Here is a 55,451-nt window from a genome sequence, read left to right on the forward strand (position 1 = left end):
AAGGTAAGTATTGCCACGCTGCTCCTGCCTTCGGGCATGAACGGCGATGAAGACTTGAACCAGAAGTTCAAGTTGATGGACGACTTCGCCAAGTACCTGGACAAACAGCGTCGCAAGCGTCGCGAATACATCTATTGCGGCTCGTTCTACGTGGCGCAGCAGAAGCTCGACATCAAGAACTGGCGCGACAGCCAGCAGTCGGTCGGCTTCCTGCCGCCAGAGCGCGCCTGGATGGACGCGATCACCGGCGAAATGGGCTACGTCGACGCGCTGCGCGAAGTCAGCCGTGAAGGCGACCAGTACAGCTGGTGGCCGGACAATGAGCAGGCCGAGATGCTCAACCTGGGTTACCGGTTCGATTACCAGATCCTCACCCCAGGCCTGCGCCGCTTTGTGCGCAATGCACGCCTGCCGCGCCAGCCACGCTTCTCCCGGCACGCGCCGCTGATCGTGGATTACGACTGGACGTTGACGATTTAAGCTACGCCAGACACAAAAAAGCCGACGTTAACGTCGGCTTTTTTGTGTTCATCAGCGCGATCAGTCGGCCAGTGCGGCGTTCTGCAGCTCGAAGATCTCGCCCATGCCTTTTTGCGCCAGCGCCAGCATGGCGTTGAAGTCTTCCGGCTGGAACGGCGCACCTTCAGCGGTGCCCTGCACTTCGATGAAACCACCGGCACTGGTCATGACCACGTTGAGGTCGGTCTCGGCGGCGGAGTCTTCCAGGTAGTCGAGGTCGAGCACCGCTTCGCCCTGGTACATGCCCACCGATACGGCGGCGATCATGTGCTTGAGCGGGTTACCGCCCTTCAGGCCGCCACGCTTCTTGATCACGGCCAGGGCATCGCACAGGGCGACCATGGCACCGGTGATCGAGGCAGTACGGGTACCGCCGTCGGCCTGGATCACGTCGCAGTCGACGTACAGGGTGATATCGCCGAGCTTGCTCATGTCCAGCGCAGCGCGCAGGGAGCGGCCGATCAGGCGCTGGATTTCCAGGGTGCGGCCACCTTGCTTGCCACGGCTGGCTTCACGCTGGTTACGCTCGCCGGTGGAGCGCGGCAGCATGCCGTACTCGGCAGTCAGCCAACCTTGGCCCTGGCCTTTGAGGAAGCGGGGAACACCATTTTCGACGCTGACCGTGCAGATGACCTTGGTGTCACCGAACTCGACCAGTACCGACCCCTCGGCGTGCTTGGTGTAGTTGCGGGTGATGCGGATCGAGCGGAGCTGATCGGCGGCGCGACCACTTGGACGTTTCATCTGGGATACCTGTACTGGGACTTTAAATCTGCCGAGCATTATAGAGCCCGTCGCCCCGCGAAGACATGCCTATCGTCGCACCCGGCGCAGCCTGTCGCCTTTTCCGACCACGGCGGCGGGGCAGCGGTAGCATGGCCGGATTGGGCGCCCGGGCCGCACTGCGCTACAATCCTGCGCCTTGCAGCCGTAAGGCTCCCCCGTTCACCCGATTACGCGAGGTACTCCCCATGGTGCACAGCATGACCGCCTTTGCCCGCGCCGAACGCGCCGGCAGCCAGGGCACCCTGGTCTGGGAGCTGCGCTCGGTCAACCATCGCTATCTCGAACCCCACCTGCGCCTGCCCGAAGCCCTGCGCGACCTCGAAGGCGCAGTGCGCGAAGGCCTGCGCCAAGGGCTGTCGCGGGGCAAGGTCGAATGCACCCTGCGCCTGAACGAAGACAGCACCGGCAAGCCGCTGCAGGTTGACCGTGAACGCGCCGCGCAACTGGTCGCCGCCGCCGAGACCGTCGCCAGCCTGATCAAGCAACCGGCACCGCTCAACCCGCTGGAAGTCCTGGCCTGGCCGGGCGTGCTGGTGGCCGACGCCAGCGACCCCCAGGCCCTCAACGCCGAAGCCATCGCCCTGTTCGACGAAGCGCTGGCCGAACTCAAGGCCGGACGCCTGCGTGAAGGTGCCGAGCTGGCCCGGCTGATCAACGAGCGCCTGGACAGCATGGCCAGCGAAGTGGCCACCCTGCGCACCCAGGTGCCACAGATGCTGGCCGTGCAGCGGCAGAAGATCCTCGACCGTTTCGGCGACATGCAGGCTGAGCTCGACCCGCAGCGCCTGGAGCAGGAGATGGTGCTGCTGGCACAGAAGAGCGACGTCGCCGAAGAGCTCGACCGCCTCAGCACCCACGTCACCGAAGTGCGCCGGGTGCTCAAGTCCGGCGGTGCCGCCGGCCGGCGCCTGGACTTCCTGATGCAGGAGCTCAACCGCGAAGCCAACACCCTGGGCTCCAAGGCCTTTGACCCACGCAGCACGCAGGCGGCGGTCAACCTGAAGGTGTTGATCGAGCAGATGCGTGAACAAGTACAGAACATCGAGTAAGGCCACCCCCGACCATGAACCACAGCAGCGGCACCCTCTACATCGTTTCGGCACCGTCCGGCGCCGGCAAGACCAGCCTGGTCACCGAGCTGATCAAGCAGGATCCACACGTTCGCGTGTCGGTCTCGCACACCACCCGCGCCATGCGCCCGGGTGAGGCGCACGGGGTGAACTACCACTTCGTCGTCCACGAGGAATTCAAGGCACTGATCGCCCAAGGCGACTTCCTCGAGCACGCCGAGGTGTTCGGCAACTTCTACGGCACGTCGCGCAGCGCCCTGCAGGAAACCCTCGACCAGGGCTTCGACCTGATCCTCGAGATCGACTGGCAAGGTGCCCAGCAGGTACGCAAGCTGATGCCCGAAGCGCGCTCGATCTTCATCCTGCCGCCCAGCCAGCAGGCCCTGCGCCAGCGCCTGGACGGCCGCGGTCAGGACAGCGAAGAGATCATTGCCGGGCGCATGAAGGAAGCGGTCAGCGAGATGGAGCACTACGACGAATACGAGTACGTCATCATCAATGACGAGTTCGACGTGGCGCTGGATGATCTGAAAGCAGTGTTCCGCTCGAACCGGCTTCTGCTCAAGAAACAGCAACAGCGCCATGAGGCGCTGCTGAAACAGCTGGTCGGCTGAAGATAGCCGGTGCCTCTGCGAGGCCCTATCGCTGGCAAGCCAGCTCCCACAGGGTTAATGCTGCTTTTGTGGGAGCCGGCTTGCCGGCGATGGGCTGCAAAGCAGCCCTGTCCTTATTCCTGCAACTGAATGGTCGCCTGCTGACGCAGGGTGGCCCCCAGGAAGTACGCCGGCGCCCGCAACCGCGAGAGCAGCATCAGCACGATGCCCAGCGCCGAGATGATCGCTGCGATCACGAACACCAGGCCCAACCCGCCGACATGCGAGCCGCTGCCGAAGTCCGGCGAAGCGCTGTCGATCGCGGTGCGCGCGAAGATCACCGACAGGATCACCCCACCCAACAGCGGGCACACGCCGCGCATGAAGAAGTGGCGCACGCTGCTGAACAGGCTGTGGCGGAAGTACCACACGCAGGCGAACGCGGTCAGCGAGTAGTAGAAGCAGATCATCATGCCCAGGGCGGTGATGGTGTCGGCCAGCACGTTCTCGCTCAGGGTACGCATGGTCACGTAGAACAAGCCCGCGGCGACGCCAGCGCAAATGGTGGCATAACGCGGGGTCTGCGAACGCGGGCAGACGCTGGCGAAGCGCTGTGGCACGGCGCCGTAGTAACCCATGGCAAGCAGGGTGCGCGCCGGCGACACGAAGGTCGACTGCAACGATGCGGCAGTACTGGCCAGCACGGCGATGGACATCAGGATTGCCAGCGGGCCCATCACCGGGCCGGCCAGGTGGGCAAACACGTTCTCCTGGATACGCGGGTTACCCAGGCCCAGGCCAGTGTCGCTGATCCCGGCGAACTGCAGGGTGGCGATGGCGGTGAGCAAGTACAGCATCAGGATCAGCAATACGGTCCAGGTGGCCGCCTTGCCCGGCACCTCGTCACTGCCGACGGACTCTTCGCTGACGGTCAGGCACACGTCCCAGCCCCAGAAAATGAAGATCGACAACGACAGGCCGGCGGCGAACGCCGAGAACGACTCGACCCCGAACGGGTTGAACCAGGCCAGGTCGAAGGCCAGCGGCGGAGGCGCCGTGGATTCGCTGAACGCGGCGAAGGCAAAGCCGATCAGCACCATCAGTTGCAGGGCCACCAGGCCATACTGCACCGTCATGGTCGTCGCCATGCCTCGACAACAGATCCACACCGCCAGGGCGATGAACACGCAACAGGTGGTGACGTTGATCAGCAGGTTGTCTGCCAGGGCCGCCAGCTCCTGGGTGCCGGTGATCTGGGCCAGGAACAGGTAGAAGAAGTCGACGGCCACGCCCGCCAGGTTGGACAGCACGATGGTGGTGGCGACCACCAGCCCCCAGCCGCCGATCCAGCCGATCATCGGGCCGAAAGCCCGCGCCGACCAGGTGAAGGAGGTGCCGCTGTCCGGCTCCGCCGAGTTCAGCTCGCGGTAGCCCAGGGCTACCAGCAGCATCGGCAGGAAGCCGACGATGAACACCGCCGGCAGGTGGGCGCCGACTTCGCGCACGGTCGGGCCGAGGGCGCCGGTCAGGGTATAAACCGGGGCAATGGTGGAGATGCCCAGCACCACGCTGGCCAAAAGGCCCAGGCGGCCCTTGGCCAGGCCTTTGCTGGCGCCTTGGGTGTTGTTGCCCGAGTCGGCTGCCACATCAGGTGGGCGGCCGGCTTCTGTGTAATTGCTCATGAGTATTTGCCGTAACTATTGGAATTGTTCTCACAGGCCCGCCGTAGAGGGCCCGCTTTCACTCATTGAAAGCTTGCGGTGGGGGCACGGTCATCCTCGACCTTCGGCTAACGCCCGAATGTTTTCGAGCGCACACCCTCCCGTGCAGCGTGGGCAATGCAGGCCTCGCGGAACGCCTCGAACAGGCGCAGCGAAACCGGGTTTTCGGCGTAACGCCATTCCGGGTGCCACTGCACACCGAGCACCAGGCCCGGCGCGCCCGGCATCGACACCGCTTCGATCAGGCCATCCGGGGCCCGTGCCTCGACACGCAGGCCAGGGGCCAGACGGTCGATGCCCTGGCTGTGCAGCGAGTTGACCTCAAACTGCGCCGCCAGGCCCAGGCGCTCGAACAACCCGCCTGGTGCAACAGCGACGGGGTGACGAGGGCCGTATTGCACCTCCAGGGGTGCGTCCTCAGGTTCACGGTGGTCCAGGTAGCCGGGCAGTTCCTGCACCCGCTGGTGCAAGGTGCCGCCAAGGGCCACGTTCAATTCCTGGAAGCCACGACAAATGCAGAACACCGGTACCCCGGCGGCAATCGCCGCCTGCAGCAACGGCAAGGTCAGGCGGTCACGCGCAAGGTCGTGGCGGGTGCCTGCCGCGCTGGGCGCGCCATTGTAATGATGCGGCTCGATATTGGAAGGCGAGCCGGTAAACAGAATGCCGTCGAGTTGCGCCAGCAGCGCCTGCGTGTCGCTGCCGCCATCACGGGCCGGCAGGATCAGCGGCAGGCCGGCAAAGCCTGCGGCCTCGACATACTTGTCGCCCACCGTGTGCGACGAGTTCTTCCCCACCTGCTGACGGCAGGCGCTGACACCGATCAAGGGGACCGCAATTGCGCTCATGGGCTTACACCGTGTGCAGGTACCAGTTGTACTCGAGGTCGGAGATCGACACTTCGAACTCGGCCAGCTCGCTCTCTTTGCAGGCCACGAAGATATCGATGTAGTCCGGGCTGATGTATTGGTTGAGCACTTCACTGTCGTCCAGCGCGCGCAGGGCATCGCGCAGGTTGTTCGGCAGGCTTTGCTCCAGTTGCTCGTAGGAGTTGCCCTCGATCGGCGCGCCCGGCTCGACCTTGTTGGTCAGGCCATGGTGGATACCGGACAGGATCGCGGCGAGCATCAGGTAAGGGTTGGCATCGGCGCCGGCCACGCGGTGCTCGATACGCACGTTGTCGCGGTTGTCGTTCGGCACGCGCACCGCCACCGTGCGGTTGTCCACACCCCAGCTCGGCGCATTGGGCACGTAGAACTGGGCACCGAAGCGGCGGTACGAGTTGATGTTCGGGCAGAGGAATGCCATCGACGCCGGCATGGTCTCCAGCACACCGCCGACGGCGTGGCGCAGGGTGTCGCTTTCGAGCGGGTCGTCACTGGCGAAGATGTTCTTGCCGGTCTTCTTGTCGAGCAGCGAGATGTGCACGTGCAGGCCGTTGCCCGCCTGGCCCGGGTAGGGCTTGGCCATGAAGGTGGTGTCCATTTCATGGTCGTAGGCGACGTTCTTGATCAGGCGCTTGAGCAGGATCGCGTAGTCGCAGGCCTTCAGCGGGTCGGCAACGTGGTGCAGGTTCACTTCGAACTGCGCCGGGGCGCTTTCCTTGACGACCGCGTCAGCAGGCAGGCCCTGCTCCTTGGCGGCTTCGAGCATGTCCTGCAGGCAGTCGGCGTATTCGTCGAGGTCGTCGATCAGGTACACCTGGGTCGATTGCGGGCGCTTGCCGGAGATTGGCGAACGCGGCGGCTGCGGGCGGCCGTTGAGGTTGTCCTGGTCGATCAGGTAGAACTCCAGCTCGAACGCGGCGCAGATATCCAGGCCCAGGTCGTCGAACTTGCTCACCACCTGGCGCAGCACTTCCCGCGGGTCGGCGAAGAATGGCGCACCGTCCAGCTCATGCATGGTCATCAGCAGCTGGGCGGTCGGGCGCTTCTGCCACGGCTCGTCGGACAGCGTGCCGGGGATCGGGAAGCAGATGCGGTCGGCGTCGCCGATGTCCAGGCCAAGGCCGGTGCTTTCGACGGTCGAACCGTTGATGTCGAGGGCGAACAACGAGGCCGGCAGGTTGATGCCTTTCTCGTACACCTTGTGCAGGCTGGCGCGCTCGATGCGCTTGCCGCGCACCACGCCGTTCATGTCGGAGATCAGCAGATCGACGTACTGGGTGTCCGGATGGGCTTCCAGGAATTCATTCATCTCGCGGGAAGAACTGGCGCACGGGGAGACCGACGTCATGGCTGTACATCCTTTGATTCGGAGCGGCGATGTGGGGATACGGCTGACGCCTGCTAAGGCGACGATGGAATTACTGTTGTTCTTTTCACTGGCCCATCGTTGGGGGCTGGTTGCCGACCGGGTGCATTGATTCCTGGCGGCGGTTTCACTATAAAATGGCTCCAGCGCAACTAGACATTGGCAATTCGGCAAGCAGAGCGTGCACCAATGCAATATCAGATCAACCATGCGGACCTCTCACTGGTCCTGGCCCTGGAACGCGGCCGCTCCCTGGCAAAGGCTGCCGAACTGCTGAAAGTCGATGTTTCGACGGTGTTCCGCTCGATTCGCCGGCTGGAATCGGCGTTGGGCACCGCGCTGTTCGTCAAGAGCCGCAAGGGCTACCTGCCCACCGACACCGCCCAGGCCCTGGCCGAGCAGGCCGAGCGCGCCGAACAGGCGCTGGATGCCGCGCGCATCGCCCTGACCAGCGGCGAACAGGTGGTCAGCGGTACGGTGCGCCTGACCTGCACCGAGGCGGTACTGCACAGTTTGCTGCTGCCGGCACTGGCCGAGTTCATGCCCAACTACCCGGCGCTTTCGCTGGAAATGGGCACCTCCAACACCTTCGCCAACCTCAGCCGACGCGACGCCGACATTGCCCTGCGCCTGACCAACACACCGCCGGAGCACCTGGTCGGTCGCTGCCTGGGCTCGACCAGCTACGTGATCTGCGGCCGCCCCGAGCTGCGCGAGCGCCTCGACAGCTCGCCCACCAGCGTGCCGTGGATCGCCCCGGACGACTCCATGCAGGACCACGCCACCGTGGTCTGGCGCAACCAGCAGTACCCGGGGCTGAGCCCGCGCTACCAGTGCAGCGGCATGTCGACCATTGCCCAGCTGGTGAGCACCGGCCTGGGCGTGGCGGCACTGCCCGACTACATGGTCCACGCCCTGCCCGGCGTCGATGCGCTGAGCGGCCCGCTGCCCGGCTGCGATACCCAGCTATGGCTGCTGACCCGCCCGGATTGCCGCGCATTGCGCTCGGTGCAGACCCTGTTCGAGGAGCTGACCCCGCGGCTGCGCGACGCGATGCTGTGAGGCTGTTGTGTTCGTGGGCTGGGTGACGTTATTGTCAGCCTCCGGCTTGATGCTGTCTGTTCCGGCGCTTTCGCGGGGCAAGCCCGCTCCCACGGGTGCTTGCGATAGGTCTCCAGAGAAAACAGTCCTTCCCTATTGGCTGGTGATTTTTTAAACTATCGAGTCCGCCTGCCCATTCATGGGCGCACGCCTACCGCATTTGCTACTGAGGAAGACCATGGCCCGCGTAACTGTTGAAGACTGCCTGGAACACGTGGATAACCGCTTTGAGCTGGTCATGCTCTCGACCAAGCGCGCCCGCCAGCTGGCTACCGGCGGCAAAGAGCCACGCGTAGCGTGGGAAAATGACAAGCCAACCGTTGTCGCCCTGCGTGAAATCGCCGAAGGCATCGTCACCAACGAATTCATCGCCGCCGAAGAAATCGTCACCGAGGATCCGGTATTCGCCGCGTTCGAGGACGAGAACAACGAGGCCGTCTGATTGATGCCCAGTCGACACCGTGCGGCGCAAGGCCCTCTTCTTTCGCAAGAGGTGAAACCATGCCGGGTATAGAAGCCCTCGCCGAACGGCTGTCGACTTATCTAGGCCCCGAACAGGTCAACCTGGTTCGCCGGGCCTACTTCTACGCCGAACAAGCCCACGACGGCCAACGCCGCCGCAGCGGCGAACCCTATGTGACGCACCCGCTGGCGGTCGCCAGCATCCTCGCCGACATGCACATGGACCATCAGAGCCTGATGGCGGCCATGCTGCACGACGTGATCGAAGACACCGGCATCGCCAAGGAAGCCTTGAGCCAGCAGTTCGGCGAAACCGTCGCCGAGCTGGTCGACGGGGTCAGCAAGCTGACCCAGATGAACTTCGAGACCAAGGCCGAAGCGCAAGCGGAAAACTTCCAGAAAATGGCCATGGCCATGGCCCGCGACATTCGCGTGATCCTGGTCAAGCTGGCCGACCGCCTGCACAACATGCGCACGCTGGAAGTGCTGTCCGGCGAAAAACGCCGGCGCATCGCCAAGGAAACCCTCGAGATCTACGCCCCCATCGCCAACCGCCTGGGCATGCACACCGTGCGCGTGGAGTTCGAGGACCTGGGCTTCAAGGCCATGCACCCGATGCGCTCCTCGCTGATCCACCGGGCGGTGAAAAGCGCCCGTGGCAACCGCAAGGAGATCGTCGCCAAGATCGAAACCTCGCTGGCCAACTGCCTGGCTGCCGACGGTATCGAAGGCGAGGTCAGCGGACGGCAGAAACACCTCTATGGCATCTACAAGAAGATGCGTGGCAAGCGCCGCGCCTTCACCGAAATCATGGACGTGTATGCCTTCCGCATCGTCGTCGACAAGGTCGACACCTGCTACCGCGTGCTGGGCGCCGTGCACAACCTGTACAAGCCGCTGCCGGGGCGCTTCAAGGATTACATCGCGATCCCCAAGGCCAACGGCTACCAGTCGCTGCACACCACCCTGTTCGGCATGCACGGCGTGCCCATCGAAATCCAGATCCGCACCCGCGAAATGGAAGAGATGGCCAACAACGGCATCGCCGCGCACTGGCTGTACAAGTCCAACGAGGAAGAGCAGCCCAAGGGCAGCCACGCCCGCGCCCGCCAGTGGGTCAAGGGCATCCTCGAACTGCAGCAGCGCGCCGGCAACTCGCTGGAATTCATCGAGAGCGTGAAGATCGACCTGTTCCCGGACGAGGTCTACGTCTTCACCCCCAAAGGCCGGATCATGGAGCTGCCCAAAGGCTCCACCGCCGTCGACTTCGCCTACGCGGTGCACACCGACGTCGGCAACAGTTGCATCGCCTGCCGAATCAACCGCCGCCTGGCGCCGCTGTCCGAACCGCTGCAAAGCGGCTCGACCGTGGAGATCGTCAGCGCCCCGGGCGCCCGCCCGAACCCGGCCTGGCTCAACTTCGTGGTGACCGGCAAGGCCCGCACGCACATCCGCCATGCCCTCAAGCAGCAGCGCCGCTCCGAGTCCATCAGCCTCGGCGAACGCCTGCTGAACAAGGTGCTGACCGGCTTCGACAGCAGCCTGGAGAAGATCCCCCAGGAGCGCATCCAGGCGATTCTCGCCGAGTACCGCCTGGAGCTGATCGAAGACCTGCTCGAAGACATCGGCCTGGGCAACCGCATGGCCTATGTGGTCGCCCGCCGCCTGCTGTCCGCCGACGGCGAAGAGTTGCCGGCACCGGAAGGCCCGCTGACCATCCGCGGCACCGAGGGCCTGGTACTCAGCTACGCCAAGTGCTGCACGCCAATCCCGGGCGACCCGATCGTCGGCCACCTGTCGGCGGGCAAGGGCATGGTCGTGCACCTGGAAGACTGCCGCAACATCAGTGAAATCCGCCATAACCCAGAGAAGTGCCTGCAGCTCTCCTGGGCCAAGGATGTCGCTGGCGAGTTCAATGTCGAGCTGCGCGTCGAGCTGGAACACCAGCGCGGCCTGATCGCCCTCTTGGCCAGCAGCGTCAACGCCGCCGACGGCAACATCGAAAAAATCAGCATGGACGAACGCGACGGCCGTATCAGCGTGGTCCAACTGGTGGTCAGCGTGCGCGACCGCGTGCACCTGGCCCGCGTGATCAAGAAGCTGCGCACCTTGACCGGGGTGGTCCGCATCACCCGGACGCGTGCGTAGTCCGCCAACCGCAAGGAGTCATCATGAGCAAGACTGTCATCACCAGCGACAAGGCCCCTGCCGCCATCGGTACTTACTCCCAGGCGATCAAGGCCGGCAACACTGTGTACATGTCGGGCCAGATCCCGCTCGATCCGAAAACCATGGAACTGGTTGAAGGCTTCGAAGCCCAGACCGTCCAGGTGTTCGAAAACCTGAAGTCGGTCGCCGAGGCCGCTGGCGGTTCGTTCAAGGACATCGTCAAGCTGAACATCTTCCTCACCGACCTGAGCCACTTCGCCAAGGTCAACGAGGTCATGGGCCGTTACTTCGAACAGCCCTACCCTGCCCGCGCCGCCATCGGCGTGGCCGCGCTGCCAAAAGGCGCCCAGGTTGAAATGGACGCCATTCTGGTCCTCGAGTAATACCCCCGGGTGACGGGCACCACGCCCGTCACCGCCCCTCCTGCCCCAAGGTTCTCCCCATGCGCCACGCATTGCCTCTGGCTTTGGCAGCCCTGCTCCTGAGCGGCTGCGCCAGCCACAAACCCGAAGATTTCAACGGCACCTGGATCAACCAGGACGCCATCGATGCAGTCGTCAAAAGCGGCCGTGTGAGTGAGCCGCTGAACAAAAATGGCATCGAGCTCGAATGGAAGCTGGATGTCGCCAGCCAGAAAGCCAGCTTCAGCAATGGCTTCGAAGCGGTCGACGGCCAACTCAGCGCCAACAAGAACAACTGGCAAGTCAGCTTTGCAGGCGGCCAGACCGAACAGTTGGTGCTGGATGGCGACGAGCTTCGGGTCATCAACCCGGCAGGCGCAGAGCAGCACTTCGTACGCAGCGAAGCGGCAAGCAACACCCCGCTGGGTGGCAGCTTCGAAAAGGCGCTGTACAAAGCCTTCCTCGGCGGTGAATGGAAGATCGTCGAGGGCCAGGGCCAAGGCACTACCGTGCGCTTCAGTGACACCGGCAACGTCACCGGGTTGCCTGGGGTTGACCGCTTCGCCGTGTGCCTGGCGGGCGATTGCGCGACCATGGGCGGCGGCAACGACAGCATGTGGCTGGAACGCAACCAGCGCGGTGCGCCGTGGATCTTCAAGCGCGATGGCGACACCCTGGAGATCTTCCGGGCGGTGAACCGCGCCCAGCCGGACGAGATGCCCGAGTTGGCTGCCGGCGCCCGGCAGTGGGTGCTGGAGAAGAACTAACGCTCATCGCGGGGCAAGCCCGCTCCCACGGGCTTGCCTCAAGGGTTGGATTGGTGCCCAACTTCTGGGGGGGCAGTCCAGCCCGTGGGAGCGGGCTTGCCCCGCGATCAGGCCGGAAAATTCAATCGCGCCCTTGCAGGATCGCCGCATACCCTTCTTTGTAACTCGGATACTGCGGTACCCACCCCAACGCCTTCGCCCGCGCATTGCTGCAGCGCTTGCTGCCGGTACGCCGCACCCGCTGGTCATCCGACCATTCGGTGACGCCCATGTACTCACGCAGCCAGGCCACCACATCGGCCAAAGGCGCCGGGTCGTCGTCGACACCGATATAGCAGTCGTCCAGCACCACGCCACGGGCATCGGCCTGCAGCAGGTACGCCAGCAGGCTCGCCGCATCCTCGGCATGGATCCGGTTGCCATATAGAGGTGGTTCCTCGGCAACGCGATAGCCCTGCCGCACCTGGCTCAACAACCACTCACGCCCTGGGCCATAGATACCCGTCAGGCGCACGACACTGGCGGGGATGCCGCTGCCCAGGGCGAGCTGCTCGGCTTCAAGCATCACCTTGCCGGAATAGCCCTCGGGCTCGGTACTGGCAGTCTCGTCAATCCACTCGCCGTCCTTCTGCGCGAAAACGCTGCTGCTGGACACGAACAGCAGCCGCCGGGGCAGTTTGCCGCCGCGCTGCAGCCAGGCCAGTACATGCCGCAAGCCCGCGACGTAGGCCGCCTGATAGCCGGCTTCGTCATGCTGGCTGGCCGCCACGCAGTACACCAGGTAGTCCGGGTTGCGCTCGGGCCAGTCAGCCGGCATACGCTGGTCGGACAGGTCGGCGGCGATGGGTTCGACCCCTTTGGGCAACTGCTGGACCGAGCGCCGCAAGCCGCTGACCTGCCAGCCGAGGGCCAGCAGTTGGCGGGCCAGACGACTGCCGACATCACCACAACCTACGATCAAAGCAGATACGTCTGACATGCCAAAACTCCTATTCCTAAAGGGGCAGGCTATAGCGTTCTGGCGATAAACGGCTATACCAAGGTCAAAAAAAGCAATCACATTACTTTTGTTAACAAGAATTAATTGCAATAATGGCCGCCTTGTCTGTTCTCGGCCTGTTTCGAGGCCCTGGAGAACTCAATCTTTTCCTCTTCATCAGGTCCGGCCAGCATGACACGCACTCAACCTTCCGCTTCGCCAACCACGTCGCGCGCCTGGCGCGCCATTGCCGCGCTGATGTTCAGCCTGGTGCTGGCACCCGTGGCAATGGCCGATGAGCCAACCGCCACTGCCGCCACCCCGGCCGCCGCCACCGCCCCGGCTGCGCCAGCCGCTGAAGGCCAGGCACCGGTAGGCGCAACCGCGCCGGTTGACGCCCAGGCTCCGGTCGAAGAGAACGTGCAGCCGCTGGTCGAAGACACCTCGCTGGGCATGGCCCACGACCTGTCCCCATGGGGCATGTACAAGAACGCCGACGTGGTGGTGAAGGCCGTGATGATCGGCCTGGCCATCGCCTCGATCATCACCTGGACCATCTGGATCGCCAAAGGCTTCGAGCTGATGGGCGCCAAGCGTCGCCTGCGTGGTGAAATCGCGGCCCTGAAGCGCTCGGTGAGCCTCAAGGAAGCCAGCGAAGTCTCCAACAAGGAAGGCACCCTGGCCCACACCCTGGTGCACGACGCCCTTGAAGAGATGCGCCTGTCGGCCAACGCCCGCGAAAAGGAAGGCATCAAGGAGCGTGTCAGCTTCCGCCTCGAGCGCCTGGTGGCCGCCAGCGGCCGCACCATGAGCAGCGGCACCGGCGTGCTGGCCACCATCGGTTCCACCGCGCCGTTCGTCGGCCTGTTCGGTACCGTGTGGGGCATCATGAACAGCTTCATCGGCATCGCCAAGACCCAGACCACCAACCTTGCCGTGGTTGCCCCGGGTATCGCCGAAGCCCTGCTGGCCACGGCCCTGGGCCTGGTTGCAGCGATCCCGGCAGTGGTCATCTACAACGTCTTTGCCCGCTCTATCGCCGGCTACAAGGCGCAAGTATCCGACGCCTCCGCTCAGGTACTGCTGCTGGTCAGCCGTGACCTGGACCACCAAGGTGGCGAACGCGCCACCCCGCACATGGTGAAAGTGGGGTAAGCCATGGGCCTGCATCTGAACGAAGGTGGCGACGACCTCGCCGAGAACCACGAAATCAACGTCACGCCGTTCATCGACGTGATGCTGGTGCTACTGATCATCTTCATGGTCGCCGCCCCCCTGGCCACCGTCGACATCAAGGTCGACCTGCCCGCCTCGACCGCCAAGCCGGCGCCAAGGCCGGAGAAGCCGGTGTTCGTCAGCGTCAAGGCCGACAAGAAGCTGTACCTCGGCGATGACCTGGTGGCCCAGCAGGATCAGCTTGGCGCGATGCTCGACGCCAAGACCAAGGGTGACAAGGAAACCACCATCTTCTTCCAGGCTGACAAAGGCGTCGATTACGGCGACCTGATGGAAGTGATGAACACCATGCGCGCCGCCGGCTACCTCAAGGTTGGCCTGGTCGGGCTCGAGACGGCAGCCAAGAAATGACGAAAACGCGCTCAAACATGGCGCGCTACGGCATCGGCCTGGCCATCGTGCTGGCCGTGCACGTGGTCGCCGTGGTGCTGACGCTCAACTGGTCGGTGCCCCAGGCCATCGAGCTGCCACCAGCAGCCATGATGGTCGAACTGGCACCGCTGCCCGAGCCCGCACCGCCGCCACCGCCGAAGGCCGCACCGAAACCGCCGACCCCGGTCGAGGAACCGCCACTGCCGAAACTGGCAGAAGCGCCAAAACCGAAAATCGCCATCCCCAAGCCGCCCAAGCCCAAGGCCAAGCCGCAGCCGCCCAAGCCTGAGAAAAAGCTTGAGCCGCCCAAGGACGAACCGCCGGCCAAGGACGACGTCGCGGATACCCCGCCGAGCAATTCGCCACCGCAGAAGTCGGCGGCACCGGCACCGAGCATCGCCTCGAACAGCAATGCCCTGCCGAGCTGGCAAAGCGACCTGTTGCGCCACCTGGCGAAGTACAAGAAGTACCCCGAGGACGCTCGCCGTCGCGGCTTGCAGGGCATCAACCGCCTGCGTTTCGTCGTCGACGCCGAAGGCAAGGTGGTCTCGTACTCGATGGCGGGTGGGTCGGGTAGCGCGGCGCTGGACCGGGCGACAATGGAAATGATCCGCCGGGCCGGCACGGTACCCAAGCCTCCGGCTGAGCTGCTGACCAATGGCACGATCGAAGTCGTTGCACCGTTCGTCTACTCGCTGGACCGACGCTGACGCTTTTGTTTCTGTCACAAAACGGCAAGTCTGATAACGTGCGTCTATCAATTGCAGCCGCTATGCTGGGGCCGCAACTTCATGGACGCACGTTATGACCCTCACCGAACTTCGCTACATCGTCACCCTCGCCCAGGAGCAGCACTTCGGCCACGCCGCCGAGCGTTGCCACGTCAGCCAGCCCACCCTGTCGGTCGGGGTGAAGAAGCTCGAGGACGAGCTCGGCGTGCTGATCTTCGAACGCAGCAAGAGCGCGGTGCGCCTCACGCCGGTCGGCGAGAGCATCGTCGCCCAGGCGCAGAAGGTCCTGGAACAGGCCCAAGGTATCCGCGAACTGGCCCAGGCCGGCAAGAACCAGCTGACTGCCCCGCTCAAGGTTGGCGCCATCTATACCGTCGGCCCCTACCTGTTCCCGCACCTGATCCCGCAACTGCACCGCGTGGCGCCGCAGATGCCGCTGTACATCGAAGAGAACTTCACCCACGTGCTGCGCGAAAAGTTGCGCAATGGCGAGCTTGACGCGGTGATCGTCGCCCTGCCGTTCAATGAAGCCGACGTGCTGACGATGCCGCTGTACGACGAGCCCTTCTGCGCGCTGATGCCGGCCGATCACCCGTGGACCGCGAAGAAGACCATCGACACCGCCATGCTCAACGACAAGAGCCTGCTGCTGCTGGGCGAAGGCCACTGCTTCCGCGACCAGGTACTGGAAGCCTGCCCCACCCTCAATAAGGGCGGCGAAGGCGCCAAGCACACCACGGTCGAGTCCAGCTCGCTGGAAACCATCCGCCACATGGTCGCCTCCGGCCTGGGCGTATCGATTCTTCCGCTGTCGGCGGTGCACAGCCACCACTACGCGCCCGGTGTCATCGAGGTTCGCCCGCTGACCTCGCCGGCGCCGTTCCGCACCGTGGCCATCGCCTGGCGCGCCAGCTTCCCGCGGCCCAAGGCCATCGAAATTCTTGCCGACTCGGTCCGCCTCTGCTCGGTGGCCAAGGCGCCCGTGGCACAACCGGCCTGACCCCATGACCGAGCTGTCGAATGTGCCGGTCACCGCGCTCAAGGGCGTTGGCGATGCCATGGCGGAGAAACTCGCCAAGGTAGGCCTGGAGAACCTGCAGGACCTGCTGTTCCACCTGCCCCTGCGCTACCAGGACCGCACCCGCGTGGTCCCCATCGGCCAACTGCGGCCAGGGCAGGACGCGGTGATCGAAGGTGTGGTCAGCGGCGCCGACGTGACCATGGGCAAGCGCCGCAGCCTGGTCGTGCGCCTGGGCGACGGCACCGGTGTGCTGAGCCTGCGCTTCTATCACTTCAGCAATGCGCAGAAGGAAGGCCTCAAGCGCGGCACCCACGTGCGCTGCTATGGCGAGGCCCGCCCCGGCGCCTCGGGGCTGGAGATCTACCACCCCGAGTACCGTGCACTGAACGGCGACGAGCCGGCAGCGCCGGTGGAACAGACCCTGACACCGATCTACCCGACCACCGAAGGCCTCACACAGCAGCGCTTGCGCCTGCTGTGCCAGCAGAGCCTCGGTCAGCTCGGGCCGCGCAGCCTGCCCGACTGGCTGCCCGACGAGCTGGCCCGTGACTACCAGTTGGCGCCACTGAGCGACGCCATCCGCTACCTGCACAATCCACCGGCTGACGCCGATGTCGATGAGCTCGCCGAAGGCCAGCACTGGGCCCAGCACCGCCTGGCCTTCGAAGAGTTGCTGACCCACCAGCTGTCCCAGCAGCGCCTGCGTGAAAGCCTGCGCAGCCTGCGCGCGCCGGTGCTGCCCAAGGCCACTCGCCTGCCCGCGCAGTACCTGGCCAATCTGGGCTTCAACCCCACGGGCGCCCAGCAGCGGGTCGGCAACGAAATCGCCTACGACCTCAGCCAGCCCGAACCGATGATGCGCCTGGTACAGGGCGACGTCGGCGCCGGCAAGACCGTGGTTGCCGCCCTCGCCGCGCTGCAGGCGCTGGAGGCCGGTTATCAGGTCGCGCTGATGGCGCCCACCGAGATCCTCGCCGAACAGCACTTCATCACCTTCAAGCGCTGGCTCGAACCGTTGGGCATCGAAGTCGCCTGGCTGGCCGGCAAGCTCAAGGGCAAGGCCCGCGCCAACGCCCTGGAGCAGATCGCCGGCGGTGCGCCGATGGTGGTCGGTACCCATGCGCTGTTCCAGGAAGAGGTGCGCTTCAAGCACCTGGCCCTGGCGATCATCGACGAACAGCATCGCTTCGGCGTGCAGCAACGCCTGGCCCTGCGCAAGAAGGGCGTCAACGGCGAGCTGTGCCCACACCAGCTGATCATGACCGCCACCCCGATCCCGCGCACCCTGGCCATGAGTGCCTACGCCGACCTGGACACCTCGATCCTCGACGAGCTGCCGCCCGGGCGCACGCCGGTCAATACCGTGCTGGTGGCCGACAGCCGCCGCTTCGAAGTGGTCGAACGGGTCCGCGCCGCGTGCGCCGAGGGGCGCCAGGCCTATTGGGTATGCACGCTGATCGAAGAGTCCGAAGAACTGACCTGCCAGGCGGCCGAAAGCACTTTTGAAGACCTCGGCAGTGCCTTGGGCGAATTGCGCGTGGGCCTGATCCACGGGCGCATGAAGCCCGCGGAGAAGGCTGCGGTGATGGCTGAATTCAAGGCTGGCAACCTGCAGTTGCTGGTGGCCACCACGGTCATCGAGGTCGGCGTGGACGTACCCAATGCCAGCCTGATGATCATCGAGAACCCCGAGCGCCTGGGCCTGGCCCAACTGCACCAGTTGCGCGGCCGGGTTGGCCGGGGCAGCGCCGTGAGCCACTGCGTGCTGCTGTACCACCCACCGCTGTCGCAGATCGGCCGCGAGCGCCTGGGCATCATGCGCGAAACCAACGACGGCTTCATCATCGCCGAAAAGGACCTGGAACTGCGCGGCCCCGGCGAGATGCTCGGGACCCGCCAGACCGGCCTGCTACAGTTCAAGGTCGCCGACCTGATGCGCGACGCCGACCTGCTGCCGGCCGTGCGCGATGCCGCCCAGGCCTTGCTGGCGCGCTGGCCACACCACGTCAGCCCGCTGCTCGACCGCTGGCTACGCCACGGCCAACAATATGGCCAAGTGTGACGGCCGTCCCAATACAGAACCAGCTTGCCGATCAGGCTGGTTATACTTCGCGTTCAAAGGAATTAGTGGATACAGGCCATGACTGAAGTTGCTCTGGATATCGCAACCCCACACGCACCGTCTGTCATCCGGCTGTTGCTCGAAAAACTCGGCGTACCCTATGTCGAAGTGCCAGAAAGCCCGAAGCAACTGCCCGCATCGAAGGTTCAGGCCATCCTGCTCGATGACGAAGTCGGTGCCCTGCTGGTGCTGTACCCGCAGAGCAAGCTGCTGGACCTCAACCGCCTCGAGGAGCTGACAGGCCGCAAGCTCAAGGCCGTGCCGTTGCCGCGCCTCAAGCAGATGCTCGACAAGCACCACCTCAAGACCCTGCCGGCCATTCCGGCACTCACCAGCTCGCCTTGCCTGTATGAAGGCAAGCTGCTCGAGCAGGAGCACCTGCTGATCCAGTCGGGCGAGTTGGGCATCCTGCTGTCGATCAAGCGCGACGACTTCAAGCGCATGTTGCACAAGTCCAGCGCAGGAAGCTTTGGCCAGCCGGTCCGCGAGATTCGCCCCAACCTCGACCGCCCGAACGACGACTCCAAGGAGATCACCCAGGCTGTCCAGGCTTTCACCGCTCGACGTATCCAGAAGCGCCTGGAAGAAACCATCGAGATCCCGCCACTGGCCGATACCGCGCAAAAAATCATCAAGCTGCGGGTCGACCCCAATGCCAGCACCGATGACGTCACCGGCGTGGTGGAAACCGACCCCGCCCTGGCCGCCCAGGTAGTCAGCTGGGCGGCATCGCCCTACTACGCCTCGCCAGGCAAGATCCGCTCGGTGGAAGACGCGATCGTGCGGGTGCTGGGCTTCGACCTGGTGATCAACCTGGCCCTCGGCCTGGCCCTGGGCAAGACCCTGAGCCTGCCCAAGGACCATCCGCAACAGGCCACCCCCTACTGGCAGCAGTCGATCTATACCGCTGCGGTCATCGAGGGCCTGACCCGTGCCATGCCACGCCCGGAGCGCCCGGAAGCCGGCCTGACCTACCTCGCCGGCCTGCTGCACAATTTCGGTTATCTGCTGCTGGCGCACGTGTTCCCGCCGCACTTCTCGCTGATCTGCCGCCATCTGGAGGTCAATCCGCACCTGTGCCACAGCTATGTGGAGCAGCACCTGCTGGGGATCAGTCGCGAGCAGATCGGCGCCTGGCTGATGAAGCTGTGGGACATGCCCGAAGAGCTGTCCACCGCGCTGCGCTTCCAGCACGACCCATCGTACGACGGCGAGCACTCGGCCTTCCCCAACCTGGTCTGCCTGTCGGTGCGCCTGCTGCGTTCGCGGGGTATCGGTTCGGGCCCGCAGGACGAAATCCCGGATGCCCTGCTCGATCGCCTGGGGCTGACCCGGGACAAGGCCGAGGAAGTGGTGAACAAGGTGCTGGAGGCGGAAGCATTGCTGCGTGAGCTGGCATCGCAGTTCCACGCGCCGCACTGATTTAGCCGGGCGCCTGTCCTGTGGGAGCGGGTTTACCCGCGAATGCGGTGGTAAATCCACAAGCGTATTCGCGGGTAAACCCGCTCCCACAGGTGCATTGTTCTGTGTTGTATATCAGCCCTTCTTCTTCGGCTTCAGGTATTTCATCAAGCCCTGGAACCAGATCACCAGCGCCGGGTTGCCCTTGATCTGGATGCTCTTGTCCTGAATGCCCTGCATGAACGCCAGCTGCTTGTTGCCCGCCTGCAGGGTGGCGAAGCCGTAGCCGGCATCCTTGAAGGCAATGGCGAACGCCGGTTGCGGGTGCAGGCCGCCCTTGCTGCTGATGCGTTGATCTTTGACCACGAAATGACGGGCCACCTTGCCGTCCAGCGTCTGCATCTGGAACACCAGGTCCTTGTCCTGCAGCTGCTGCTGGAACGCCGGGTTGTTGCGGCTGGCCTTGGCCATCAGCAGCCCCATGGCCCAGAGAAGAAAGCGAAACTTCATCAACGCGCCTCGATTGAAAAATGACTGAGTCGCGCAGTTTATCCGCTTCCTGGGCGGTTTATGCAAGTTCGCTGCATTTTCACCGCAGAAACACAACGGGCGCCTCAAGGGCGCCCGTTCGAATGACCGTTGTCGTTGCCGATCACTTCTTCTTGGCAGGCTTGGCCGGTACGTTGACGCTGTCGCGCAGGTTCTTGCCTGGCTTGAAGGCGACGGTGTTGCTGGCCTTGATCTTGACCGGCTCGCCGGTTTGCGGGTTCTTGCCGGTGCGGGCGCCACGGTGACGCTTTTCGAAGGTGCCGAAACCGACCAGGGTGACGGTGTCCTTGTCGAGTGCGCCGGTGATGCTGTCGAGAATCGCGTTCAAGACCTGATTGGCCTTTTCCTTGGTCAGATCGGCCTTGTCGGCGATGACGGCGGCGAGTTCTGGTTTACGCATAGTGAAGCCTCTTTGACGGAATTTCTTGTTGTTATGCCGTGCTGCCAAGGGCGGCAGCGTTCAAGGCACCGCAGGCTCTAGGCTGCGGTAGACGCCAGTGAGAATGGCACGCCGTCCGGGGCCGCGCCAGTACCTGGGCGGCCATTGTCGCGGCAAGAACAGGAGAAATCCGACAGAACGCCCGCCATTTACGCCATCAGCGGCGGTAACTGGCGATTCAGCGCCAGTTTCTCCATGACGGCCGCGCCCGTGAGGGCGTAGCCCAGCAGCCGGCCGTCAGCCCCGTGGCACAGCACTTTGAGGTCGGCGCCGCTGCCTTCCACCTGCCAGCTACCTTCCATGCCGGCGGGTGGCGGTGACACCACCAACGGGCAGGCCGGGGTCTTCACGGTGACGGGCATCGGCCCATAGGCGACCGCCGTCGGGTTGCCGGCCAAGGTCTGGGCCAGGGCACGGGCGCAGGTCATCAGGGGCATGACGTACAGCAGGTTGATGCCATCGACTTCGGCGCAATCGCCCAAGGCGAAGATATTGGCGTGGGAGGTGCGCAGTTGGCGATCGACCACCACGCCACGGTTCACCTGCAAACCGGCGGCGGCCGCCAGATCGGTGCGTGGGCGCAGGCCAATGGCTGAAACCACCAGGTCGCAGGGGATCACGCTGCCGTCGGACAGGTGCGCTTCAAGGGCCGCGCCTGCCTGCTGCAGGCGGGTCAGCACCGGCCCCAGGTGGAAGCGCACGCCCAGGCCCTCGAGGCCCGCCTGCACGGCGCTGGCGGCGGCGGGGTGCAGCAGGGTCGGCATCACCTGCTCGCAGGGGGCGACCACGTTGCACTGGTAGCCACCCAGAGTCATGTCGTTGGCGAACTCGCAGCCGATCAGGCCGGCGCCGAGGATCAGCACCCGCTGCTTGCCGGCAGCGGCGGCACGGAAGCGCGCGTAGTCCTCGAGGTCGTTGATCGGGAACACCTGATCGCCGGCATCGCCTTCAACCGGCACCTGCACGGTCTGCGCGCCCCAGGCCAGGATCAGGTCGCGGTACTCCACCGCTTCTTCACCGATCCACAGGCGTTTGTGCCCTGGGTCGATACCGCTGATCCGGGTATGGGTGCGAACTTCGGCCTTGAGCTGCTCGGCCATGGCGCCGGGCTCGGCCATGCACAGGCCATCGGCGTCCTTGCCCTTGGCGAAACCGGTGGAGAGCATCGGCTTGGAGTAGGAGCGGCCGTCGTCGGCGGTAATCAGCAGCAGCGGCGTTTCGCTGTCGAGCTTGCGAAACTCGCGGGCCAGGTTGTAGCCGGCAAGGCCGGTGCCGATGATCACCACGGGGGACGTCATGCAGGTGCTTCCTCTTCCAGTAGGGTTGCGATCAGCCGATGGCGATCATTTCGAAATCGCTCTTGCCCACGCCGCAGTCGGGGCACAGCCAGTCTTGCGGCACGTCTTCCCAACGGGTGCCCGGGGCGATGCCGTCATCCGGCCAGCCTTCGGCTTCGTCGTAGATCAGGCCACAGACAATACATTGCCACTTCTTCATGGGGGGTCGTTCCTCGGTCAGGCTTGATGTGTCGCTGCTGATGGCCTCTATCGCGGGGCAAGCCCGCTCCCACAACGCCAGTGGGAGCGGACTTGCCCCGCGATAGAGGCACCGCGCAATCTCGTCCGGGCTTTGTACTGTATGCAAGCCGCCAGGGCAATCATGCTAAGCTCGCCGCCTCTCTGGCTGTCACAAGCATACCGACGTGTCGTACGAAACCCCGCAAGCAGCCGCTGTCGCGTGGCTGCCGTATCCACAACTGGCGAGCGCGCTCGACCAGCCGACCCTCGACTGGCTGTTCGACCAAGGCTCCCTGACCCGCCGCCTGACCCAACTGTCCCACGACCACTTCAGCGTCACGCCCTTGTTCGAAGGCTGGCAACCGCTGCGCGATGACGAATGCGCAGCGCTCGGCCTTGCGCCTGGCGAAGAGGGCTGGGTGCGTGAGGTCTACCTGCGCGGCCATGGCCAGCCCTGGGTGTTCGCCCGCAGCGTGGCCGGGCGCAGTGTGCTGGAACGCGGCGGCCTGGACCTGGAAACCCTGGGCACCCGCTCGCTCGGCGAGTTGCTGTTCTGCGACCAGGCGTTCGTCCGCCACCCCATCGAGGTGTGCAGTTATCCACAGGCCTGGTTGCCTGCCGAGGCCGCCCATGCCGGGCTGTGGGGGCGGCGTTCGCGCTTCGAGCGTGCCGGCCTCGACCTGCTGGTGGCAGAGATTTTCCTGCCGGCACTGTGGCAAGCGGCCAAGGAGGCAACCTGCTGATGTACCTGCAACTGCTCAAATCGCTCAACCGCCTGCACCCACGGGCCTGGGACTTCGTCCAGCTGAGCCGCATGGACCGCCCGATCGGCATCTACCTGCTGCTGTGGCCGACGCTGATGGCCGTGTGGATCGCCGGCAATGGCGCACCCAGCGTGGCCAACGTGCTGATCTTCGGCCTGGGGGTGGTGCTGATGCGTGCCGCCGGCTGCTGCATCAACGACTTCGCCGACCGCAAGGTGGACGGCCACGTCAAACGCACCGCCGACCGGCCGCTGGCCAGTGGCCGGGTCAAGCCACGCGAAGCCTTGCTGCTGTTCGCCGTGCTGGTGGGGGTGAGCTTCCTGCTGGTGCTGTGCACCAACGCCCGGACCGTCTGGCTGTCGTTCGGCGCCGTGGCCCTGGCGTTCTGCTACCCGTTCATGAAGCGCTACACCTATTACCCGCAGGTGGTGCTGGGTGCCGCGTACTCCTGGGGCATCCCCATGGCCTTCACCGCCGCCGGCGGCGAGCTGCCGGCCGCCGCCTGGCTGTTGTACATCGCCAACCTGCTGTGGACGGTGGGCTATGACACCTACTACGCCATGGTCGACCGTGACGACGACCTGAAGATCGGGGTGAAATCCACCGCCATCCTGTTCGGCGAGGCCGACCGGGTGATCATCCTCAGCCTGCAGCTGCTGTCGCTGGGCTGCCTGCTGCTGGCCGGCAGCCGTTTCGAGCTGGGGGGCTGGTTCCATCTGGGGTTGCTGGCGGCAGCGGTGTGCTTCGCCTGGGAGCTCTGGTCGACGCGCAGGCTGGACCGGGACGCCTGCTTCAAGGCGTTCCTGCACAACCACTGGGCGGGGATGCTGATCTTTATCGGGGTGGTGCTGGATTACGCGTTGCGTTGAGAGTCAAAGCCCCTGTGGGAGCGGGTTTACCCGCGAATGCGTCGGTGAGCCCACCATGGCATTCGCGGGTAAACCCGCTCCCACAGGTTACAAGTCGCTCTTAAGGCTTGGCCACGTGCCAGACATCCTTCATGCCATCGCCGGTCATGTCCCCGGCTTTCTTGTCCTTGACGAAGGTGTACAGCGGCTTGCCATCGTAAGCCCACTGCATCGACCCGTCGTCACGCTTGATCTGCGTCCACTTGTCCTTTGGCGCCTCGTCGTCCTGCTTCACCATCAAAGGCGGCCAGTTCTTCGCACAATCACCGTTGCACATCGACTTGCCGCCTGCATCCTTGTCGAAGGTGTACAGGGTCATGTCGTTGTGGTCGACCCACATGCCATCCTTCTCCATGGCGTGATGAGCCGACGCCACCCCCGGCACTGCCAGCGCAGCGCAAAGGGCCATCCAGCTCAGCGTATGTCGTGTCATTGGAATCACCATCGTTTCGGGGGGTGGAAGGGTTCTGGTAGCCGCTGCAGCGGCCCTGTGAAGCCTAGCCCAGTCATGCAATGTCGCCAGAACTGCCCATGCCCTGTCACACAGCTGCAATAATTCCGTTATCTAATGCGGGCCAAGACACCGTTCCCGGGAGAGGTAATTGAGCATGGTTGGCAGAAACATTCTGATCGTCGACGACGAAGCGCCTATCCGCGAGATGATCGCCGTTGCATTGGAAATGGCTGGCTATGACTGCCTTGAGGCGGAGAACTCGCAACAGGCCCACGCCATCATCGTCGACCGCAAGCCGGACCTGATCCTGCTCGACTGGATGCTGCCGGGCACCTCGGGCATTGAACTGGCACGCCGCCTCAAGCGCGATGAACTGACCGGCGATATCCCGATCATCATGCTCACCGCCAAGGGCGAAGAGGACAACAAGATCCAGGGCCTCGAAGTGGGCGCCGACGACTACATCACCAAGCCGTTCTCACCGCGCGAGCTGGTGGCGCGCCTCAAGGCCGTGCTGCGCCGCACCGGCCCGAGCGACAGCGAAGCCCCCATCGAAGTGGGCGGCCTGCTGCTCGACCCGATCAGCCACCGAGTGACCATCGACGGCAGGCCTGCCGAGATGGGCCCCACCGAATACCGCCTGCTGCAGTTCTTCATGACCCACCAGGAGCGCGCCTACACCCGCGGCCAGCTGCTCGACCAGGTCTGGGGCGGCAACGTCTACGTAGAGGAGCGCACGGTCGACGTGCACATCCGCCGCCTGCGCAAGGCGCTGGGTGAAGCCTACGAAAATTTGGTACAAACCGTCCGCGGCACTGGCTATCGGTTCTCGACCAAGAGCTAGCTGCAAGCTGCAAGCTGCAAGCTGCAAGAAAGAGCCTACAGCGCTTGGCTCGAAATAATGGACTAACCGCATCACCGATCCGCTTCTTCTTGTAGCTTGCCGCTTGCAGCTTGGAGCTCGGTCCGAAGGATCCGTCAATTGAACCAGAACTGGCACGCAACCCTGATTCGCCACATGTTGCTGCTGATCACCGTCTGCCTGATCGGCGGCCTGATCAGCGGTTTCTACGGCTGGAGCCTGGCCATCGGCCTGGCGTTCTACCTGGGCTGGACGCTCAAGCAGCTGCTGCGCCTGCACGACTGGCTGCGCCACCACCAACCCGATGAGGCACCGCCAGACGGCTATGGCCTGTGGGGCGAGGTGTTCGACAGCATCTATCACCTGCAGCGCCGCGACCAGCGCGTGCGTGGCCGCCTGCAGGCGGTGATCGACCGGGTGCAGGAGTCCACCGCCGCACTGCGTGACGCGGTGATCATGCTCGACAGCGAAGGCAACCTGGAGTGGTGGAACCGCGCCGCCGAAACCCTGCTGGGCTTCAAGACCCCGCAGGACGGCGGCCAACCGGTGACCAACCTGGTGCGCCACCCGCGCTTCAAGGAGTACTTCGAAGCGGAAAACTATGCCGAACCGCTCGAGATCCCCTCACCGATCAACGACCGCCTGCGCGTGCAACTGCAACTCACCCGCTACGGCAACAACGAGCACCTGATGCTGGTACGCGACGTGACCCGCATCCATCAGCTCGAACAGATGCGCAAGGACTTCGTCGCCAACGTCAGCCACGAGCTGCGCACGCCGCTGACGGTGATCACCGGCTACCTGGAAACCCTGCTGGACAACGTCGAAGGCGTGAACCCGCGCTGGGGCCGTGCGCTGCAACAGATGAGCGCGCAAGGCTCGCGCATGCAGACCCTGCTCAACGACCTGCTGCTGCTGGCCAAGCTCGAAGCCACCGACTACCCCTCGGACAACCAGCCGGTGCTGGTCGACGCCCTGCTCACTGCCATCAACAACGATGCCCAGGCGCTGTCCGGCCCGCGCAACCAGCGCATCACCCTGGAGGCCGCACCCGGCATCCGTTTGAAGGGCAGCGAGTCGGAACTGCGCAGCGCGTTTTCCAACCTGGTGTTCAACGCCGTCAAGTACACCCAGGATGAGGGCACCATCCGCATTCGCTGGTGGGCCGATGACCAGGGCGCGCACCTGTCGGTGCAGGACTCGGGCGTCGGCATCGAGGCCAAGCACCTGCCGCGCCTGACCGAACGCTTCTACCGCGTCGACTCCAGCCGCGCCTCCAACACCGGCGGGACCGGGTTGGGCCTGGCGATCGTCAAGCATGTGCTGATGCGCCATCGCGGGCGCCTGGAAATCAGCAGCGTGCCGGGGCATGGCAGCACCTTCACCTGTCATTTTGCGCCGGCACAATTGGTCGCGAACAAGGGTTGATCCCTCGCGGGGCAAGCCCGCTCCCACGATGCCTTTGCAGATCCGTGGGAGCGGGCTTGCCCCGCGATGCGCCAACCGGGCATAGCCCTCCCCTTTGCTTTTGCGGCTTCAGCCGCTACATTGGATCCCCTGTGCCAGCAAAAGCTGGCACTTTTTTTCTTACTTTTCAGCAGACGGACCCCGTAAAACTCCATCATGGACCCTTCCCCTGGTATCAGCCTCACCTCGTTGTTCGCCGATTTCGGCATGATTCTCTTTGCCCTGTTCCTGGTGCTGCTCAACGGCTTCTTCGTTGCCGCCGAGTTCGCCATGGTCAAGCTGCGCTCCACCCGCGTCGAATCCATCGCCGAGCTGCATGGCTGGCGTGGCAGCATCCTGCGCAAGGTACACAACCAGCTCGACGCCTATCTTTCGGCCTGCCAGCTGGGCATCACCCTGGCTTCGCTGGGCCTGGGCTGGGTCGGCGAGCCGGCGTTCGCCCACCTGCTCGAACCGCTGCTGGCCTATTTCGGCGTCGACTCTCCCGAACTGATCAAGGGCATCTCGTTCTTCGTCGCGTTCTTCGTCATCTCCTACCTGCACATCGTGGTCGGCGAGCTGGCGCCCAAGTCCTGGGCGATCCGCAAACCCGAGCTGCTGTCGCTGTGGACGGCGGTGCCGCTGTACCTGTTCTACTGGGCAATGTACCCGGCCATCTACCTGCTCAACGCCAGCGCCAACACCATCCTGCGCATCGCCGGGCAAGGCGAGCCCGGCCCGCACCACGAGCACCACTACAGCCGCGAGGAGCTCAAGCTGATCCTGCACTCCAGCCGCGGCCAGGACCCGAGCGACCAGGGCATGCGCGTGCTGGCCTCGGCAGTGGAGATGGGCGAGCTGGAAGTGGTCGACTGGGCCAACTCGCGCGAGGACATGGTCAGCATCGACGCCCATGCCCCGCTCAAGGACATCCTCGCGCTGCTGCGCCGGCACAAGTTCAGCCGCTACCCGGTGTATGACGCCGAGCGCGAAGAGTTCACCGGCCTGCTGCACATCAAGGACCTGCTGCTGGAGCTGGCCGAACTGGACCACCTACCGCAGACCATCGACCTGGACGACCTGGCCCGGCCACTGGAGCGGGTGTCCCGACACATGCCGCTGTCGCAACTGCTCGAGCAGTTCCGCAAAGGCGGCGCGCACTTCGTGCTGGTCGAAGAGGCCGACGGCAAGGTGATCGGCTACCTGACCATGGAAGACGTGCTGGAAGTGCTGGTGGGCGACATTCAGGACGAACACCGCAAGACCGAACGCGGCATCCTCGCCTACCAGCCCGGAAAGCTGCTGGTACGGGGCGATACGCCGCTGTTCAAGGTCGAGCGGTTGCTGGGGATCGACCTCGATCACATCGAGGCGGAAACCCTTGCCGGCTTGATCTACGAAACCCTCAAGCGCGTGCCTGAGGAAGAGGAAGTGCTGGAGGTCGAAGGCCTGCGCATCATCATCAAGAAGATGAAAGGGCCGAAGATCGTGTTGGCCAAGGTGCTCAAGCTGGATTGACCCACATCAGCAACCTATTGCGGGGCAAGCCCGCTCCCACGTGCTCTGTGGGAGCGGGCTTGCCCCGCGATGCTTTCAGGGGTTGCCTGCGGTGAAATCCGGCATCCCACCAATCGGCCGGTCGAACTGATAGGGGATCGACTCCAGCGCCAGCCCCACGTTGCGCTGCACCACGAAATGCAGATGCGGCCCACTGCTGTTGCCGGTATTTCCCGACTTGGCCAGCGCCTGCCCCACCACCACCTGCTGCCCCTCCGCCACCACCACCGAACCGCGCATCAGGTGCAGGTAGACGCCCATGGTGCCGTCCGGGTGCAGGATGCGCACGAAGTTGCCCGCCGGGTTGCTACCACGCCCGGTCTGGCTGTTCTCGATCCTGACCACCACCCCGCCCCTGGCGGCGATGATCGGCGTGCCCTCGGGCATGGCGATATCGATGGCGTAGCGCCCCTTCGGGCCGAAATGGCTGAAGCGGCCATTGGGCCCCTGGCTGATGCGAAACGGCCCGCCCTTCCATGGGAAGGGGTAGCGATAGCCCTGGGTACGCTGGATGGGATCGCCCATGGCGTATTCGAACTTGCTGACGTATTTCAACGGCCCGCTGGGCGCGGCCAGTATGACGCTGAGCACCTGGGTCGAACGCGCGGGCACCACACGCCTGACCAGGCGCGGGGCATTGCCGCCGAAGGCATTGGCCAGGCCATTGAGGCGCAGTTCGACCTCCATGGGCACATGCAGCTCGTTACGCGCCACGAAACGCACGCCGCCACGGAATGCCTCGGTCTGCAGGCGCACCTGGCCGTCGAGACGCTCGACCATGGGCTCGTGAACGATCAAGGGTTTTGCCCCTGGGCTGGGGCTTTCGGAATAGGAGGCCACACCGAAATCGTCGGTGGTTTTGTAGATGGTCATGCCCAGGCTCGACGCCGAGGCCGTGAGCAAGGCACAGAACAGCAGCAGGCGGGCGGGCGGCATGATAGTGGCTTTTTGACAGTTGAGTTCTGTCGAAGCCTAGCAGCCGATTTCAAGACGAGTTGCTACAGCTGGTCGGAAGACATGAGCTCACACCGACCTGCAGGAGCGGCCTTGTGCCGCGAAAGGGCTGCGCAGCAGCCCCAGATCTTGACCAGTGGCAAAGATCATTGGGGCCGCTTTGCGGCCCTTTCGCGACGCAAGGCCGCTCCTACAAAGGCAAGCCCTGCGCCTCAGGCGCCGGGCGTGAAGTGCTTCTGCGCAGTGCCACGGGCAATCAGCCGCGACAGGTAATCGAGCTTCTGCGCATCCTGATCGACGAACTTGAAGTTCAATTGCAGCCAGTCGCTGTCCGGCTTCGGTTCCAGCGCCGCAACGGCGTGCAGGTAGCCGTTCAGCCGCGCCACTTCGGCGTTATCACCTTGCTCAAGATCGAGCACCGCGCCTTCGAGCACCTGCGGCAGGTTGGCGCTGCGACGCACCACCAGCAACGCCTCCTTCAGGCTCAGGGCCTTGATCACGCAAGGTTGCGGACCGCTGGCCAGACGCAGCTGACCCTGCCCGCGGCCAGTCGGTGCTGCAGCTGCGGCCGCTTTCGGCGCAGGCGCATTGATCAACGGCTTGGCGGCCGTTGCTGCTGGCGCGGCAGGGGCGGCTACCTTGGCGGCTTCCGGGCGGCCCCCGGTCAGGGCGCTGAGCGAATCGTTGGCAAATGCCGAGTTTACCCGCGCCGGCCCACTCGCCATCAGGCTGTCGAGTTTGCCGATCTTGGTCAGCGACTTTTTCACCTTGGTCAGCAGCTGTTCGTTGGTGAACGGCTTGCCGACAAAATCGGAGACGCCGGCCTGGATGGCCTGGATCACGTTCTCCTTGTCACCACGGCTGGTCACCATGATGAACTGCATGGTCTTCATTTCTTCCTGCTGGCGGCACCAGCTCAGCAGCTCGAGGCCGGACATCTCCGGCATCTCCCAGTCGCACAGGACCAGGTCGAAACGCTCCTTGCTGAGCATGGCCATGGCTTTGCGGCCGTTGACCGCATCTTCGATTACCATGCCCGGGAAGGCATTACGCAGGCACTTCTTTACCAGATCGCGGATGAACGGGGCATCGTCCACGACCAGCACATTGACTTTACTCATCGATACTCCTCTTGAATCCCGACTAGCATACCGCCGACTGATGGCCATTTGCCAAAACACGGGTCACGCCGGGACTTCTCTTCACGTTCGCGGCTGCCTGCAGGGTGCTCGACCGCAAACGAAAACGCCCGGCGGATGCCGGGCGTTGTTGCTCGGGAGCAATTCTATTTATCGTCCGGTTCAGCCGGAACATTAGCGATTTCGCCCTCATCGAAGGCCTCGCCCTGCACTTCCGCTTTCATGCGCTTGAGGCCCATGTGACGCACGTCGGTCCCGCGTACCAGGTAGATCACCAGCTCCGAAATGTTGCGCGCGTGGTCGCCGATCCGCTCGAGCGAGCGCAGGGCCCAGATCACGCTGAGCACGCGAGTGATCGAACGCGGATCTTCCATCATGTAGGTGACCAGTTCGCGCAACGCGGTCTTGTACTCGCGGTCGATGGTCTTGTCGTACTGGGCCACCGACAGCGCCAGGTCGGCGTCGAAACGGGCGAAGGCATCCAGTGCGTCACGCACCATGTTGCGCACCTGGTCGCCGATGTGGCGCACCTCGACATAACCCCGTGGCGACACCCCTTCCTCGCACAGCTGGATAGCGCGACGGGCGATCTTGGTGGACTCGTCACCGATGCGCTCCAGGTCGATCACCGACTTGGAAATGCTGATGATCAGACGCAGGTCGGAGGCCGCCGGCTGGCGGCGGGCGAGGATGCGCACGCATTCCTCGTCGATGTTGCGCTCCATCTGGTTGATCTGTTCGTCGACTTCACGCACTTGCTGGGCCAGGCCCGAGTCGGCCTCGATCAGCGCGGTGACGGCGTCGTTGACCTGCTTCTCGACCAGCCCGCCCATGGCCAGGAGGTGGCTGCGCACCTCTTCGAGCTCGGCGTTGAACTGCTGGGAGATGTGATGGGTAAGGCTTTCTTTGTTGATCATGCTGTCGCTCCGCGAAGTTGCTAGCTATAAGCTGCAAGCTTCAAGTGGTTCGTGTCGTTCCCTGGCTCCGCGCTAACCGCTTTATCTTGCAGCTTGCAGCTCAAAGCTTGCAGCTGCGCCAACGGCGCCGTTAGCCGTAGCGACCGGTGATGTAGTCTTCGGTCTGCTTCTTCGCCGGGTTGGTGAACAGGGTGTCGGTATCACCGAATTCGACCAGTTTGCCCATGTACATGAACGCGGTGTAGTCCGAAACACGGGCCGCTTGCTGCATGTTGTGGGTAACGATGACGATGGTGTACTTGGATTTCAGTTCGTAGATCAGCTCTTCGACTTTCAGCGTCGAGATCGGGTCCAGTGCCGAGCACGGCTCGTCGAGCAGCAGCACTTCCGGCTCGACGGCGATGGTACGGGCAATCACCAGACGCTGCTGCTGGCCACCGGACAGGCCCAGCGCCGATTCGTGCAGGCGGTCCTTGACCTCATCCCACAGGGCCGCGCCCTTCAGCGCCCATTCCACGGCTTCGTCGAGGGTGCGCTTCTTGTTGATGCCCTGGATGCGCAGGCCGTAGACCACGTTCTCGTAGATGGTCTTGGGGAAGGGGTTGGGCTTCTGGAACACCATGCCCACGCGGCGGCGCAGCTCGGCCACGTCCTCGCCCTTGCGGTAGATGTTGTTGCCGTACAGGTTGATGGCGCCCTCAACGCGGCAGCCGTCAACCAGGTCGTTCATGCGGTTGAAGGTGCGCAGCAGGGTCGATTTGCCGCAGCCGGACGGGCCGATGAAGGCGGTCACGCGCTGCTTGGGGATATTCATGCTGACGTCGAACAGCGCCTGCTTGTCGCCGTAGAACAGGGACAGGCCGGGCACTTCGATGGCCACGGTCTCTTCAGCCAGGCGCAGGCTCTGCTTGTCGCGGCCCAGGGCCGACATGTCGATACCGTGGGTATGAGCTTCGTGTTGCATGTTCTTACTCCATTTGAAGCTGCAAGCTTCAAGCTGCTAGCTGCAAGTTTGGACAGAGCGGCAATCTGCTTGGAGCTTGCCGCTTGTGGCTTAAAGCTGAACTCAGCTGTCGAGGGCCTTGTACTTCTCGCGCAGGTGGTTACGCATCCACACCGCCGAGAGGTTGAGGGTGGCGATCACCAGCACCAGCAGCAACGCGGTGGCATACACCAGCGGCCGCGCGGCCTCGACGTTGGGGCTCTGGAAGCCGACGTCGTAGATGTGGAAGCCCAGGTGCATGATCTTCTGGTCCAGGTGCAGGTACGGGTAGTTGCCGTCCACCGGCAGCGATGGTGCCAGCTTCACCACACCCACCAGCATCAGCGGGGCCACTTCACCGGCGGCGCGGGCCACGGCGAGGATCATGCCGGTCATCATGGCCGGGCTGGCCATCGGCAGGACGATCTTCCACAGGGTCTCGGCCTTGGTCGCACCCAGGGCCAGCGAGCCCTCACGCACGGTGCGTGGGATGCGCGCCAGGCCTTCCTCGGTGGCCACGATCACCACCGGCACCGCCAGCAGCGCCAGGGTCAGCGAAGCCCACAGCAGGCCAGGCGTACCCAGGGTAGGCGCCGGCAGCGACTCGGGGAAGAACAGGCGGTCGATCGAGCCGCCCAGCACATAGACGAAGAAGCCCAGGCCGAACACACCGTAAACGATCGCCGGTACACCGGCCAGGTTGTTCACGGCGATGCGGATCAAGCGGGTCACCGGGCCCTGCTTGGCGTACTCGCGCAGGTAGACTGCGGCCAGAACGCCGAACGGGGTGACGATCACGGCCATGATCAGGGTCATCATCACGGTGCCGAAGATGGCCGGGAAGATACCGCCTTCGGTGTTGGCCTCACGCGGGTCATCACTGAGGAACTCCCACACCTTGGCGAAGTAGGCGCCCATCTTGGTCAGGCCAGACATGGCGTTCGGCTGGATCGCGTGGACCACCTTGCTCAGGTTGATCTCCACTTCGCGGCCGTTGCCGTCGCGGGCCACCAGGCTGTCGCGGGCGAAGGCCTGGTGCAGGCCGCTCAGGCGCTCTTCGATGGCCTTGTAGCGGTTGTTCAGCTCGGCGCGCTCGGCGTCCATGTCGGCCTGGGCGGCGGCATCGAGCTTGCCGTCCAGTTCCAGCTTGCGGCCATGCAGGCGCAGGCGCTCCAGGCCATGGTTGATGGCGCCGATGTCTTTCTTCTCGAGCTTCACCAGTTGGTCGTTGAGTTCGCTGGCGCGCTTGAGGCGGGCCTGCAGCTCGTTCCAGGCCTCGGGGCCCTGGGCAACCACCCGCCCTTCTTCCTTGACGCTGACCAGGTAGCCGTAGAAGTTGCCCCACTCGCGGCGCTCCAGGGCGATCAGCTCGGCGGGCTTCTGTTGGTCCACCAGCCACTCGCCGACCACCCAGGTGAAGTCGCTGCCGTTGAGGTCGCGGTTACCGATCTTGATCAGCTCGCGGGTCATGAACTCCGGGCCCTGGTCGGGCACCGGCAGGCCGGCACCCTTGAGGCGTTCGCGCGGTACTTCTTCCTTCTGTACCACTTCACCGATGATCACGTGGTCAGCCTGGCCAGGCACCTTGTAGGTGGCCTGAACCAGGTCGGCCGGCCAGAAGTGGCCCAAACCACGCACGGCGATCACGGCCAGCAGGCCGACGGTCATGATGACCGCCATGGCTACCGCGCCACCGCTGATCCAGACGCCGGGGGCGCCGCTCTTGAACCAGCCTTTGAGGGAATCCTTTTTCACGGATCTCTACCTTTCTATCAAAGCGACGAGTATTTCTTGCGCAGGCGCTGGCGAATCAGCTCGGCCAAGGTGTTCATGATGAACGTGAACATCAGCAGCACGAGGGCGGCGAGGAACAGCACACGATAGTGGCTGCCACCGACTTCCGATTCCGGCATTTCCACGGCCACGTTGGCGGCCAGGGTGCGCATGCCCTCGAACAGGTTCATTTCCATCACCGGGGTGTTGCCGGTGGCCATGAGCACGATCATGGTCTCGCCCACCGCACGGCCCATGCCGATCATCAGCGCCGAGAAGATACCCGGGCTGGCGGTGAGGATGACCACGCGGGTCAGGGTCTGCCATGGCGTGGCGCCCAGGGCCAGCGAGCCCAGGGTGAGGCTGCGCGGCACGCTGAACACGGCGTCTTCGGCGATGGAGTAGATGTTCGGGATGACCGCAAAGCCCATGGCGATACCGACTACCAGGGCGTTGCGCTGGTCGTAGGTGATCCCCAGGTCGTTGCTGATCCACAGGCGCATGTCGCCACCGAAGAACCAGCTTTCCATGAACGGGCTCATGTACAGCGCGAACCAGCCGATCGCCAGGATCACCGGGATCAGGATCGCCGCTTCCCAGCCATCCGGGATACGCAGGCGGATCGACTCCGGCAGGCGGCTCCAGGCAAAACCTGCGACCAGGATGCCCACCGGCAGGATCAGCAGCAGGCTGAACACGCCCGGCAGGTGGCCTTCAAGGTACGGCGCGAGGAACAGACCGGCGAAGAAGCCGAGGATCACCGTCGGCATCGCTTCCATCAGTTCGATCACCGGCTTGACCTTGCGGCGCATGCCCGGGGCCATGAAGTAGGCAGTGTAGATGGCGGCGGCGATGGCCAGCGGGGCAGCCAGGATCATCGCGTAGAACGCGGCCTTGAGCGTACCGAAGGTCAGCGGCGACAGGCTCAGCTTGGGTTCGAAGTCGGTGTTCGAGGCGGTGGACTGCCAGACGTATTTAGGCTCGTCGTAGTTCTCGTACCAGACCTTGCCCCACAGCGCGCTGAAGGAAATCTCCGGGTGCGGGTTGCGCAGGCTCAGTGGCAGCAGCTTGCCGCCTTCTTCGATGATGATGCGGTTGGCGCGCGGCGACAGGGCCAGGATGCCCGCGCCTTCGGCGACCGGCTCGACCAGCAGGGTACGGTGCGCGGTGCTGTGGAACACGCCCAGCTTGCCGGCGCTGTCGAGGGCGATGAAGCCCTTGCGACGCTCTTCGGCGTCGATCTGCACCACCGGGGCGTTGCCCAGCTGGAAGCTGCGGATCAGTTTCAGGCGCGACTCGCCATCCGGGTCGCGGGCCATGAACCACTGGCTCAGGCCGCCCTTGGAGTCACCGAAGATCAGCGAGATGCCGCCGACCAGTTGGCCGCTGGCGGTGATTTCGGCGTTGCCGTCCTCGAGCAGCTTGTAGCGGCCGTTGAGGCTCTTCTCGCGCAGGCTGAAGACGTCGGCGGTGGCACGGCCGTTGACCACGTACAGCCACTGCTGGCGCGGGTCGATGAAGATGTTCTTCACCGTCTCGGTCATCTGCGGCAGCTCGATACGGTTCTGCTCGACGGTGACCTCGTCGGTCATCATGTTCTCGGTGCGCGACAGTTCGATCACCTGCAGGTGGGCACCGGTGGAGCCGGCCAGCAACAGGGTGTCGCCATTGACGTTGACGCTCACGTGTTCCAGCGCGCGGCCCTGGTCATCCAGGGTGAACAGGTCCTGACCATAGGGGTAGTCGATGCCCGCCTCGATGGTCTTCTTGTTGTCCGGATAGGTGATCTTGTAGGTGTGGTGGAACACCAGCGCCTGGCCGTTGGACAGGCCCAGCACCACCAGCGGGCTGCCCGGCTGATCGGTGCTGATCGAGCTGACCTGGGTGCCAGCGGGCACTGGCAGGTCGACGCGTTTGAGTTCGTTACCGGTCTTGGTATCGAAGAACAGGGCCTGGCCCTTGTCGGAAACGCGCATGCCCACGAGGTTCTGTTCCTCGAGGGCGATCATCAGCGGCTTGCCGGCATCCTGCTGCAGCCAGGTCGGCTCCAGCGCTTTCTTGCTGGTCAGCGTGGCGCCCTGGAACAGCGGCAGCACCACGTAGGCCAGATAGAAGAAGATCAGGGTAATGGCAGCCAGCACGGCCAGCCCGCCCACCAGGACGTACCAGCGGGTCAGGCGGTCCTTGAGGGCGCGCATGCGGCGCTTGCGTTGCAGCTCGGGCGTATTGAAATCAATGCGCACCGGCGGGGAATTTTGGGTCATGGTGGAGTTGGCCAGATCATTCATGCGCACACCCTAGCGGTCCCGTATGACAAAAACATGACAATGCAGTGACGCAAGAAAGCCCGCCGCGCAGGAACCCTGGCTTCGGACTGAGAGATTCGTGGACAAGGCCGGGCATCAGCACCGGCCTCATCCTCAGTTACTTACTTCTTTGCGACGTTACCGGCGTGGGACAGGCCCAGATCAGCCAGGGTCTTGTCGACCACTTTGGCCGGCAGCGGGATGTAGCCATCCTTCACCACGACCTGCTGGCCAGCCTGCGACAGCACCAGCTTGACGAACTCGGCTTCCAGCGGGGCCAGAGGCTTGTTCGGGGCCTTGTTGACGTAGACGTAGAGGAAGCGCGACAGCGGGTACGAACCGTTCAGGGCGTTGGCTTCGTTGTCTTCGATGAACTCGCCGCCTTCCTTCTTGGCCAGGGCCACGGTCTTCACGCTGGCGGTCTTGTAGCCGATGCCCGAGTAGCCGATGCCGTTCAGCGAGGAGCTGATCGACTGCACGACCGAAGCCGAGCCAGGCTGTTCGTTGACGTTAGGCTTGAAGTCGCCTTTGCACAGGGCTTCTTCCTTGAAGTAGCCGTAGGTGCCCGATACCGAGTTACGGCCGAACAGCTGGATTGGCTTGTTGGCCAGGTCGCCGGTCACACCGATGTCACCCCAGGTCTTCACGTCAGCCTTGCCGCCGCACAGGCGGGTAGACGAGAAGATGGCGTCGACCTGAGCCATGGTCAGGCCCTTGATCGGGTTGTCCTTGTGCACGAATACGGCCAGGGCGTCGACGGCAACCGGGATGGCGGTTGGCTTGTAGCCGTACTTCTGCTCGAAGGCCTGCAGCTCGACGTCCTTCATCTTGCGGCTCATCGGGCCCAGGTTGGCGGTGCCTTCGGTCAGCGCGGGTGGCGCGGTGGAGGAGCCGGCGGCCTGGATCTGGATGTTTACGTTCGGATATTCCTTCTTGTAAGCCTCGGCCCACAGGGTCATCAGGTTGGCGAGGGTGTCCGAACCGACGCTGGAGAGGTTACCCGATACACCGGTGGTCTTGGTGTAGGTCGGGATGGCTGGGTCGACAGCGGCGACCGCATTGGCGGTGGCAACGCCAGCGGCGGCAAAGGTCAGGGCCGCCATCAAACGCTTCAGTTTCATGCCTTGCTCCTAGCAGGAATATCGTAGGGGTTGTGATGGAACGGGCCCAAGTATCTGCAGGCCGCATGAACACGATATGACTCCAATATGACAATTGGATGAAAGGCCATCACCGGTTGCCCGGGATGGCCTTTCAAGATGTTTCAAGAAGGGTTCGAGCAGGTCCGTCCTCTTCGCGGGTAAACCCGCTCCCACAAGGCTTGCGCCCTGCCAGTGGGAGCGGGCTTACCCGCGAAGAGGCCAGCAGTGCCAGCCGCTTAGCGCTTGTTGGCGAGCAAGTAGAGACCCACGGCCAGACCAACGGCACACAGGCACGCCACGTAGTAAGCCGGTGCCATCGGGCTGAACTTGAGCAGCGCGGTCACCACCATCGGCGTCAAACCGCCGAAGATGGCGTAGGCCAGGTTGTAGGAGAACGACAGCCCACTGAAGCGCACCACCGGCGGGAACGCCTTGACCATCACGTACGGCACGGCGCCAACGATACCCACGCACAGCCCGGTCAAGGCATACAGCGGGAACAACAGGTCCGGGCGGGTCGGCAGGCTGTGGTAGAAGGCCCAGGACGAGGCCAGCAGCGCCAGGCTGCCGATCACGAACACGCGCCCGGCGCCGAAACGGTCGGCCAGGCTACCGGCGGCGACACAGCCCAGGCTGAGCAGCACGATGGCCAGGCTGTTGGCCTTGAGCGAATCGGTGGGGCTGACGTGGTAGAGGCTCTGCAGCAGGGCCGGGGTCATCAGGATGATCACCACGATGCCGGCCGACAGCAGCCAGGTGAGCAGCATCGACAGGATGATCGCGCCGCGGTGGTCGCGCAGCACCGCGCGCAGTGGCAGCTCCTCGGCCAGGGCCTTGCGCGCCTGCATCTCGGCGAACACCGGGGTTTCATGCAGCCAGCGGCGCAGGTAGACCGCGAAGAAGCCGAACACCCCACCCAGCAGGAACGGGATGCGCCAGGCGTAGTCCGCCACTTCTTCCGGGCTGTAGATCGTGTTGATCAGCGTCGCCACCAGCGAGCCAAGCAGGATGCCCGAGGTCAGGCCAGCCGTCAGGGTGCCGCAGGCATAGCCGGTGTTGCGCGCCGGCACGTGCTCGGAGACGAATACCCAGGCACCCGGCACTTCACCACCGATGGCCGCACCTTGGATGACACGCATCAACAGCAGCAGGATCGGTGCCCACAGGCCGATCTGTGCATAAGTTGGCAGCAGGCCCATGATCAGGGTCGGCAGCGCCATCATGAAGATGCTCAGGGTGAACATCTTCTTGCGCCCGAGCAGGTCACCGAAGTGGGCCATGACGATGCCACCCAGCGGCCGTGCCAGGTAGCCGGCGGCGAAGATGCCGAAGGTTTGCATCAGGCGCAGCCATTCGGGCATGTCGGCGGGGAAGAACAGCTTGCCCACCACCGTGGCGAAGAACACGAAGATGATGAAGTCGTAGAACTCCAGGGCACCACCGAGGGCGGACAGAGAGAGGGTCTTGTAGTCGCTGCGGGTCAGCGGCCTGGAAGGCTGCTCGATACTGCTCGGCACGGAGGTCATCGCTGCTTGTTCTCTTGTAGTGTGCAGGCCGCTTGGCATGCGGCTTCTGGATTGGCTGGCGGGTGAAGATAACAAATTGCCGAGCAGCGCTCATAGCGGTACAAAATCCGTACAGATATTCATGAATGTGACGTCGTCGCTGGCTGTAAGGGTCTATATACTGCCCGCTCGTAGGAAAAGGTTGATTCTGGTGCGGGATGTTGTGCGAAAACGTCGGTCTCTATTGTCAGACTGTTTCGCAGAGTCTCCCCTTTGGCCGCCCCCGAAGCGAAATCAGCGTAGTATGCGAGCAGCTGAATCGTTTTTACGGCGTCCTTCACTGCGCCACCCACGAAGCGTCACGGGTCAGAGGCCCCACGGCATGATTGAGCTCGAACAAGAAGATCCTATCCCGCAGGGCGATCTGGCCTTGCAGATCACCGCGCTGCCGCGCGAAACCAACGGTTTTGGCGACATCTTCGGCGGCTGGCTGGTCGCGCAGATGGACCTGGCCGGTACCGCCATGGCCAGCCGCGTTGCCGGTGGCCGCGTGGCCACGGTGGCCATCGACCGCATGGCCTTCCTGGTGCCGGTGGCCGTGGGCGCGCAGCTCTCCTTTTATACCCAGACCCTGGAAATCGGCCGCAGCTCGATCCAGATGATGGTCGAAGTGTGGAGCGACGATCCGTTGTCCAGCGAATGGCGCAAGGTCACCGAAGCGGTGTTCGTGTTCGTCGCCATCGACGGCAGCGGTCGCACGCGCTCGGTGCCTCGTCGCTGAGCCAGGCGAGCGGTAAACTCATTGCAGGCTAACGGGTCCAACGGCCCGACAGGCATTCAATGAGACGAGCGCAATGGCTACCTATCAGGTCGACACCGAGCAACACGGCGAACTCAACTGCTGGCGCATCACCAGCGACCGTGCCGAACTTCTGATCGCCCAGCAGGGCGCGCAGGTCCTCAGCTACCAGCGCATCGGCGAGCCGCCTCTGCTGTGGCTGAGCGACCAGGCCATCTTCCGTCAGGGCAAGTCAGTGCGTGCCGGGGTACCGGTGTGCTGGCCCTGGTTCGGCAATCTGCAGCGCAACCCGCAATCGGTCCAGAACATGTTCCAGGGCGAGCAGGCAGCGGCCCACGGCTTGGCCCGTGGCCGCGACTGGCAGTTGCTCGGCATGGAAGAGTCCGGCAACAACCTGCTTATCGAATTCACCCTGCCCGAAGCCCAGGGCGAACTGCCAGGCTGGCCCCATGACGTCGAGCTCAAACTGCGGATGGAGCTGGGCGATCAGTTGCAACTGACCCTCACCAGCTACAACCTCGGCAATACCAACGTCACCCTCAGCCAGGCCCTGCACAGTTACTTCGCCGTGAGCGATGTGCGCCAGATGCAGGTGGAAGGCGTCGATGGCCTGGGCTATATCGAAACCCTGGCCGACTGGGAGCAGCGCCAGCAGCAGGGCAATCTGGCGTTCACCGGCGAGACCGATCGCATCTACCTGAATGCGCCCCAACAGCTGGCCATCGTCGACCCACACTGGAACCGGCGCATCACCCTGCAGGCCAGCGGTTCACGCAGCGCGGTGATCTGGAACCCTTGGACCGACCGCGCCCGGGAGCTGGCGGACATGGCCGACGATGGCTGGCAGCGCATGCTGTGCATCGAGACGGCGAATGTGTGGGATGACGTGGTGGAGCTCAAGCCTGGGGCGAGTCATTCGCTGAGCGTAGTGATCGGTAGCGAAGCGCTCTGATCTGAAATTTTCAAAGTCAGTGCCGGCCTCTTCGCGGGTAAATCGCAGCGGCGAACCGCCGCTCCCACAGGTTATGCGGCGGCCTGTGGGAGCGGGTTTACCCGCGAAGAGGCCGGCCCAGGCAAGTCAAAGATCGGCATCCTCCACCACCCTCACCTTACCGGCATCCAGCGCATAGGCCGCATCGGCCAGGTCATTGCTGACCTTCTCCACCTTCAACTGTCCGGTCACCCACAGCGGTGTGTAGATATCGTCGATTTTCAACCCTTTCGGATACCGCACCAACACCAGCTGGTTCGGCGGCGGCGGCGGCACATGGATGCAGGCGCCGGGGTACGGCACCAGGAAGAACAGGGTGCTGTTGCCCTTGGCATCGCTCTCCAGCGGCACCGGGTAGCCGCCCAGGCGGATCTGCTTGCCGTTCATGGCGGCCACGGTCTTGGTCGAGTACATCACCGCCGGCAGGCCCTTGCTCTGCTTCAGGCCACCCTTGGCAGTGAACACGCCCTGGGCTTCGGGGGAGTTGTGGTCGATCTCGGGCATCTGCTCGAGGGCCTTCTGGTCCGACTTGGGCATCAGCTCCAGCCAGTCGGTCTCGGGCAATTCGGCATGGGCCAGGGTGCTGGCAAGCAGCAGGGGGATGAGGAAAAACGCACGCATGGAAATGCTCGGCAACTCAGGTTTGAATTGCCGAGCATTCTAGCCTGTGTTCAGTTCTTCTTGATGAAGCCGTAGATCACCAGAAGGATGATGGCGCCGACCAGGGCCCCGAAGAAGCCCGCGGCCTGCCCGGCCTGGTAGATGCCCAGGGCTTGCCCGCCATAGGTGGCGGCCAGGGAACCGGCGATGCCGAGGAGGATGGTCATGATCCAGCCCATGCTGTCGTCCCCAGGTTTCAGGAAGCGCGCCAGCAGGCCGACGATCAGGCCGATGAAGATGGTTCCAATGATGCCCATGGCAATCCCTCTAAGGTGAAAGTGGAACAAGCCAAAGCCTAGACAGCGCTTTGGCTTGTTGCCATTTCAGAGGGGCCGTTGCCGCAAGAAGTTCGCTCAGCCGGCGATCAACGCTTCTACTTCGGCGATCTTGGCCTTGAGCGTGGCCATGTCGGCGCAACGCAGGGTGGCGTGGCCGACCTTGCGCCCGACCTTGAAGGCCTTGCCGTAGTGGTGCAGGTGGCAATCGTCGATGGCGACAACCTTGTCCACCGCCGGCACTTCGCCGATGAAGTTGAGCATGGCGCTCTCACCGACCTTGGCGGTCGAGCCCAGCGGCAGGCCGGCAACGGCACGCAGGTGGTTCTCGAACTGGCTGCACTCGGCGCCTTCGATGGTCCAGTGCCCGGAGTTGTGCACGCGCGGGGCGATTTCGTTGGCCTTCAGGCCACCGTCGACCTCGAAGAACTCGAAGGCCATCACGCCGACGTAGTCCAGCTGCTTGAGCACGCGGCCGACGTAGTCTTCGGCCAAGGCTTGCAGCGGGTGCGCGTCGCTGGCCACCGACAGCTTCAGGATGCCGCTGTCGTGGGTGTTGTGCACCAGCGGGTAGAAGCGGGTTTCGCCATCACGGGCGCGCACGGCCACCAGCGACACTTCGCCGGTGAACGGCACGAAGCCTTCCAGCAGGCACGGCACGCTGCCCAGCTCGGCGAAGGTGTCGATTACGTCTTCGGGTTTACGCAGGACCTTCTGGCCCTTGCCGTCATAACCCAGGGTGCGGGTCTTGAGCACGGCCGGCAGGCCGATGCTGGCCACGGCGGCGTCGAGGTCGGCTTGCGAGAGGATGTCGGCGAAGGCTGGGGTGGGGATCCCCAGGTCACGGAACATGCTCTTCTCGAACAGGCGGTCACGGGCGATGCGCAGGGCTTCGGCGCTCGGGTACACCGGCACGAACTGCGACAGGAAGGCGACGGTTTCCGCCGGCACGCTTTCGAACTCGAAGGTCACCAGGTCGACTTCGTCGGCCAGCTGGCGCAGGTGGTCCTGGTCGCCGTAGTCGGCGCGCAGGTGCTCGCCCAGGGGGGCGGCGCAGGCGTCCGGGGCCGGGTCGAGGAAAGCGAAGTTCATGCCCAGCGGGGTGCCCGCCAGGGCCAGCATGCGGCCCAGCTGGCCGCCACCGATTACACCGATCTTCATATCGTCAGCCTCAAGCCTGGCGCGGGTCTGGATTGTCCAGCACGGTGTCGGTCTGCTCCGTGCGGAACTGCTTGAGCGCCGCGTGGAACTGCGGGTGCTTGGCACCGAGGATGCTCGCCGACAGCAGGGCGGCGTTGATCGCCCCGGCCTTGCCGATGGCCAGGGTGGCCACTGGGATACCGGCCGGCATCTGCACGATCGACAGCAGCGAGTCGACGCCCGAGAGCATCGACGACTGCACCGGCACGCCCAGCACCGGCAGATGAGTCTTGGCGGCGCACATGCCCGGCAGGTGGGCGGCGCCACCGGCACCGGCGATGATCACCTCGATGCCACGGCCTTCGGCCTCATCGGCATACTGGAACAGCAGATCCGGGGTGCGGTGGGCGGAAACCACCTTCACTTCGTAGGGAATGCCGAGTTTTTCCAGCATATCGGCGGTGTGGCTAAGGGTGGACCAATCGGACTTGGAGCCCATGATCACGCCAACCAGTGCACTCATCGTCGAGCCTCTTCGCTTGTGCGCCCGCAGGCGCGTCAAAAAACAACAAGCCACGCGGGACGACCGGCGTGGCTTGTTTGCTGATCTGGACCGGAGCTATCCGGTCGAAAGGCCGCGCAGTATAACGTAACGCAGGCCCATCACGGCACCCCCGGCGACCAACTGTCGCCCTTATTTTTCGGGGCTTTGGCTGACTTTCGGGTCAACTGAACCGCCTTCCAGCTTGCGCCATAGCAAACGCACGTTGGCCTTGCGCACCAGGGCACAGCGATAGAGGCGGATTTCCAGCGGTACATGCCACTGGCTGGCGCCACAGACCACCAGCTCGCCACGCTCCAGCTCGCCGCGCATGGACAATTTGGGCACCCAGGCGATGCCCATGCCTTCCAGCGCCATGCTTTTGAGACTGTCGGCCATGGCCGTTTCATACACCGTGGTATAGCGCAGGTTGCGTTGGCGCAGCAGCAGGTTGACCGAGCGGCCGAGGAAAGCACCGGCGCTGTAGGCCAGCAACGGCACGCTGCCCTCGCCTTCCAGGTCGAACAACGGCTTGCCATCGGGGCCCACCGCACACACCGGGAGCATTTCGGTGTTGCCCATGTGCAATGAAGGGAAGATTTCGGCGTCCATCTGCAGCGCGGCGTCCGGGTCGTAGAACGCCAACATCAGGTCGCAGCCGCCCTCGCGCAATGCATGCACCGCATCGCCCACGTTGGTGGCGACCAGGCGGGTGGCAATGTTCAAACCGTCGTTGCGTAACTGGGCTACCCAACGCGGGAAAAACCCCGAGGCCAGCGAGTGCGCCGCCGCCACCTGGATCACCTCGCCCTGCCCGCCTTCAAGATGATGCAAGTGGCGGAGAACTTCGCTCAACTGGTCGACAACAGTACGCGCGGTGACGAGAAAAAGCTGCCCGGCCTCGGTCAGTTCGATGGGCGTGCGGGAACGATTCACCAAGGTCAGCCCCAAGGCCGCTTCCAGGCTGCGGATGCGCCGGCTGAAAGCTGGCTGGGTGACGAAGCGGCGCTCGGCCGCTTGCGAGAAACTGCGGGTTGAGGCCAGGGCACTGAAGTCCTCCAGCCATTTGCTTTCGAGGTTCATCGACTACTCCGCAACGCGTGCACCAAAATGGAACACGCTCGATTGTCAATCGGCGTCACATCAAACCGTATGCCGTTTGTGCATAGGTTAGCGTGCAACAGCATTGGCCGCCAAATCTGCTCAGCCCTAGCATTGGCGGCATTCCGGCAGGTGCCGGGTCAAAATCGAGATGATATCCATCATGTCCTCCGCTGCATCGTTCCGCGTCGAAAAAGATCTGCTTGGTACCCTTGAAGTCCCTGCCGATGCCTACTACGGCATCCAGACTCTGCGCGCTGCCAACAACTTCCACCTCTCCGGTGTTCCGCTGTCGCACTACCCGAAACTGGTAGTCGGCCTGGCGATGGTCAAGCAGGCAGCTGCTGACGCCAACCGTGAGCTGGGGCACCTGAGCGATGCCAAGCACGCCGCGATCAGCGCAGCCTGCGCACGACTGATCAAGGGCGACTACCACGAGCAGTTCGTGGTGGACATGATTCAAGGCGGTGCTGGTACTTCCACCAACATGAACGCCAACGAAGTCATCGCCAACATCGCGCTGGAGGCCATGGGCCACCAGAAGGGTGAGTACCAGTACCTGCACCCGAACAACGATGTGAACATGGCGCAGTCGACCAACGACGCCTACCCGACCGCGATCCGTCTGGGTCTGCTGCTGGGCCACGACGCCCTGCTGGCCAGCCTCGACAGCCTGATCCAGGCCTTCGCTGCCAAAGGTAAAGAATTCGACCACGTACTGAAGATGGGCCGCACCCAGCTGCAGGACGCCGTGCCTATGACCCTGGGCCAGGAATTCCGCGCCTTCGCCACCACCATGACCGAAGACCTGCAGCGCCTGCGCTCGCTGGCTCCGGAACTGCTGACCGAAATCAACCTGGGCGGTACCGCCATCGGTACCGGCATCAACGCCGACCCGGGCTACCAGGCCCTGGCCGTACAGCGCCTGGCAACCATCAGCGGCCAGCCGCTGGTTCCGGCTGCCGACCTGATCGAAGCCACCTCCGACATGGGCGCCTTCGTGCTGTTCTCCGGCATGCTCAAGCGCACCGCGGTCAAGCTGTCGAAGATCTGCAACGACCTGCGCCTGCTGTCCAGCGGCCCACGCACCGGCATCAACGAGATCAACCTGCCGGCGCGCCAGCCAGGCAGCTCGATCATGCCAGGCAAGGTCAACCCGGTTATCCCGGAAGCCGTCAACCAAGTCGCCTTCGCCATCATGGGCAACGACCTGGCCCTGACCGTTGCTGCCGAAGGTGGCCAGCTGCAGCTGAACGTGATGGAGCCGCTGATCGCCTACAAGATCTTCGACTCGATCCGCCTGCTGCAACGCGCCATGGACATGCTGCGCGAGCACTGCATCGTCGGCATCACCGCCAACGAACAGCGCTGCCGTGAACTGGTCGAGCACTCGATCGGCCTGGTCACCGCCCTGAACCCTTACATCGGCTACGAAAACGCCACCCGTATCGCCCGCGTTGCCCTGGAAACCGGCCGCGGCGTACTGGAACTGGTGCGCGAAGAGAAGCTGCTGGACGAAGCGATGCTCAACGACATCCTGCGTCCGGAAAACATGATCGCTCCACGTCTGGTTCCGCTGAAGGCGTAACCCGACCGTAGCAAACAGTCTCACCAGGTCGAGGGACTAGACACCTCTCAACCTTTCAAGGGCCCGAGCGCACGCATCGGGCCCTTTTTTTATGCGAGTTTCACCCCCTTTGTGGGAGCGGCTTCAGCCGCGAAGCAGGCGACGCAGTACATGGCACCGGCTGCGCCGGTGTTCGCGGCTAAAGCCGCTCCCACAGTGGGCAACACTCTCCGGCACACAACTTGCTCCATAATGCCCCTCAGCCCCACGGGACACCGAGCATGCTGCATAGCCACCTCACCACCCTCAATGCCGTTTCGCTGATCCTCCAGGTGTTCCAGGAACAAGACGTGGACGCGCAGCTGCTGCTTGCCGGCAGCGGCATTGGCCTGGCAGACCTTGAGCACCCGGACGCGCGCATCACCACCCAGCAAGAACTGCAGGTGTGCGCCAACGCCCTGGCCCGGCGCGAGGACATCGGCCTGGAACTGGGCCGGCGCATGCATGTGTCGTGCTACGGCATGCTCGGTTACGCGCTGCTCTCCAGTGCCACTTTGGGTGACGCCCTGCGCCTGGCGCTGAGCTTTCCGGCACTGCTGGGAACAGTCTTCCAGTTGCGCCTGGTGGATGATGGCCAGCGTGTCTGGCTCAGCGCCAGCGACCACTACGACGCGCCCGGGCTGGCTGCCTTCAATGCCGAGTTCTGCCTGGTGTCGCTGAAAGTGATCTGCGACGACCTGCTCGGCCGCCCGCTGCCCTTGCTGGCGGCACGCTTCGAACACCCCCGCCCCGGTTACCACGCGCTCTACGCCGGTGCATTCGCCTGCCCGCAGGGTTTCGATGCGGGCGACAACGCCTTCGCCTTCGAACGCCGCTGGCTGGACATGCCACTGCCGCTGGCCGACCCGATCACCCACAAGGCGATGAGCGAGCGCTGCCGGCGTTTGAACCTGGAATTCACCGGGCGCCAGGCCTGGCTGGGGCGGATTCGCCAGCTGCTGCTCCAGCAGCTGGATGCGGCGCCCGGGCTGGAGGGCCTGGCGCGGCAGATGAACTGTTCGTCGCGCACCTTGCGCCGGCACTTGCAGGCGCTGGGCAGCAGTTATCAACAGCTGCTCGACGAGCTGCGCTTCGAGCGGGCCAAGCAATTGCTGGCCGAGGACCAGATGCCGATCTATCGGATTGCCGAAACGTTGGGGTTCAGTGAGACCGCGAGTTTCAGGCATGCCTTCCAGCGTTGGAGCGGCGTGGCGCCGAGCCATTTTCGCGGTTGACCTGTACTGGCCTCTTCGCGGGTAAACCCGCTCCCACATGGACCGCGCTAACCTCGAGGCAAGCATCGTACCTGTGGGAGCTGGCTTGCCAGCGATGAGGCCAGCACTGACAACATAAGACAGTTGCTCCCACAGGATCACCGCAGGTCTCGAGGCCTGCATCACCCTGTGGGAGCGGGTTTACCCGCGAAAGGGCCGGGTCAGGATGACTTGGCCACATTGATCCCCTTTTGGCCGTTTGCAACGTCCCCCGGTCTGCCGGCCGCCCACCAGAATGGGCCCACGCCAGTGATTACCCGGAGAACAACAAATGCTGACGATCTATTCCGATGACCATCGCCTGCACCACGGCCGCTGCGAGCTGATCGACGGCAAGCTGATGCCCTGCTTCGAGATGCCCTCGCGCGCCGACCATGTGCTGGAGCAGGTGAAAAAGCGCAACCTTGGCGACGTCCAGGGCCCGACCGACTTCGGCCGCGCCCCGCTGCAGCGCATCCACAGCGCCGACTACCTGAATTTCTTCGAAGGCGCCTGGGCACGCTGGGCCGCGCTCGGCCACGACGGCGACCTGCTGCCCTTCACCTGGCCGGCACGCACCCTGCGCCAGGTCAAACCCACCGGCCTGCATGGCGAGCTCGGTTACTACAGCTTCGACGCCGGCGCACCGATCACCGCCGGTACCTGGCAGGCCGCCTACAGCGCCGCGCAAGTCGCGCTCACCGCCCAGGCGGCGATCCAGCTAGGCGCCCACTCGGCCTTCGCCCTGTGCCGCCCACCAGGGCACCACGCCGCCGCCGAAGTGATGGGAGGCTATTGCTACCTGAACAACGCCGCCATCGCCGCCCAGGCCTTCCTCGACCAGGGCCGGCGCAAAGTGGCCATCCTCGATGTCGACTACCACCACGGCAACGGCACCCAGGACATCTTCTACCAGCGCAACGACGTGTTCTTCGCCTCGATCCACGGCGACCCGCAGGACGAGTTCCCGTTCTTCCTCGGCTATGCCGACGAGACCGGCGAAGGTGCAGGCGTTGGCTGCAACATCAATTACCCACTGCCCGCCGGCAGCGACTGGGCGGCCTGGAGCGCCGCGCTGGAAGCGGCCTGCCAGCGCATCGCCGAGTACGACGCCGACGTACTGGTGATCTCCCTTGGCGTGGACACCTTCAAGGACGACCCGATCTCGCAGTTCAAGCTGGACAGCCCGGACTACCTGGAAATGGGCAAACGCATCGGCCAACTCGGCAAGCCGACCCTGTTCGTGATGGAAGGTGGCTACGCTGTGGAGGAAATCGGCATCAACGCGGTCAATGTGCTGGAAGGCTTCCAGCGCGCCCAGCCAGGAGCCTGAACATGGTCCGACTCAAGCGTCTGCTCGCCCCACTCATCGCCGCCAGCCTGTTCACCGGCGCCCTGCAGGCCAACGCCGCGCCGGGCACCCTGCGGGTGTACAACTGGTTCGACTACATCACCCCGCAAACCCTCGTCGATTTCCAGAAGGACAGCGGGGTCAAGCTGATCTACGACATCTTCGACACCAACGAGGCGCTGGAAGCCAAGCTGCTGACCGGCAACTCCGGCTATGACGTGGTGGTGCCGTCCAACGTGTTCCTTGCCAAGCAGATCGAGGCCGGGGTGTTCCAACCCCTGGACCGCAGCAAGCTGCCCAACTGGCAGCACCTGGACCCGGCGCTGATGAAGCTGATCGAAGCCAACGACCCGGGCAACAAATTCGCCGTGCCTTACATGTACGGCACCGTGCTGATCGGTTTCAACCCGGCCAAGGTCAAGGCGGTACTCGGTGACAACGCGCCGGTGGACAGCTGGGACCTGATCTTCAAGGAAGAGAACATCGCCAAGCTCAAACAGTGCGGCGTGGCGCTGCTCGACTCGCCGTCGGAGATTATGCCGTTGGCGCTGTCGTACCTGGGCCTGGACCCCAACAGCGGCAAGCCAGCGGACTACCAGAAGGCCCAGGACCTGCTGCTGAAGATCCGCCCGCACGTGACCTATTTCCACTCCTCCAAGTACATGGCCGACATCGCCAATGGCGACATCTGCGTGGCGGTGGGCTATTCCGGCAGCTTCTCCCAGGCTGCCAACCGTGCGCGCGAAGCCAAGAACGGCGTGGTGGTGGACATGCGCCTGCCGAAGGAAGGCGCACCGATCTGGTTCGACATGCTGGCGATCCCGAAGAACGCGGCCAACCCGGAAGATGCCCACACCTTCATCAACTACCTGCTGCGGCCTGAGGTGATTGCACCGATCAGTGATTTCGTCGGCTACCCGAACCCGAACAAGGATGCGACCGACAAGGTCAGCCCGGCGATCCGCAACAACCCCAACCTGTATCCGACGGCCGAGGCGATGGCCAAGCTGTATACCCTCAAGCCGCTGCCACGGGATGCCGAGCGGGCAAGGACCAGGGCCTGGACCAAGATCAAATCCGGCACTTGATCATGTAGACATCGGGGCTGTGTTGCAGCCCATCGCCGGCAAGCCGGCTCCCACACCGATCGCATTAGTCCAAGTTATGCGCTAACCCTGTGGGAGCCGGCTTGCCGGCGATGGGCCGCAGAGCGGCCCCAGCTATCGCCAGGCCTTGCGCAGGCGCATCAATGCATCCGCAATCTGCGCCTCCGGCACTGCCGCAAACCCCAGCACCAGCCCCGCACACTTATCCACAGGCACCTCGCTGTCTTCCAGCCAATACCCACTCAGCGGATTGACCTCCACCCCCACCGCCTCGGCCCGGGCAACCAACGCTTGTTCCCGCGCAAAGTTATCCACAGCCACTTTCACATGCAGCCCCGCCGCCACTTCCGGCATTGCCCCCAGCCCCGGTACATCCACCGGCCAGCCAGCCTTCAACACATTCCTGCGCGCCAACGCCGCCCGGCGCATGCGGCGGATATGCCGCTGGAAATGCCCCTGGGCCATGAACTGCGCCATGACACACTGGCTACCCACTTCCGAATGGCGCACCGCCAGCGCCTTGGCCTGGCTGAACACTTGCACCAGAGATTTGGGCAGCACCAGGTAGCCCATCCGTAGCGCCGGGAAAGCGATCTTGCCGAAGGTGCCGACGTACAACACCCGACCCTGCCGATCCAACGCAGCCAGCGGTGCCAGGGGCGCGCCGCTGTAGCGGTACTCGCCGTCGTAGTCGTCCTCGACGATCCACCCGCCCTGGCGCTCAGCCCAGGCCAGCAACGACAGGCGCCGGGCCAGGCTCATGGTGACGCCGGTCGGGTACTGGTGGGCTGGGGTCACATAGGCCAGCCGACAGTCCGCCAGCTCGGTCAGGCGCGCGCAGTCCATGCCCTCTTCATCCACCGGCACGCCGCTGACCCTTGCCCCCGTCAGGGCGAAGGCGTGCCCGGCGGCGCGATAGCCTGGGTTTTCCACAGCCACTCCGTCACCGGGCTGTAACAACAGCTGTGCACAAAGGCTGATCGCCTGCTGTGCGCCACTGGTGATCACAATTTGTTCAGCCGTGCAGGAAAGCCCCCGCGAGCGACGCAGATAGGTGGCGATCAGCTCACGCAACTGCACTTCTCCCGCCGGGTCGCCATAACCGAGCAGCGCCGGGTCGGGATTTCGCCAGAAACCCGCTTGCAGCTTGGCCCAAACCTCGAAAGGAAAGAGGTCGAAGGCGGGCAGGCCGACCCTGAAAGCCTTCGGCGAGCCGCTTCTGGGAGGCGGCAGGTGGTGATTTTTCAGACGCTGCAATGGTTCGCTACACGCGATGAAACTGGATGAATCCTCAGTGTCAGATGCCTGAAATGTGGATAACCCTGTTGATAAACCCCGGGATAACCCTGTGGACAGTTGTGTGGATAGTTTTCCCAGCCGGCTCACGTAAGTGCCATCGCCTACCCGGCTTTCGATGAAGCCTTCGGCATACAGCTGGTCATAGGCGCGCACCACGCTGTTGCGCGACAACGCCAGCATCGCCGCCAGGTCGCGGGTAGCCGGCAGCCGTGTGCCGCCTTCCAGGCGCCCATCCAGCACGCGGGCGCGCAGTGCCTGATAGAGCTGCTGGCTGAGCCCGCGGCGGCTGCGGTCGAGAACGATGCCGGCCGGGTCGAAAGGCAACGCGTGGGTACGTTCGCTCATGGTATTGGACCTATCAAAACAGTCATTAATGGCTCTTACACAGAGCCAATAGCCTGCCTAGGATGAAGCCACAGCACAAGGATCCCCCGGCATGTACAACAGCAAACCGCACCAGGAACACGACCTCGGCCGCCTGCACCAGCACATGCTGCAAACCCGCCTGGCCACACTGGTCAGCCACGGCGAACAGGGGCTGCTGGCCAGCCACTTGCCGGTGCTGGTCGCCACCGACGAGGGCGAGTTCGGTACGGTCTATGCCCACCTCGCCCGGGCCAACCCGCAATGGCAGGACCTGGCGCAAGGCGCCGAAGCGTTGCTGGTATTCCCCGGCGCCGACGCCTATGTGAGCCCTGGGTTCTACCCGAGCAAGGCCGACAATCCCAAGGTGGGGCCCACCTGGAACTACACGGCGGTGCATGCCTGGGGCCCGGCGACGGTTATCCACGAGCCCGCCTCCTTGCTCGACATCGTCAGCCGCCTGACCGACCGCCATGAGCAAAGCCGCGCAGCGCCGTGGCGGGTGGCCGATGCCCCTGCGGACTACCTCGACAGCATGCTCCGCGCCATCGTTGGCATCCGCCTGCCCATCAGCCGTTTGCAGGGCGCACGCAAACTCAGCCAGAACCGCTCGGCACAAGACATCGCCGGGGTACGCGAAGGCCTGGCCGCCAGCGCCGACCCTGCGGATAACCAACTCGCCACGCACATGCGCGACCTCTGAAGGAAAAGGCCCATGACCAGCATCACCCTGCGCCCGGTGGGCGCCAACGACCACGCCGCCTGGCTGCCCCTGTGGCAGGCCTACCTGCGCTTCTATGAAACCGAACTGCCCGAAGCGGTCAGCGCCAGCACCTGGCAACGCCTGCTGGACGGGCACGAGCCGACTCATTCGGCGCTGGCCTGGGTCGATGGCAAGGCGGTGGGGATGGTCAACTTCATCTACCATCGCTCCAACTGGAGCATCGAGTCTTCCTGCTACCTGCAAGACCTCTACGTGGACAGCGCAGTGCGCGGCCTGGGCATCGGCCGGCAGCTGATCGAGCATGTCTACGCCACGGCCAAGGCCGACGGCTGCGCCAAGGTGCACTGGCTGACCCACGAAACCAACGCCACCGCCATCAGCCTGTACGAGCAGGTTGCCGAGCGCCCCGGCTTCATCCAATTTCGCAAAGTACTGTAGGCCGCCCATGACCGACGCATTGAACTGGAAACCCGCCGGTACGCCCAAGGCCGCCCCCCTCGAGGGCCGTTTCATCCGCCTGGAGAAGCTCGACCCGGCGCGCCATGGCGCCGACCTCTGGGACGTGCTGCAAGGGCCAGGCTCGGACCCGGTGCTGTGGGACTACCTGCCCTATGGCCCGTTCGTCGAACGCGCCAGCTTCGACCGTTGGCTCGACGGCAACGCCGCCAGCCGCGACCCGCTGTTCTACAGCGTGATCGACCGCGCCAGCGGCCAGGTGCAGGGCATCCTCAGCTACATGTCGATCGTGCCGGAACAGGGCCGCTTCGAGATCGGCCATATCGCCTTCGGCGCCGCCATGCAGCGCACGCCCAAGGGCACCGAGGCGGTCTACCTGCTGAGCAAGCTGGGCTTCGCCCTGGGCAACCGCCGCCTGGAGTGGAAGTGCAACAACGCCAATGCTCGCTCCAAGCGTGCGGCGCTGCGGTTCGGCTTTGTGTTTGAAGGGGTGTTCCGCAATCACATGGTGGTCAAGGACCGCAATCGGGATACGGCCTGGTACTCGATCACCGATGCCGAGTGGCCGGCCGTGGCGGCGGGGTTCGAGCGTTGGTTGAGTGAGGAAAACCAGCAGCCTCAGGGGCAGGTGCGAACGCTCGAGGCATGTCGCCTGGGTTGAAGCAGTCGCGGGGCAAGTCGCATCGGCGCCCCGCGATGCAGTCAACCGATCTGCCGGTTACGACTGACCACGCCCATCTTCAACCCGAACGGCTTGAACACTGCATTCAGCGACTTGAGCGTGGGGTTGCCTTCCCCCTGCTCGATCTGAATCAGCGTGCGAACCGAAATCTTGCACATCTTCGCAAACTGCGCCTGCTGCATCTTGGCCACCTCGACACGCAAGCGTCGCACTGCCGCGCCGAGTTCCAGGCTGCCGTCGGCGATACCTTCGCGCACAGCATCGATCAACAAGCCGCGCACATCGATGGAAACTGTCATGCCAGCCCCCAGGCGGTCAGCCGCCGTTGCAGTGAGCCGAGGGCAATGGCCGGATGGTTCATTACCGCATCAGAGAGCCCCATACCGGACAGGATGTCCGGCAATGCCTGCAGGTTGCCGGCATCCTGGCGCAGGCGCTGGAAGGCCTGCTCCGGATCCATCAGGGGCGCCAAGGCATCACAGGCCGCCCGCCAGTCGATTTCGCCAGCACGCTCGATAGGTGTCGGCCATTTGGTCGTCCGAGTTATTCCTTCCTGGTCCATCACCATCGGTGCCAAGTCATAGATAGGCGCCAGGCGTACCGCATCACGCGTGCGGATGATTGCCGTGTTGCGCCCATGGTTATCAGCGTTGCCCAGAATCTTGTTGATCAGGTCTCGACGTAAATAATCCGCAATCATTTCAGGCACTTCACCTTTCTGCCCTGCTTCTTTCCACAGCCCGACCAGGGCCGCTATCACCTCCAGATGCCCCATTCGGCTACCGGCTTCGGTCACGCCGCACAATGAATACACCGACTCCACCGCGAACCGCTCTACCCCTTGGGCTGTGACCTGGCGGTCGAAGCGTTCCATCCACAGGCTGGGCTTGCTGCCTTCTTCCAGCGCCATGTGCGAGCTGGCCACCGTTTCCAGGCCAAGCTGTTGCAAGGCTTTGTAGTACAAGTGCTCAGCACGCAGGATTTCCTGGTCGTTGGCCAAGGCCTGATTTCTGGCGAACTTGATGAACCAGTGACGCTGGGCGCGCTCATCGGCAAGCACCGCGTCCGGATAAAGCCGGCCATCAGCGTCTTCGGTCATCAACAGCTTTGGCGCTTCGCCGCCGGCACCTGTTGCGCCGCCGATCGCCGCACCCTGCTCATAGGCGTACTCCAGAAAGCGTTGATCCCGCGTGACAACGTCCTCCCGGGTAAAGCCCAAGGGATCTGCCAGATCCAGCTGCTCGATCGACTCCTTGATACGCAAGTTGCCAACTGGTGCGGGAGTACAGCGCCCCAACAGAAAAAGGTCATCGCCGATATCTGCCGGTTTCTCACGGCCTATGTGCTTGAGCAGAAAGCGCTTGGCCGCGCCCGCAGGGGCGATGTCATGTAGGAATGCAGGGGCGTGTGCCAGCCGATGAGCACCAAAATCGACGGGTAGCCTGGCGCTTACCGCTTGGCAGAACAGGCTGTCGTAGGCGTCTGTATGGTTTTTTACGTAATCGGAGGTGTAGGCGAACTCGCAGGGGCTGAGCAAACTTTGCTCAGGCGCAGCAAAATTCAAAGCCATGGCGTCATGCCATTGGCCGTTGGTGTATAGCTGGAGCGTCAGTCTGCTCATTGAACACCTGCAATTTACTGCACTGTTTGCATCGAGACCTGGAATTGTCTGCAGTATAGTGCAGATTCCGACGACTACATCGTTCTAATCTGCATTTAAATACACTTATCGGTCGAGCGATGACAAAAAACTGCAGTAAAGTGCAGTTTAAAAAGCATGGGGATACTTGTCCCATTGGCCCGTCCTTAGCGGCAGGCCACGATCTACCTGGTCAAACCAGCTTCGCCTTGAGCTCGGCAATGTGCTCCGGGCCGATCCCGCAGCAACCGCCGAGCAAGCTGGCACCGCGCTGGCGCCAGTTCTGTGCCCAACTCAGGTAGCCCGGTGGGTCGAGGTCTTCACGCAGCTCGTCCAGGCCATCATTGGCCGTTGCATCCTTGGGCTGGGGCGGGAAGGCGTTGGCGTAGGCACCGATGGCGATATCAGCCCCCAGGCGCTCGAATGCTGCCTTGGCGGCATCGATGGCATCACCGATCACTTCGGGCTGGCTGCAGTTGAACAGCAACACCTGCGCACCCAGTGCGGCAACGGCTTCGGCGGCTTGCGCGACCGGTTCACCCGAGCG

Annotated in this window: 55 protein-coding genes (2 of these 55 only partly in view); 28 read left to right on the forward strand and 27 right to left on the reverse strand. The window is 64.0% G+C overall.

Annotated elements, in window-relative coordinates:
• Positions 1-480 carry the 3' portion of a catabolite repression control protein Crc gene (crc, locus tag LOY51_RS26390; protein WP_110991998.1) on the forward strand. It extends 300 nt beyond the left edge of the window, so only the last 480 of its 780 coding nucleotides appear in the window; its start codon lies off the left edge, out of view; the stop codon is at positions 478-480.
• 60 nt (positions 481-540) lie between these two features.
• On the opposite strand, the gene rph is transcribed toward crc, so the two are convergent.
• Positions 541-1,263, reverse strand: coding sequence for a ribonuclease PH (gene rph / locus LOY51_RS26395; RefSeq protein WP_110991997.1), 723 nt, complete (start codon positions 1,261-1,263; stop codon positions 541-543).
• A gap of 227 nt (positions 1,264-1,490) precedes the next feature.
• Between rph and LOY51_RS26400 the strand changes: the two genes are divergently transcribed.
• Both LOY51_RS26400 and gmk read left to right on the forward strand, forming a co-directional pair.
• Positions 1,491-2,354 carry a YicC/YloC family endoribonuclease gene (locus tag LOY51_RS26400; RefSeq protein ID WP_125466061.1) on the forward strand — a complete coding sequence of 288 codons (864 nt, stop codon included), beginning with the start codon at positions 1,491-1,493 and terminating at the stop codon, positions 2,352-2,354.
• A gap of 14 nt (positions 2,355-2,368) precedes the next feature.
• On the forward strand, positions 2,369-2,989 hold the full coding sequence (gmk, locus tag LOY51_RS26405; protein WP_258643750.1) for a guanylate kinase: 621 nt from the start codon (positions 2,369-2,371) through the stop codon (positions 2,987-2,989).
• 113 nt (positions 2,990-3,102) lie between these two features.
• Here gmk and LOY51_RS26410 read toward each other — a convergent pair whose 3' ends face one another.
• The 3 genes from LOY51_RS26410 to LOY51_RS26420 all read right to left on the reverse strand — a co-directional run bounded on the left by LOY51_RS26410 (position 3,103) and on the right by LOY51_RS26420 (position 6,924).
• Positions 3,103-4,650 carry an APC family permease gene (locus LOY51_RS26410; protein WP_258643751.1) on the reverse strand — a complete coding sequence of 516 codons (1,548 nt, stop codon included), beginning with the start codon at positions 4,648-4,650 and terminating at the stop codon, positions 3,103-3,105.
• Positions 4,651-4,757: 107 nt separating this feature from the next.
• A complete protein-coding gene (locus tag LOY51_RS26415) occupies positions 4,758-5,537 on the reverse strand; it encodes a gamma-glutamyl-gamma-aminobutyrate hydrolase family protein (RefSeq protein WP_125861121.1) in 780 nt (259 codons plus the stop codon).
• Between the two features lie 4 nt (positions 5,538-5,541).
• Positions 5,542-6,924: a glutamine synthetase family protein gene (locus LOY51_RS26420; RefSeq protein WP_258643753.1), complete on the reverse strand. Its 1,383-nt coding sequence runs from the start codon at positions 6,922-6,924 to the stop codon at positions 5,542-5,544.
• A gap of 207 nt (positions 6,925-7,131) precedes the next feature.
• Between LOY51_RS26420 and LOY51_RS26425 the strand changes: the two genes are divergently transcribed.
• From LOY51_RS26425 to LOY51_RS26445, 5 genes are all read left to right on the forward strand, one after another.
• Positions 7,132-8,004 (forward strand): LysR family transcriptional regulator, encoded by an 873-nt coding sequence (locus tag LOY51_RS26425; protein WP_110991991.1) that lies wholly within the window; start codon positions 7,132-7,134, stop codon positions 8,002-8,004.
• Positions 8,005-8,221: 217 nt separating this feature from the next.
• The gene (gene rpoZ, locus LOY51_RS26430) at positions 8,222-8,485 is read left to right on the forward strand and encodes a DNA-directed RNA polymerase subunit omega (protein WP_003253383.1); all 264 of its coding nucleotides are present in this window, start codon (positions 8,222-8,224) and stop codon (positions 8,483-8,485) included.
• 59 nt (positions 8,486-8,544) lie between these two features.
• Positions 8,545-10,653, forward strand: coding sequence for a bifunctional GTP diphosphokinase/guanosine-3',5'-bis pyrophosphate 3'-pyrophosphohydrolase (gene spoT / locus LOY51_RS26435; protein WP_110991990.1), 2,109 nt, complete (start codon positions 8,545-8,547; stop codon positions 10,651-10,653).
• A 23-nt stretch (positions 10,654-10,676) separates the two neighbouring features.
• Positions 10,677-11,057, forward strand: coding sequence for a deaminase RidA (gene ridA / locus LOY51_RS26440; RefSeq protein ID WP_110991989.1), 381 nt, complete (start codon positions 10,677-10,679; stop codon positions 11,055-11,057).
• Between the two features lie 59 nt (positions 11,058-11,116).
• Complete coding sequence (locus tag LOY51_RS26445) at positions 11,117-11,842, forward strand: hypothetical protein (protein ID WP_258643756.1); 726 nt, start codon at positions 11,117-11,119, stop codon at positions 11,840-11,842.
• Between the two features lie 121 nt (positions 11,843-11,963).
• Here LOY51_RS26445 and LOY51_RS26450 read toward each other — a convergent pair whose 3' ends face one another.
• On the reverse strand, positions 11,964-12,821 hold the full coding sequence (locus LOY51_RS26450) for an SDR family oxidoreductase (protein ID WP_125861124.1): 858 nt from the start codon (positions 12,819-12,821) through the stop codon (positions 11,964-11,966).
• 192 nt (positions 12,822-13,013) lie between these two features.
• Between LOY51_RS26450 and exbB the strand changes: the two genes are divergently transcribed.
• From exbB to LOY51_RS26480, 6 genes are all read left to right on the forward strand, one after another.
• Entirely contained in the window at positions 13,014-13,976 is a 963-nt protein-coding gene (exbB, locus tag LOY51_RS26455; RefSeq protein WP_125861126.1) for a tonB-system energizer ExbB, read from the forward strand.
• Positions 13,977-13,979: 3 nt separating this feature from the next.
• Positions 13,980-14,408 (forward strand): TonB system transport protein ExbD, encoded by a 429-nt coding sequence (exbD, locus tag LOY51_RS26460; RefSeq protein ID WP_110991985.1) that lies wholly within the window; start codon positions 13,980-13,982, stop codon positions 14,406-14,408.
• A complete protein-coding gene (locus LOY51_RS26465) occupies positions 14,405-15,139 on the forward strand; it encodes an energy transducer TonB (RefSeq protein ID WP_258643760.1) in 735 nt (244 codons plus the stop codon). The genes exbD and LOY51_RS26465 overlap by 4 nt, the downstream gene beginning before the upstream one ends.
• Positions 15,140-15,233: 94 nt before the next feature.
• On the forward strand, positions 15,234-16,160 hold the full coding sequence (locus tag LOY51_RS26470) for a hydrogen peroxide-inducible genes activator (protein ID WP_125466070.1): 927 nt from the start codon (positions 15,234-15,236) through the stop codon (positions 16,158-16,160).
• Between the two features lie 4 nt (positions 16,161-16,164).
• Complete coding sequence (recG, locus tag LOY51_RS26475; RefSeq protein WP_125861130.1) at positions 16,165-18,243, forward strand: ATP-dependent DNA helicase RecG; 2,079 nt, start codon at positions 16,165-16,167, stop codon at positions 18,241-18,243.
• A 78-nt stretch (positions 18,244-18,321) separates the two neighbouring features.
• Positions 18,322-19,725: an aminoacyl-tRNA deacylase and HDOD domain-containing protein gene (locus tag LOY51_RS26480; RefSeq protein ID WP_125861132.1), complete on the forward strand. Its 1,404-nt coding sequence runs from the start codon at positions 18,322-18,324 to the stop codon at positions 19,723-19,725.
• Between the two features lie 114 nt (positions 19,726-19,839).
• On the opposite strand, the gene LOY51_RS26485 is transcribed toward LOY51_RS26480, so the two are convergent.
• The 4 genes from LOY51_RS26485 to LOY51_RS26500 all read right to left on the reverse strand — a co-directional run bounded on the left by LOY51_RS26485 (position 19,840) and on the right by LOY51_RS26500 (position 22,189).
• Positions 19,840-20,214: a helicase gene (locus LOY51_RS26485; RefSeq protein ID WP_125466073.1), complete on the reverse strand. Its 375-nt coding sequence runs from the start codon at positions 20,212-20,214 to the stop codon at positions 19,840-19,842.
• Positions 20,215-20,356: 142 nt separating this feature from the next.
• Complete coding sequence (locus LOY51_RS26490) at positions 20,357-20,653, reverse strand: HU family DNA-binding protein (RefSeq protein WP_110991978.1); 297 nt, start codon at positions 20,651-20,653, stop codon at positions 20,357-20,359.
• A 188-nt stretch (positions 20,654-20,841) separates the two neighbouring features.
• A complete protein-coding gene (locus tag LOY51_RS26495) occupies positions 20,842-21,990 on the reverse strand; it encodes an NAD(P)/FAD-dependent oxidoreductase (protein ID WP_258643764.1) in 1,149 nt (382 codons plus the stop codon).
• Between the two features lie 31 nt (positions 21,991-22,021).
• Entirely contained in the window at positions 22,022-22,189 is a 168-nt protein-coding gene (locus LOY51_RS26500; RefSeq protein ID WP_008091623.1) for a rubredoxin, read from the reverse strand.
• A 205-nt stretch (positions 22,190-22,394) separates the two neighbouring features.
• Here LOY51_RS26500 and LOY51_RS26505 point away from each other — a divergent pair, with 205 nt between their 5' ends.
• Positions 22,395-22,952: a chorismate--pyruvate lyase family protein gene (locus tag LOY51_RS26505; protein ID WP_125861136.1), complete on the forward strand. Its 558-nt coding sequence runs from the start codon at positions 22,395-22,397 to the stop codon at positions 22,950-22,952.
• Complete coding sequence (gene ubiA, locus LOY51_RS26510) at positions 22,952-23,842, forward strand: 4-hydroxybenzoate octaprenyltransferase (RefSeq protein WP_258643766.1); 891 nt, start codon at positions 22,952-22,954, stop codon at positions 23,840-23,842. Before LOY51_RS26505 ends, ubiA begins: the two co-directional genes overlap by 1 nt.
• Before the next feature lie 100 nt (positions 23,843-23,942).
• On the opposite strand, the gene LOY51_RS26515 is transcribed toward ubiA, so the two are convergent.
• Entirely contained in the window at positions 23,943-24,314 is a 372-nt protein-coding gene (locus tag LOY51_RS26515) for a COG4315 family predicted lipoprotein (protein WP_125861140.1), read from the reverse strand.
• Between the two features lie 175 nt (positions 24,315-24,489).
• Between LOY51_RS26515 and phoB the strand changes: the two genes are divergently transcribed.
• From phoB to LOY51_RS26530, 3 genes are all read left to right on the forward strand, one after another.
• Positions 24,490-25,179 carry a phosphate regulon transcriptional regulator PhoB gene (gene phoB / locus LOY51_RS26520; RefSeq protein WP_011536427.1) on the forward strand — a complete coding sequence of 230 codons (690 nt, stop codon included), beginning with the start codon at positions 24,490-24,492 and terminating at the stop codon, positions 25,177-25,179.
• A 174-nt stretch (positions 25,180-25,353) separates the two neighbouring features.
• On the forward strand, positions 25,354-26,625 hold the full coding sequence (gene phoR, locus LOY51_RS26525) for a phosphate regulon sensor histidine kinase PhoR (RefSeq protein ID WP_258646724.1): 1,272 nt from the start codon (positions 25,354-25,356) through the stop codon (positions 26,623-26,625).
• A gap of 195 nt (positions 26,626-26,820) precedes the next feature.
• Positions 26,821-28,161: a hemolysin family protein gene (locus LOY51_RS26530; RefSeq protein WP_125466079.1), complete on the forward strand. Its 1,341-nt coding sequence runs from the start codon at positions 26,821-26,823 to the stop codon at positions 28,159-28,161.
• Between the two features lie 75 nt (positions 28,162-28,236).
• Here LOY51_RS26530 and LOY51_RS26535 read toward each other — a convergent pair whose 3' ends face one another.
• The 8 genes from LOY51_RS26535 to LOY51_RS26570 form a co-directional block, all read right to left on the reverse strand.
• Positions 28,237-29,136 carry a peptidoglycan DD-metalloendopeptidase family protein gene (locus LOY51_RS26535; protein WP_125466080.1) on the reverse strand — a complete coding sequence of 300 codons (900 nt, stop codon included), beginning with the start codon at positions 29,134-29,136 and terminating at the stop codon, positions 28,237-28,239.
• Between the two features lie 230 nt (positions 29,137-29,366).
• On the reverse strand, positions 29,367-30,275 hold the full coding sequence (locus LOY51_RS26540; protein ID WP_125466081.1) for a response regulator: 909 nt from the start codon (positions 30,273-30,275) through the stop codon (positions 29,367-29,369).
• Positions 30,276-30,439: 164 nt separating this feature from the next.
• A complete protein-coding gene (gene phoU, locus LOY51_RS26545; RefSeq protein WP_125466082.1) occupies positions 30,440-31,210 on the reverse strand; it encodes a phosphate signaling complex protein PhoU in 771 nt (256 codons plus the stop codon).
• Positions 31,211-31,340: 130 nt separating this feature from the next.
• Entirely contained in the window at positions 31,341-32,174 is an 834-nt protein-coding gene (gene pstB / locus LOY51_RS26550) for a phosphate ABC transporter ATP-binding protein PstB (protein WP_125466083.1), read from the reverse strand.
• Between the two features lie 102 nt (positions 32,175-32,276).
• A complete protein-coding gene (pstA, locus tag LOY51_RS26555) occupies positions 32,277-33,947 on the reverse strand; it encodes a phosphate ABC transporter permease PstA (RefSeq protein WP_125466084.1) in 1,671 nt (556 codons plus the stop codon).
• A gap of 17 nt (positions 33,948-33,964) precedes the next feature.
• The gene (locus LOY51_RS26560; RefSeq protein ID WP_125466085.1) at positions 33,965-36,253 is read right to left on the reverse strand and encodes an ABC transporter permease subunit; all 2,289 of its coding nucleotides are present in this window, start codon (positions 36,251-36,253) and stop codon (positions 33,965-33,967) included.
• 140 nt (positions 36,254-36,393) lie between these two features.
• The gene (locus LOY51_RS26565; RefSeq protein ID WP_110991966.1) at positions 36,394-37,392 is read right to left on the reverse strand and encodes a phosphate ABC transporter substrate-binding protein PstS; all 999 of its coding nucleotides are present in this window, start codon (positions 37,390-37,392) and stop codon (positions 36,394-36,396) included.
• A 257-nt stretch (positions 37,393-37,649) separates the two neighbouring features.
• Positions 37,650-38,939: an MFS transporter gene (locus LOY51_RS26570; protein ID WP_125861144.1), complete on the reverse strand. Its 1,290-nt coding sequence runs from the start codon at positions 38,937-38,939 to the stop codon at positions 37,650-37,652.
• Positions 38,940-39,300: 361 nt separating this feature from the next.
• On the opposite strand from LOY51_RS26570, the gene LOY51_RS26575 reads away from it, so the two are divergent.
• Complete coding sequence (locus LOY51_RS26575) at positions 39,301-39,699, forward strand: acyl-CoA thioesterase (RefSeq protein ID WP_003253317.1); 399 nt, start codon at positions 39,301-39,303, stop codon at positions 39,697-39,699.
• 73 nt (positions 39,700-39,772) lie between these two features.
• Complete coding sequence (locus LOY51_RS26580; protein ID WP_258643771.1) at positions 39,773-40,669, forward strand: D-hexose-6-phosphate mutarotase; 897 nt, start codon at positions 39,773-39,775, stop codon at positions 40,667-40,669.
• Between the two features lie 126 nt (positions 40,670-40,795).
• Here LOY51_RS26580 and LOY51_RS26585 read toward each other — a convergent pair whose 3' ends face one another.
• The 5 genes from LOY51_RS26585 to LOY51_RS26605 form a co-directional block, all read right to left on the reverse strand.
• Positions 40,796-41,329 (reverse strand): DUF3299 domain-containing protein, encoded by a 534-nt coding sequence (locus LOY51_RS26585; RefSeq protein ID WP_167409845.1) that lies wholly within the window; start codon positions 41,327-41,329, stop codon positions 40,796-40,798.
• A 50-nt stretch (positions 41,330-41,379) separates the two neighbouring features.
• On the reverse strand, positions 41,380-41,625 hold the full coding sequence (locus LOY51_RS26590) for a GlsB/YeaQ/YmgE family stress response membrane protein (RefSeq protein WP_050707557.1): 246 nt from the start codon (positions 41,623-41,625) through the stop codon (positions 41,380-41,382).
• 96 nt (positions 41,626-41,721) lie between these two features.
• Entirely contained in the window at positions 41,722-42,804 is a 1,083-nt protein-coding gene (locus tag LOY51_RS26595) for a 5-(carboxyamino)imidazole ribonucleotide synthase (RefSeq protein ID WP_125466090.1), read from the reverse strand.
• A 10-nt stretch (positions 42,805-42,814) separates the two neighbouring features.
• Positions 42,815-43,306, reverse strand: a complete 492-nt coding sequence (gene purE, locus LOY51_RS26600; RefSeq protein WP_110995095.1) for a 5-(carboxyamino)imidazole ribonucleotide mutase — start codon at positions 43,304-43,306, stop codon at positions 42,815-42,817.
• Positions 43,307-43,477: 171 nt separating this feature from the next.
• Complete coding sequence (locus LOY51_RS26605) at positions 43,478-44,407, reverse strand: LysR substrate-binding domain-containing protein (protein ID WP_110995094.1); 930 nt, start codon at positions 44,405-44,407, stop codon at positions 43,478-43,480.
• Between the two features lie 181 nt (positions 44,408-44,588).
• Between LOY51_RS26605 and aspA the strand changes: the two genes are divergently transcribed.
• The 4 genes from aspA (at position 44,589) to LOY51_RS26625 (ending at position 49,723) form a co-directional block, all read left to right on the forward strand.
• Complete coding sequence (aspA, locus tag LOY51_RS26610; RefSeq protein ID WP_016394370.1) at positions 44,589-46,013, forward strand: aspartate ammonia-lyase; 1,425 nt, start codon at positions 44,589-44,591, stop codon at positions 46,011-46,013.
• Between the two features lie 260 nt (positions 46,014-46,273).
• Positions 46,274-47,266: an AraC family transcriptional regulator gene (locus tag LOY51_RS26615; protein WP_125861152.1), complete on the forward strand. Its 993-nt coding sequence runs from the start codon at positions 46,274-46,276 to the stop codon at positions 47,264-47,266.
• Positions 47,267-47,576: 310 nt separating this feature from the next.
• On the forward strand, positions 47,577-48,617 hold the full coding sequence (locus LOY51_RS26620; protein ID WP_258643773.1) for a histone deacetylase family protein: 1,041 nt from the start codon (positions 47,577-47,579) through the stop codon (positions 48,615-48,617).
• 2 nt (positions 48,618-48,619) lie between these two features.
• Complete coding sequence (locus tag LOY51_RS26625) at positions 48,620-49,723, forward strand: polyamine ABC transporter substrate-binding protein (RefSeq protein ID WP_125861156.1); 1,104 nt, start codon at positions 48,620-48,622, stop codon at positions 49,721-49,723.
• A gap of 132 nt (positions 49,724-49,855) precedes the next feature.
• On the opposite strand, the gene pdxR is transcribed toward LOY51_RS26625, so the two are convergent.
• Positions 49,856-51,385 carry a MocR-like pyridoxine biosynthesis transcription factor PdxR gene (gene pdxR / locus LOY51_RS26630; protein WP_258643775.1) on the reverse strand — a complete coding sequence of 510 codons (1,530 nt, stop codon included), beginning with the start codon at positions 51,383-51,385 and terminating at the stop codon, positions 49,856-49,858.
• 91 nt (positions 51,386-51,476) lie between these two features.
• Here pdxR and LOY51_RS26635 point away from each other — a divergent pair, with 91 nt between their 5' ends.
• From LOY51_RS26635 to LOY51_RS26645, 3 genes are read left to right on the forward strand one after another with little or no spacing between them, the layout of a single operon-like run.
• The gene (locus LOY51_RS26635) at positions 51,477-52,106 is read left to right on the forward strand and encodes an FMN-binding negative transcriptional regulator (protein ID WP_258643777.1); all 630 of its coding nucleotides are present in this window, start codon (positions 51,477-51,479) and stop codon (positions 52,104-52,106) included.
• Positions 52,107-52,118: 12 nt separating this feature from the next.
• Entirely contained in the window at positions 52,119-52,565 is a 447-nt protein-coding gene (locus LOY51_RS26640; RefSeq protein WP_125861161.1) for a GNAT family N-acetyltransferase, read from the forward strand.
• A 7-nt stretch (positions 52,566-52,572) separates the two neighbouring features.
• Complete coding sequence (locus LOY51_RS26645) at positions 52,573-53,244, forward strand: GNAT family N-acetyltransferase (RefSeq protein WP_125861163.1); 672 nt, start codon at positions 52,573-52,575, stop codon at positions 53,242-53,244.
• A gap of 41 nt (positions 53,245-53,285) precedes the next feature.
• On the opposite strand, the gene LOY51_RS26650 is transcribed toward LOY51_RS26645, so the two are convergent.
• The 3 genes from LOY51_RS26650 to LOY51_RS26660 all read right to left on the reverse strand — a co-directional run.
• Positions 53,286-53,564, reverse strand: a complete 279-nt coding sequence (locus LOY51_RS26650) for a helix-turn-helix transcriptional regulator (RefSeq protein WP_125861165.1) — start codon at positions 53,562-53,564, stop codon at positions 53,286-53,288.
• Positions 53,561-54,886: a type II toxin-antitoxin system HipA family toxin gene (locus LOY51_RS26655; RefSeq protein WP_125861167.1), complete on the reverse strand. Its 1,326-nt coding sequence runs from the start codon at positions 54,884-54,886 to the stop codon at positions 53,561-53,563. The genes LOY51_RS26650 and LOY51_RS26655 overlap by 4 nt, the downstream gene beginning before the upstream one ends.
• A gap of 211 nt (positions 54,887-55,097) precedes the next feature.
• On the reverse strand, positions 55,098-55,451 hold the 3' portion of the coding sequence (locus LOY51_RS26660; RefSeq protein WP_125861169.1) for a homocysteine S-methyltransferase family protein. 546 nt of this gene lie beyond the right edge of the window; the window shows 354 of its 900 coding nt (coding positions 547-900); its start codon lies off the right edge, out of view — the gene reads right to left on this strand; its stop codon occupies positions 55,098-55,100.

Source organism: Pseudomonas sichuanensis (assembly GCF_024749065.1).
GTDB lineage: Bacteria > Pseudomonadota > Gammaproteobacteria > Pseudomonadales > Pseudomonadaceae > Aquipseudomonas > Aquipseudomonas sichuanensis.

What these genes read in the sequence shown, in the direction of transcription:
- LOY51_RS26425 (WP_110991991.1), top strand. Translation starts at nt 7,132, where the DNA reads ATGCAATATCAGATCAACCATGCGGACCTCTCACTGGTCCTGGCCCTG.
- LOY51_RS26620 (WP_258643773.1), top strand. Translation starts at nt 47,577, where the DNA reads ATGCTGACGATCTATTCCGATGACCATCGCCTGCACCACGGCCGCTGC.
- aspA (WP_016394370.1), top strand. Translation starts at nt 44,589, where the DNA reads ATGTCCTCCGCTGCATCGTTCCGCGTCGAAAAAGATCTGCTTGGTACC.
- phoU (WP_125466082.1), bottom strand. Translation starts at nt 31,210, where the DNA reads ATGATCAACAAAGAAAGCCTTACCCATCACATCTCCCAGCAGTTCAAC.
- purE (WP_110995095.1), bottom strand. Translation starts at nt 43,306, where the DNA reads ATGAGTGCACTGGTTGGCGTGATCATGGGCTCCAAGTCCGATTGGTCC.
- exbB (WP_125861126.1), top strand. Translation starts at nt 13,014, where the DNA reads ATGACACGCACTCAACCTTCCGCTTCGCCAACCACGTCGCGCGCCTGG.
- LOY51_RS26625 (WP_125861156.1), top strand. Translation starts at nt 48,620, where the DNA reads ATGGTCCGACTCAAGCGTCTGCTCGCCCCACTCATCGCCGCCAGCCTG.
- LOY51_RS26450 (WP_125861124.1), bottom strand. Translation starts at nt 12,821, where the DNA reads ATGTCAGACGTATCTGCTTTGATCGTAGGTTGTGGTGATGTCGGCAGT.
- LOY51_RS26410 (WP_258643751.1), bottom strand. Translation starts at nt 4,650, where the DNA reads ATGAGCAATTACACAGAAGCCGGCCGCCCACCTGATGTGGCAGCCGAC.
- LOY51_RS26530 (WP_125466079.1), top strand. Translation starts at nt 26,821, where the DNA reads ATGGACCCTTCCCCTGGTATCAGCCTCACCTCGTTGTTCGCCGATTTC.
- LOY51_RS26565 (WP_110991966.1), bottom strand. Translation starts at nt 37,392, where the DNA reads ATGAAACTGAAGCGTTTGATGGCGGCCCTGACCTTTGCCGCCGCTGGC.
- spoT (WP_110991990.1), top strand. Translation starts at nt 8,545, where the DNA reads ATGCCGGGTATAGAAGCCCTCGCCGAACGGCTGTCGACTTATCTAGGC.
- phoB (WP_011536427.1), top strand. Translation starts at nt 24,490, where the DNA reads ATGGTTGGCAGAAACATTCTGATCGTCGACGACGAAGCGCCTATCCGC.
- LOY51_RS26635 (WP_258643777.1), top strand. Translation starts at nt 51,477, where the DNA reads ATGTACAACAGCAAACCGCACCAGGAACACGACCTCGGCCGCCTGCAC.
- LOY51_RS26515 (WP_125861140.1), bottom strand. Translation starts at nt 24,314, where the DNA reads ATGACACGACATACGCTGAGCTGGATGGCCCTTTGCGCTGCGCTGGCA.
- LOY51_RS26570 (WP_125861144.1), bottom strand. Translation starts at nt 38,939, where the DNA reads ATGACCTCCGTGCCGAGCAGTATCGAGCAGCCTTCCAGGCCGCTGACC.
- LOY51_RS26640 (WP_125861161.1), top strand. Translation starts at nt 52,119, where the DNA reads ATGACCAGCATCACCCTGCGCCCGGTGGGCGCCAACGACCACGCCGCC.
- rpoZ (WP_003253383.1), top strand. Translation starts at nt 8,222, where the DNA reads ATGGCCCGCGTAACTGTTGAAGACTGCCTGGAACACGTGGATAACCGC.
- LOY51_RS26485 (WP_125466073.1), bottom strand. Translation starts at nt 20,214, where the DNA reads ATGAAGTTTCGCTTTCTTCTCTGGGCCATGGGGCTGCTGATGGCCAAG.
- LOY51_RS26655 (WP_125861167.1), bottom strand. Translation starts at nt 54,886, where the DNA reads ATGAGCAGACTGACGCTCCAGCTATACACCAACGGCCAATGGCATGAC.
- LOY51_RS26580 (WP_258643771.1), top strand. Translation starts at nt 39,773, where the DNA reads ATGGCTACCTATCAGGTCGACACCGAGCAACACGGCGAACTCAACTGC.
- LOY51_RS26465 (WP_258643760.1), top strand. Translation starts at nt 14,405, where the DNA reads ATGACGAAAACGCGCTCAAACATGGCGCGCTACGGCATCGGCCTGGCC.
- LOY51_RS26590 (WP_050707557.1), bottom strand. Translation starts at nt 41,625, where the DNA reads ATGGGCATCATTGGAACCATCTTCATCGGCCTGATCGTCGGCCTGCTG.
- LOY51_RS26540 (WP_125466081.1), bottom strand. Translation starts at nt 30,275, where the DNA reads ATGAGTAAAGTCAATGTGCTGGTCGTGGACGATGCCCCGTTCATCCGC.
- LOY51_RS26420 (WP_258643753.1), bottom strand. Translation starts at nt 6,924, where the DNA reads ATGACGTCGGTCTCCCCGTGCGCCAGTTCTTCCCGCGAGATGAATGAA.
- LOY51_RS26615 (WP_125861152.1), top strand. Translation starts at nt 46,274, where the DNA reads ATGCTGCATAGCCACCTCACCACCCTCAATGCCGTTTCGCTGATCCTC.
- LOY51_RS26535 (WP_125466080.1), bottom strand. Translation starts at nt 29,136, where the DNA reads ATGCCGCCCGCCCGCCTGCTGCTGTTCTGTGCCTTGCTCACGGCCTCG.
- LOY51_RS26480 (WP_125861132.1), top strand. Translation starts at nt 18,322, where the DNA reads ATGACTGAAGTTGCTCTGGATATCGCAACCCCACACGCACCGTCTGTC.
- exbD (WP_110991985.1), top strand. Translation starts at nt 13,980, where the DNA reads ATGGGCCTGCATCTGAACGAAGGTGGCGACGACCTCGCCGAGAACCAC.
- LOY51_RS26585 (WP_167409845.1), bottom strand. Translation starts at nt 41,329, where the DNA reads ATGCGTGCGTTTTTCCTCATCCCCCTGCTGCTTGCCAGCACCCTGGCC.
- pstB (WP_125466083.1), bottom strand. Translation starts at nt 32,174, where the DNA reads ATGCAACACGAAGCTCATACCCACGGTATCGACATGTCGGCCCTGGGC.
- LOY51_RS26470 (WP_125466070.1), top strand. Translation starts at nt 15,234, where the DNA reads ATGACCCTCACCGAACTTCGCTACATCGTCACCCTCGCCCAGGAGCAG.
- ridA (WP_110991989.1), top strand. Translation starts at nt 10,677, where the DNA reads ATGAGCAAGACTGTCATCACCAGCGACAAGGCCCCTGCCGCCATCGGT.
- gmk (WP_258643750.1), top strand. Translation starts at nt 2,369, where the DNA reads ATGAACCACAGCAGCGGCACCCTCTACATCGTTTCGGCACCGTCCGGC.
- ubiA (WP_258643766.1), top strand. Translation starts at nt 22,952, where the DNA reads ATGTACCTGCAACTGCTCAAATCGCTCAACCGCCTGCACCCACGGGCC.
- LOY51_RS26415 (WP_125861121.1), bottom strand. Translation starts at nt 5,537, where the DNA reads ATGAGCGCAATTGCGGTCCCCTTGATCGGTGTCAGCGCCTGCCGTCAG.
- LOY51_RS26490 (WP_110991978.1), bottom strand. Translation starts at nt 20,653, where the DNA reads ATGCGTAAACCAGAACTCGCCGCCGTCATCGCCGACAAGGCCGATCTG.
- LOY51_RS26605 (WP_110995094.1), bottom strand. Translation starts at nt 44,407, where the DNA reads ATGAACCTCGAAAGCAAATGGCTGGAGGACTTCAGTGCCCTGGCCTCA.
- LOY51_RS26400 (WP_125466061.1), top strand. Translation starts at nt 1,491, where the DNA reads ATGGTGCACAGCATGACCGCCTTTGCCCGCGCCGAACGCGCCGGCAGC.
- LOY51_RS26500 (WP_008091623.1), bottom strand. Translation starts at nt 22,189, where the DNA reads ATGAAGAAGTGGCAATGTATTGTCTGTGGCCTGATCTACGACGAAGCC.
- LOY51_RS26495 (WP_258643764.1), bottom strand. Translation starts at nt 21,990, where the DNA reads ATGACGTCCCCCGTGGTGATCATCGGCACCGGCCTTGCCGGCTACAAC.
- recG (WP_125861130.1), top strand. Translation starts at nt 16,165, where the DNA reads ATGACCGAGCTGTCGAATGTGCCGGTCACCGCGCTCAAGGGCGTTGGC.
- LOY51_RS26650 (WP_125861165.1), bottom strand. Translation starts at nt 53,564, where the DNA reads ATGACAGTTTCCATCGATGTGCGCGGCTTGTTGATCGATGCTGTGCGC.
- LOY51_RS26575 (WP_003253317.1), top strand. Translation starts at nt 39,301, where the DNA reads ATGATTGAGCTCGAACAAGAAGATCCTATCCCGCAGGGCGATCTGGCC.
- pdxR (WP_258643775.1), bottom strand. Translation starts at nt 51,385, where the DNA reads ATGAGCGAACGTACCCACGCGTTGCCTTTCGACCCGGCCGGCATCGTT.
- LOY51_RS26445 (WP_258643756.1), top strand. Translation starts at nt 11,117, where the DNA reads ATGCGCCACGCATTGCCTCTGGCTTTGGCAGCCCTGCTCCTGAGCGGC.
- rph (WP_110991997.1), bottom strand. Translation starts at nt 1,263, where the DNA reads ATGAAACGTCCAAGTGGTCGCGCCGCCGATCAGCTCCGCTCGATCCGC.
- LOY51_RS26595 (WP_125466090.1), bottom strand. Translation starts at nt 42,804, where the DNA reads ATGAAGATCGGTGTAATCGGTGGCGGCCAGCTGGGCCGCATGCTGGCC.
- LOY51_RS26645 (WP_125861163.1), top strand. Translation starts at nt 52,573, where the DNA reads ATGACCGACGCATTGAACTGGAAACCCGCCGGTACGCCCAAGGCCGCC.
- LOY51_RS26560 (WP_125466085.1), bottom strand. Translation starts at nt 36,253, where the DNA reads ATGAATGATCTGGCCAACTCCACCATGACCCAAAATTCCCCGCCGGTG.
- phoR (WP_258646724.1), top strand. Translation starts at nt 25,354, where the DNA reads ATGTTGCTGCTGATCACCGTCTGCCTGATCGGCGGCCTGATCAGCGGT.